This window comes from Georgenia yuyongxinii (assembly GCF_006352065.1).
Lineage (GTDB): Bacteria > Actinomycetota > Actinomycetes > Actinomycetales > Actinomycetaceae > Georgenia > Georgenia yuyongxinii.
Genome location: NZ_CP040915.1, coordinates 797,351 through 853,373 on the forward strand (window position 1 = coordinate 797,351; position 56,023 = coordinate 853,373).

The following is a 56,023-nucleotide window of genomic DNA, read 5'->3' on the forward strand; positions in this document are numbered from 1 at the left end:
AGTGAAAGGAGTTTCGCTTGAGCATCGACCTCAAGACCGCCCGCACCCTCGTCGCCGGCGCCCTCGCGGCGGGGCAAGAGCGTGGCCTGAAGCCGCTCACCGTCGTCGTCCTGGACGCCGGCGGCCACCTGGTGGCGGCCGAACGTCAGGACGGCTCGTCCAACAAGCGCTTCGAGATCGCGCACGGCAAAGCGCACGGGGCGCTTTCGCTGGGCATGGGATCGCGGGCGCTGATGACCCGGGCCGAGCAGCAGCCCTTCTTCATCGCCGCCGCGACCTCCGCTATCGGCGGTGCGCTGGTGCCTGTCCCGGGCGGGGTGCTGGTGCGTGACGCCGCCGGCGGGCTGCGGGGCGCTGTCGGAATCTCCGGGGACACCTCCGATAACGACGAGGCGGCGGCAGTCGCCGGAATCGACGCTGTGGGGATGATCGCCCAGGTCGATTGAATCCTCCCGCCGTTTTGGGGGCCGAGCGAGAAGTCGTCTGCATGGGGGGGTGCGACCCCGTGTCGGCCCGCTGGGAAACGTTCACACCCACCGTTTGTCGAGGTCGCAAAGTCGCCGATGAGCGTTCGTGGCAGCGGGCTCCGGGGAGTGCCGGGAGTTGTAGACCTCCGGGAGAAGGTCGGGGTTTGGAATCCCTTCAGCTCCACCCGGTGGAGGCCGCTGAACCGCACGAGAGTGCAGGTCAGCGGCTTTCTGCTTTCCAGCCAGGACGCCGACATCGTGGATGGTGACCTGCAAATTCCACGCTTTGTGCCACGGAATGGTCCGCGCCGCGGGCGCGCGGAAAGGCATGGCCGTCAGGTGTGCCACGCACACCTGACGGGCGGGACCCAGCACATCGAGACCCCAGAGCCCTGCCCCACACGCCCTTGTGGATGCTCGAGGAACTGTGCGCCAAGCTGCACTTCTCCCCGCGCAGCCGTCCACGGGTGGGACGGTGAGGGCGTGGTCGGGCAGTGGAAGGGACGCCGGGTCGTGCTGACCCAGGACGCCCATGCCTTCCGCGGCCCTCGCCTCGCCGGAGGACTTCAACACCCAGCTGGCGGGGAGGCTGCAGGTCGCCAACCCGCGCCGTAAACGCGTCCTAGGGTGTGCCCCGGCCGAGCGGGTCGGCGCGGACCGCCAGGCAATGATGGCCCTGCCGCCGGTGCCCCCGACGGTGGGCTGGGCGGACGCCTCCCGGCTGCCGCGCGATCACTACATCCGGCTGGACTCCAACGACTACTCCGTTCACCCGGGCGTGATCGGCCGGCGTATCGAGGCGCGCGCGGACCTGGTCCGGGTCTGCGTCCTCTCCGACGGGCAAGTCGTCGCCGACCACCCCCGGTGCTGGGCGAGGCACCAGACGCTGACCAACCAGAGCACGCAGCCGCCGCGAAGGCGTTGCGCGAGCAGCGCGCCACCGTGCTGCGCCGCGGCGCCGAACCCGAGGTAGAGGTCCGCGCGCTGGCCGACTACGACACCGCGCTCGGCTCCCGGTCAGAACTGTTGGTCGTAGAGGGGGGAGCGACGGCCGGGCCACGCCTCGAGCCCGGGCAAGAGATCACCACATGAATCACCACTTCTGGTGATGTCCGCTCACCACTTCTCCTTCTACGTTCCGGATTGAAGGAAAGCTTGGCGCCGTCGGGGCCGAGATCAGCCAGGCGCAGTTGAAGGGTGATGAACGCGATGTCGGTTAGCGAGATCCGCTCCTCGCTCGGTACGAGACCCGCGTCAGGCGCCACCTAAAGCGCGACGGGCGGCCTGGTTCGAAGGACTGACCCCGACCCGAGAAATATGCGATCACCCTCATCGAGGGCCCAGCCCTTCGACCCCAGACAGCGCTGCAACGGCGCGCTTCACAAGCTGCGTGACGTCGGCCTTCCCCCTGGTCTCGGAAGCGCAGGCCGACCGCCCCGACACGCCCAACGAGCAAGCCCCGCTGACCCACACCTCCCCACGACTCCACGAAAGAAGACGGACTTGGCCACCACCGCGCAAACCGCAATGACGACGAGTGCCCCGATGAGCTCGCTGAGGAAGATCGCGCTGACCGCGGGCGCGCTCTACCTGCTCACGTTCCTGGCATCGATTCCCGCGGTCTTCCTCCTCGACCCTGTCCTGAGCGACCCGAGCTACATCATCGGGCCGGGCGACGACGCGCGCGTCCTCTTCGGTGGCGTCCTCGACATCACCAACGCCCTCGCCTGCATCGGCACCGCGGTCGTGCTGTTCCCGGTGGTCAAGCGACAGAACGAGGCCCTCGCCCTGGGCTTCGTGGCAGCTCGCGTGCTCGAGGCCGCGATCATCTTCGTCGGCGTCGTCAGCCTCCTCGCCGTCGTGACCCTGCGGCAGGACCTGGGCGGTGCTGCCGGAGCAGACGCGGACGCGCTGGTCGCCGTCGGCGCGGCCCTCGTCGCGGTCCGCGACTGGACGTTCCTGTTCGGACCAGGCCTCGCCGTCGCCAACGCGCTACTGCTCGGCACCCTGATGTACCGGTCCCGGCTCGTGCCCCGCGCGATCCCGCTGATGGGACTCGTCGGAGCACCGCTGCTCCTCGCGTCGAACACCGCAACGATGTTCGGCGTCAACGACCAATTCTCCGTGCTGTCGCTGATAGCACTGCCCGGGATCTTCTTCTGGGAGCTGTCGCTCGGCGTCTACCTGATGGTCAAGGGCTTCAAGCCCTCGCCCATCACAGCGGGACTGGTAACCGCCGGCAGCCCCGCATCGGCACCCGATGTCGTCGCCGTCGCGGGCCGGGCATGACTACCCCGTCGACGCGGCGCCGTCCCGAGAACCTCATCGTCTGGGGCGCGATTTTCATCGTGTTCGGCGCGATCATCCAGTTGGTCCTCACCGATTTCCCCGGCTGGGGCTTCATTGCCGGCGGCACACTTGCCACGGTGGTGGGCATTGCCTGGTCGCACTACCGGAGGCGCCCGGCGAACGGGCGCACCGGCGACGTCCCGTGATCAAGTACACCCCCGGTCGGCACCTGAAGCAGCGCGCGTCCACGCGTGGTCGGTCTCGGCACCCGCGGACGCGATGGGAGCAGGCGACCACTGCACATGAGGTTCCGCCCACCCTTCTGGACTTGCTGTACCTGCGGTCTGGCAGCGGGTTTGACCGGCTCGAGACTCAGCTTCCATTCACTCAGGAGCGCAGTGTCGACGGCGCTTAGTCAGCGCTCAGCGTGGTGCCGTCTGCGAGGTGGATCGCCCAGCGGAGTGCGCCGCTCTGGAGCACCGATCACCGGGCCGCCTGTGACTACCCCAACGACGAGCAGGAAGGAGAGGACGTCGAGCACGGGGCGGCCGAGCTCGACGACGTTGCGCAGCAGCACCGCGCCGGCCAGCAAGACGATCAGCGACAGCGCGCCGAACACCCACATCAGGGTCGTCCAAGGAGTCTGACACGGCACGGTCGACCGCGCTTCTCCGTACGCGATGACCACCCTCGGCCTCGAGAACGGATCCGATCTGCTGGGCGCCTCGACCCTCGGCTTCCGCGGCGCTGCCGCGCTGGTCGCCCTCACCTCGGTGATCGGCATCATCCTCGCCTTCGCAGCCACGAGGGCCGCCCGCGCGGCCCGTGCCGCCGAGGCCGAGGCCGAGGAGACCATCGAGTCTGGCCGCGCGCGCACCGTCGTGGACCTGATGAAGTCCGACGTCTACGCGCTGAGCACCGAGCAGAATGTGCTCGAGGCCCTGCAGATGTTCACCGAGCGCGGGATCTCCGGCGCCCCCGTGCGGCACCCCAACGGGTCGTTGGCCGGCTTCCTCTCCGACGGCGACGTCATGCGGTACCTGTCGGCCGAGCACCCCAGCTCGACCAACATCTACTCCTTCGCGATCGGCGAGTCCGACGATCTCGAGGACGCGCTGGCGGACCTGGTGTCCCTGCCCGTGATGCGCCTGGCAACCCGCGAGGTCGTCACGGTGGACGCGAACGCCTCGATCGCCGACGCCGTCGCCGTGCTGTCCGACAAGCACCTCAAGAAGGTGCCGGTGGTCCGCGGCGAGAACGGCCCGGTTATCGGCATCGTCAGCCGCTCCGCGGTGAACCGATTGGCCATCTCCTCCTACCTCGCCTCCCGCGAGGGGCAGGTCCAGCCCGCCGACGACGAGACCAGCACCGCCGAGCGCGAGCCGCAGTTCGTCTAAGCCGGGCGGACGTCTCGTAGGTCACGACGAAGCGGGTGGGGTGCCGAGCGGCGCCCCACCCGCTTCTTCCTTCCGGCATCGATGCAGGTCACCGGCTGGAATGAGCGAGTCACCGTCCGCGTCCTACGGCGCAGGGCCGCGCGGACGGCATCGCGGTCGAAGACCTGCATACCGTGCGCGACAGGGCATCCATCGGGTCCTTCGGCGCGACGGTGACCGCCTCCACCGCAGCGTTGGCGCGGCTCGGTCGGGAAGTGGCTCAACGCGCTCGGCACGATCGGGCACGGTACAACACGCTCGAGGGTCCGAACGTTCGCGACCTCAACTGCCCGGTCTGCCAGGCGCTCGACGTCGTCACCGAGAGGATCGGCCGATCTGCGACGCAGCACGTCGCTGGCCCCGTCGCACCCCCTGGAAGCACTCAGATCTCACCGCACCAGGCACTTGCCAGGCCATGAAGGTTTCATCTCCGCCCGCCAGGCACCTTCCAGAGGTCCTCCCGAGGAGGGGTTGCGAGCACCGGTCATCGCGTGCGCTGCCCGGCGCTAGACGACTCGCTTCTCGCTGGCATGGAAGGCCGCCTCAGGCCTGTTGTGCGGGCGGTGCTCAGTGTTACTATCTAGCGGTACCTAGCAACGCTGAGTAGGTCAGGGAAACGTCCCATGGGTAAGCAGACGACCGAGATGCTCAAGGGCACGCTAGAGGGCATCGTCCTCGCGATCCTGGCTGTGCAGCCGGCGTACGGGTATGAGATCACGGCACGGCTGCGTGAGCAGGGTTTCACCGACATCGTCGAGGGCACCATCTATGCGCTGCTGGTCAGGATCGAGCAGCGCGACCTCGTCGACGTGGCGAAGGTCCCGTCCGAGAAGGGGCCGCCGCGCAAGGTGTACACGCTGAACGCGCAGGGGCAGGCGCACCTCGCGGAGTTCTGGAGGACATGGGGCTTCCTCTCAGAACGAATCGGACAGCTCCGCCACCGCATCGAATCGCCGACGGGTGAAGGAGAGTAGCCATGGTCGCAAAGTGGATCGAGACCCTCACGGGGTCGCTCGAGCAGAAGAAGCAGTACAAGCAGTACAAGGCGCGCATCGAGGCTCTCCATGAGCCGTACCGATCCACAGCGAGGGCTTTCGAGCGGTACTTCATGTACTTCGGGGGCGTCATAGATGGCGACACCCTCATCACGATGTTCGGCGACTTCGCCGACCTCTGGGAGCGTGCCGCCGTCGACGGCACGCCGGTGCGCGCCATCGTTGGTGACAACCCGGTCGAGTTCGCCGAGGACTTCGCAAGGGCTTACAGCGGCACCCAGTGGATCGATAAGGAGCGCGCACGCCTCACGAAGGCGATTGACGACGCGACCGGTGGCGGCGGAAGGGGGGCGGGCGCATGACCAGCGAACAGTCGCTCGAACCCGCGATCCGGGTGCAGGGCATCGAGAAGTCGTTCAAGGACCTGCACGTGCTGCGGGGCGTCGACTTCGACGTGAGGGCGGGGAGCATCTTCGCGCTGCTCGGCTCAAATGGTGCGGGCAAGACCACGCTGGTGCGGATCCTGCCCTGCTGAGAGCCGACGCGGGCACCGCCACGGTCCACGGGTTCGACATCGCCGCGAACCCCGGCGACGTGCGCGAGTCGATCAGCATGACCGGCCAGTTCGCCGCGGTCGATGATCTGCTCACCGGCCGGGAGAACCTCGTGCTGGTCGCCAAGTTGCGTCACCTGAAGAACCCCGGTGTGATCGCCCACGACCTGCTCGCGCGCTTTTCGCTCACCGAAGCAGGGAACCGCCGGGCGTCGACGTACTCGGGCGGCATGCGCCGCCGACTCGACATCGCGATGAGCCTGATCGGGAACCCGCCGATCATCTTCCTCGACGAACCGACGACGGGGCTCGACCCTCAGGCGCGCATCGAGGTGTGGCAGACCATCAAGCGGCTCGCCGGTCAGGGCACGACGGTGCTGCTCACGACGCAGCACCTCGACGAGGCTGAGCAGCTCGCCGACCGCATCGCGATCTTGCACAAAGGCACGATCATCTAGAAACGGACTCTCATCGAACTCAAGCAGCTCCTCCCGCCCGGCAAGGTCGAGTACGTCGCGAGGCAGCCCACGCTCGAGGACGTCTTCCTCGCCCTCGTCGGTGACACCGACGAGATCGAGACCGCCGACGACGACCGCACCGACGGCACGGCGATGGCACGAAAGCAACCCCGATGAGCGCCCACGTCCTCGGCGACACCGGCGCTCTGACCGGTCGCTCGCTGCGCCACATCCTCCGCAGCCCCGACACGATCATGACCACCGCGGTCACCCCGGTCGCGCTGATGCTGCTGTTCGTCTACGTGTTCGGTGGCGCGATCACCACCGGATCCGAGGAGTCGTACGTCAACTACATGCTCCCCGGCATCCTCCTCATCACGATCGCATCCGGCGTCGCCTACACCGCGTACCGGCTGTTCCTCGACATGCAGGGCGGCATCTTCGATCGTTTCCAGTCCATGCCGATCGCGAGGTCGAGCGTGCTCTGGGCGCATGTGCTCACCTCCCTGGCCGCGAACCTGGTCGCGGTCGCGGTCGCGATCGTCATCGGCGTCGCGCTGATCATGGGGTTCCGCACTGGAACATCCGTGGTCGCCTGGCTCGCCGTCGTCGGCCTGCTGATCCTGTTCACCCTCACACTGACCTGGATCGCCGTGATCGCGGGACTCTCGGCGAAGTCCGTCGACGGCGCGAGCGCGTTCAGCTACCCGCTGATCTTCCTGCCGTTCATCAGCTCGGCGTTCGTGCCCACCGACTCGATGTCCGGCCCGGTCGCATGGTTCGCCGAGAACCAACCCGTGACCTCGTTGGTGAACACCATCCGAGCCCTGTTCGCGCAGGAACCAGTCGGTGGTGACATCTGGATGACCCTCGCCTGGCTCGTCGGCATCCTCGTGGTCGCCTACGCCTTCGCGATCGCCCTCTACCGCCACAAGATTAGCTGAGGCCGACGTCGGTCGGGCAGCGGCACTCGCCGTCGAACGACGGTACGCGTGCCCCAGGCCGTACTCGCCGCTATCGGCACGTCTCGTACCTGACATGTGTCGGCACGCGGTCGACGATGGCTGCCAGGTGAATCCCTTAGGCCGGTCACGCGTGAACGGCACTTCGGTGACGAAGCCAGGCGGAGTGGCACGGGTGCGCAGCTGGCCGAACAGGCCGACCACCGCTGGTTATAGCTCTCTACGTGGTCTCGAACAGGTAGCCCATCCCGGGCTGGGTGACGATGTGCCGCAGGTTAGGTGACGAAGGCGTCGAGCTGCGCTTGTAGCTGCTCGAGGGTGGTGGCCGCGAGGCGGAAGTGGGTGAAGTCGGGATGCCAGCACTCGTTCGGGACGTCGGCTTCGAAGCGAATGTAGGAGGACTTCGGGCGCTTCTTCGGATCGGGGACGATCAAGCCGTGGCGGTGCAGGGTCCGCCATACCGTCGCCTCGGAGACCGTGACGCAGTCACGGGCGAGGTGTGCGGCGATGGTGACCGGCCCGTTGCCGTGACCGGCGGTGGTCAGCTGTGCCCTCAGTGTGAGGATCGCGGCGACGGTGTCGTGGCCGTGTGCCTGCGGGTTGGTCTTCGGGCGGCGTGAGCGGGGCTCGAGGGCCTACTCGCCCTCGGCGCGGTACCGGGCGAGGAGCTCGTAGACCCAGGACCTGGAGACGTTGTAGGTCGCGGTGACCTCGCGGACGGGACGCTTCTGGACGATGACGGCGGTGATGACAAGCCGGGCGAGGGAAGACATGCCCACTGGTTAGGGCCAGGGATGTCCGCGATGTCGCGCGACTGGGCCGGTCACTGGTGCACCGAGCCCCGGCACCGCTCGCGCAGCCCTCTAGTCGAGCGGTGATGGAGTGGTGTTTCGACCGGCCGGCGCTAGCGTTTGTTGGGGGAGCCTTCGGCTAGGTCGGGGCTGCGATCGGGCTGGTAGACGCACAGCCATAGCGCTGCGGGTCGGACGGTCGCCGCGAGAACCCGGCGTGGGTCGATGACGTCGCCGTCGAGTTGGCAGGGCTGGTCGCGGTCGCTGGTGATGGTGATGCGTGAGCCGCGCAGCACCTCCATCCGGGGCACGTGCTCGTGTCGGCGGAGGATGCCCCAGGCCAGCGCCACCCAGTCGGTGAGGTGGCGGGGGGCGAGGATGGCGACGTCGAGCTGACCGTTGTCCGGTTCGGCGTCGGCGAGGAGTCTGACGCCACCTTGCAGGCGGCCGACGTTGCCGACGACGACGGTGCGTGCGCGCCGGCGCAGGGGCGGGTCGTCATCAATCTGGATTTGGACGCGCATCGGGCGGTCGCGGAGGTGCTTGAGAGCAGAGAGCACGTACGCCAGCGAGCCGACACGGGCCTTCAGGGTGGTCGAGGCGTCCTCGAGCAGCTTGGCGTCGAAGCCCATGCCGGCCATGACGGCGAAGGCCTGGCCGTCGACCTCGCCGATGTCGAGGAGGTGACGTCCGCGGTCGACGGCGAGCCGTACACCCTCGGTGGGGTCGTCGGGCAGGCCGAGGTTGGTCGCCAGGAGGTTGCCGGTGCCGGCGGGCAGCACGGCCAGGGCGGCCTCGCTACCGGCCAGGCCCTGGACGCACGAGCGAACGGTGCCGTCCCCGCCGCTGACGAAGACGACCTCGGCGCCCTCTGCGACCGCCTGGCGGGCCTGGCCGGCGCCGGGGTCCTCCGGCGTGGTCTCGAACCACAGCGGGACCGGCCAGCCCGCCGCGGCCAGGGTCTCTTCGATGGTGGCGCGAAGCTCGTCCAGGCCCTCGACCCGTGCGGGATTGACCACGACCGCGGTGCGCAGGGGGCCGTCGTGCTTGACGCGCTGGCGGTCGGCGGGCTCGGGGTGCTCGCCCACCGCGCCAGTACCGGCGGTGGCGGGCGTCGCGACTGCCTTTTGGTTCGTGTCCACGTGGGCCCTTTCTAGGGTTGGTGCTGCTGGCGCTGGCTCGGGCGGCGAAAGCTGAGGCGAGCGGCCGTTGCTGCCGCTCGCCTCAGCTGGGGGCCGTGGTGAGGCGGCCCTCATCTGTCAGTCGTTGTGGGCGTCGTCGCGGGTGTAGTTCTCGGTGCGCTCGTCGTCGTCGCCCTCGATCTCCTTGGCGAGCATGGCGGCGCCGACGGCCCAGATCGCGGCGCCGATGAGGCCGATCCACACGCCGATGTCGGAGGAGAGGTCGTCGCCGCGCTCGAGGCCGCCCATCGGGTTGATGGCGAAGGCGAGGCACTGCAGGGTCGCGGCGATGCCGACGGCCATGGTGACGAGGGTGAGGCCGCGGTGCTGGCCACGGCGTGCGCGCTTGGTGGCGTAGACCAGGGCGAGGAGCAGGCCCAGGCCGAGGTAGGCGATGAAGGGCACGAGGGAGTCGGTCTCGTACCCGGTTCGGGGGTCGGCGCCGTCGGCCGGGTTCACCCAGTTCATGAACGGGGAGATGTTGAAGACGAGGATGCCGGCGGCCGCTGCGGCGAGCCCGGTGGTCCTGGCCCGTCGGGTGTCGCGGGTCGCGGAGGTGGCGTTCGTGCGCGGTGCAGTCATGTGAGATCCGTTCTGGGGAAGTGAGAAGGCGGCACGGGGGACGGTCGGCTGGACCGGGTGTGCGCCACGGGAGGTAGCAGCCTGACCTGTGCGACCGGAGGCCGCATCTTGGGCTGAGCCACTCGCAGCCGTCGTCGTAGGCGCGACCATGCCGGAGAGGCGCGCCGGGCCCGGCCGAGACCGGCCGGTGCGGGCTCAAGCTGATGTGGTGACCGACGCCTGGTGGACGGCGGTGGCGGCGGGAAGGGCCCCGTCGTGGTCGACGACGTCGACCAGCTCGCCGATCATGGTGACGTCGAGCAGGAACCGGACCACGTCGGACGGGCTGATGAAGATGGGGCGCTGGTCGGTGTGCTGGGTGAGCCGGCTCAACGTAGCGATCGCCGACGAGTCCATGAAGGTGACGTGGCGGGTATCGACCTCGACCGGCTGGTCGTACCGCACGGCCTCCCGGACGGCGTGGAGCAGGTCTGCCTTGGTGGCCAGGTCGAGCTCGCCGGAGAGCACCAGGCGGACGCGATCCTCCATGGCGAACAGCGCGACGGTGCCGGGCTCGGGCTCGGGGAGCGGGGAGTGGGCAGCCATGGTGGCCTCTTCTCCCGAGGTGGGTAACCACTTCGGTTGGTATGGGCGATGGACGAGAGGCCATGCCGCGGTAAGAACTCGATCCGCTGGTCCGTTCCGGCAGGGGCCGAGGCGCAACGCGGAGCCTTGAGTGGTGCTGAGCGGGTCGGTACCCGCTGGCGGTGCGTGGGCCTCACGCACCGTCTACAGTGTAAGTGTACGGTGTACACGTACGCAAGTCCTGCCGCAGCCTGTGGTGGCTATGGAGCAATCAGCTGAGGAGTGCAGTGCCCACAACACGAAAGCCCGCCGAGGGGGAAGCGTCGCAGCACGGCGGCGCGGGACGTCGTCGTGAGCCGTTGAGCCGGGAGCGTGTGCTTGCTGCCGCACTCGAACTGGTGGACGCCGAAGGTGTCGACGCGCTGACGATGCGCCGGTTGGCGCGCGAGCTGGGCTGCAACGCGATGGCGTTGTATCGCTATGCGGCCAGCCGGGGCGCGTTGCTCGACGGTGTCGTGGAGGCCGTCATGTTGGATCTGGTGATCCCGCCCGACGGGGCCGACTGGGAGGCGCAGCTGCGGCGCACCGCGCACCAGTTCCGCGACCTCGCGCTCGCGCACCCCTACGTGGTCCCACTCCTGGTCACCCGGCCGCTGTCGACGCCGCTGGGCCTTCGCCCGCTCGGCACCGTCCGCCCTCTCGAGATGCTCCTGACGCTGCTCATCGACGCCGGCTTCTCGCCCGAGGACGCGCTGCACGTCTACCGGGCCTACTTCGGATTCCTCTACGGCCACGTCCTCACCGAGCTGCAGGAACTGGTGGCCAGCCCCGAGGAGAGCGACGACCTGCTCCGACTCGGCCTGCACCGGCTTCCGGCGGCGGAGTTCCCATATGTACGGCAGCTTGCCTCTGCGCTGGCCGGCTACGACGGCGTGACCGAGCTCGACCAAGGCCTCGACATCCTCCTCACCGGACTGCGCGTCCAGCTGCAGATTCCTGCCCGACAGAACTGACGCGCAGCAAGCGGCACTGACGCGCAGCAAGCGGCGCGGTCCACCCGGCCACCATGCAGCTGAAGGACGTGCGAGTGCGGCTCAGGGAGGCGAGTTCCACGCGTGACCCCCATTCCACGCGAGTCCCACGCATCTCGGACTGTCGAATGACTGTGTTTGACCATGGCTGAAGGAGCCGTCGAACCCGTCAGCGGCCTCGCGGGTCTTGTCCTCGCGGACCTTGGCGAAGGCCGTCTCGTTGACCGCCTCGTCGCGGCTGGGGATGAACGCGGCCATGCCCCCGATGGCGTGGGCGCCACGCTTGTGGCAGGTCCGCACGAGCAGCTCGGTGTAGGCGCGCATGAACGGCACGGTCATGGTCACCGCGTTGCGGTCGGGCAGCAGGAACTCCGTCCCGCGGGTCCGGAAGCTCTTGATGACCGAGAACATGTAGTCCCAGCGGCCGGCGTTCAGCCCCGCGGAGTGCTCACGCAGCTCGTAGAGGATCTTCTCCATCTCGAACGCCGCCGGGAACGTCTCGATGAGGACCGTGGCCCGGATCGTGCCCCGCGGGATGCCCAGGAAGTCCTGTGCGAGGGTGAACGCGTCGTTCCACAGCCGCGCCTCGAGGTGGGACTCCATCTTGGCCAGGTAGAAGTACGGTCCCAGGCCCTTCTCGATCTGCCGCCGACCCGCCGTGGCGAGGTACAGGGCGAAGTCCACCAACGACCCGGAGGTCGCCTCGCCATCGACGAGGATGTGCTTCTCCGGCAGGTGCCAACCGCGCGGACGCACGACGACGGTTGCCAGCTCGCCGTCGGGCTTGAGGGCGTAGGTCTTGCCGTTCTCCGCGGTGAAGTCGATCCGCCGGTCCACCGCGTCGAGCAGGTTCAGCTGCCCCTCCACCACCGACTCCCAGCGCGGGGTGTTCGCGTCCTCGAAGTCCGCGAGCCACACCTTCGCGCTCGAGTTCAACGCGTTGACCGTCATCTTGCGGTCCGTCGGGCCGCTGATCTCCACCCGCCGGTCCAGGAAGTCGAGCATGCCACCAGCCGCGAGGTTCGCCACCCGCCGGGCACGCGCCTCCAACACCTCCAGGCGCCGGCCGTTCAGCTCGCGGTGCAGCCGGGCGATCAGCTCCAGAGCGTCGGGCTGAGCACCTCCTCATAGCGCGCCCCCAGCTCAAGCGTTGATGGTCATGCCGTCGAGGACTGATGTCACCAAGACTCCTACTTTCACGATACGAAATAAAACATCTTCGTAGTGAAAACTATACGTGAGCGCCGTCACGGTGGTCAACCACGGTGCTTCTCCGGACAGGCCCGTGCACTCCGTGCTTCACGGGCCAAAGTTCCGTCCTGTGAAACACTGCCCCCGAAACTTAGGGGCCTGCGACCGCCACGACCCAGGACGGGAGACTCCGTTGGCTGATAGCACGGGCGTTCAGTCGGTAGACCGGGCGATCGAGCTGCTCGAGATCCTGACGGACTTGGGCGGGGACGCTGCGCTGAGCCAGTTGGCTACGCGCTCCGGCCTGCCGTTGCCGACGATTCACCGCCTCATGCGAACGCTCGTCAACCGGGGCTACGCGCGCCAGCTGCCATCGCGCCGGTACACGCTCGGACCGCGGCTGATCCGCCTCGGCGAGGGCGCCGGGCGCCAGCTGGGTGCCGGCGCCCGCCCCTACTTGGAGCAAGTCGCTGGTGAGCTCGGCGAGACGGCAAACATGGCGATGATCGACGGCGACATGGCGGTTTACGTAGCGCAAGCGTCGTCCTCGCGCTCGATGCGCACGTTCACCGAAGTCGGCCGGCGCGTGTATTGCCACTGCACGGGAGTCGGCAAGATGCTGCTCGCCCAGCTCCCGGACACCGCGGTCCGGGAGATCGTCTCTCGCGTTGGCATGCCGGCTGCCACGAACGTGTCGATCACCCACGTCGAGGCACTCCTCGTCGAGCTCGACAAAATCCGCGACCGCGGCTATTCCGTGGACGACGGCGAGCAGGAGGTGGGCGTGCGTTGCTTCGCTGTCGCCGTCCCCGGAGCCCCGACTCCGTCAGCCGTCTCGGTCTCCGGGCCTGCCGCGCGGGTGACCTTCGAATTCGGGAAGCGGGCGGTGCCCCTGCTGCACGAGCTGGCCAAGCAGGCGGCCGGCCAGCTGCCCGGCGGGCGCTGAGCAGTCGCGGCGACTCTCGAATGCCGCCCCGCGGTGGTGCCACCCAGGCGCCAACGCGTGGTGGCCGGGGGCACGAGCCTCCCCCGCCTGGCCGTTCACGGAACCCGGGCGGTCAAATGGCCACGAGCCTCTGGCTTCCCATCGGCGCGGCCGCGATTCGTAACGATCACGTAAACCTTGTAGGCCTCGAGGATGGCCCTGAAGTGAGTGCTCCCGGTCCGGAGAAATCTGCGTACGTTCGGTGCGCGTGGATGAGGGCGACACCGGTCCCCAACCGGGGTGAGGGCGGGGAGTGCGAGCGGGTCAGGGAGCTCGACCGCGCCGTCAAAGCGCACGTTGCAGCGATCGAGATCCCCATCGATGCGACGTCACCCTGCGCGCGGGAGTTCGCTCAAGCCGGCCGCAGCGTGGTGCTCTCCGCGCGCATGCGGTGTTTCGCGAGGCCACCTGCGAGTCCCCACGCGTGGCGCCCGCCGAGCGGGTGACCGCGGCCAGCGAGCGCCTCATGGAACGGATCGTTGATGCTTGACACGTGATCACGGATCTCATAGCGTCCCGCCACGAGGGTCACGACGATGTGGTCAAGACGGGAGCAATCGCCATTTACAACACCGACGCGGGAACGCACGAAACCCATCACTTCTGCCCGCGTCATACCAATCCCTGCGCGGCTCTTAGAGCGCGCGAATAGCGAGCTGGGAAATCGTCGCGACGAGTGACCAGTACGCGGGAAGTCGCTGCGCCAGGACACACGCACGTGACATTTCAAACCCAAGATGAACATCGCAACGAGGCCACTTCGTCGCTCCCAGGCGACCCGGGTTAGAGCGTGGGTGGCCGTATGAACCCAGGCATCACCCTCGATAGCGCGTTGTTTGGAACGGCACACCGGGAGCGGAGCACGCAATCGGAACGCCGTGTGTGAATGCATGTGCATCCAACCTCCGGAAACCGGAGGTTCACCGAGAAGCGATGAGGAAACACCTTGACTGAGACGAAGTACTCCCGACCCGCCGCCGCCGTTGGCGTGGTGGCACTGAGCGCTGCACTGGCAGCGTGTTCGTCCGGACCCGATGCCGCCTCCGCGGCGGACGGTGGCGAGATGGCGAGCGTCCGGATCTCTATCGGTACGGATCCGTCGTTCGCGGCGGCCTACGTGGCCGAGCAGCAAGGCATGTTTGAGGACGCCGGGCTATCGGTGGAGTTCGTGAACACGGGTGGAGGCCCCGCGAGCGTACAGAACGTGTCGGCCGGAGTTGCTGACATTGCGATCAACGGCGATGCCACGACGTTGCCGCTCCTCCCGCAGCACTCCAAGCTCAAGGTCCTCGGAGTCTTCGAGGAGTCCGACACTCTGTTCAAGGTCGTCCTCAGAGAGGGTGTCGAGCCCGCTGACATCGAGAAGATGGCGTACGGTCCTGGACTCCGGCACTACATGACCGTCCGTTATCTTGAGAGCGAAGGCATCGATCCCAGCTCCGTCGAGTTGATCAATGCTGACTCGCCCGAGTTCCCCGCCATTCTCGGTAACGGCGACGCGGACGGGTACGTCAGTTTTGAACCGTGGGTGTCGCGGGGTGTCGAACAGGGCGGGCGGGTCGTCGCCGACAGCGGTGACTTCGGTGCAGGGTTCACCCAGTGGATCGTCGTCAATGGGGACTGGCTCTCGGAAAACGAAGAGACTGCGGCGAAGTTCGTCTCCGTGCTTGACGAAGCAGCGGAACTCGTGGAATCCGACCCCGACCTCGCCATTCGCGACACGATGACGGCTATCAAGGTCGACGAGCCGACGGCACGGTCGGCGATCGAAGAGATCACATTCAACGTGCGCGAGTTCACGCCGGCCGATTTTGAGGCGGCCGGCCAGCTGATGAAATTCTTCGAGAGCTCCGACGTGATCGACGCACCAATCGACCTGGACAAGTTCATCCTCGCGGATTGGCTCAAGACCCACGTTCTCAACTGACCTCGCCGGGCTCAGCGAAGGGCCTCGCCCGCAGGCTCAAGATATTCGCTGCGCCCTCACCTAGCGACTCTGTCGCTCACCTCGACTCCGACCGATGCCGATCGAACCGCGAAGGATTCCATCCGTGGGAACACTAGACGCCTTATGGCAACCGCTGCAGGTCGCAGACGTGACCATTCCGAACCGCGTTATGACGTCCGCGCTGACGCTGCAGTACGGAAAAGATGGACTCATATCGGAACAGCACCGGGCGTACTATCGCGAGCGGGCGCGCGGTGGTGTGGGGCTGCTCTTGAGCGAGCAGATCTCGGCGTGGGAAGCAAGTAACAGCCCCTTCACTTCAGCCCTTATCGGGTATGAAGACGCGCAGATCCAGGCTTACCGTTTACTGGCGAAGGCGCTTCAACCATACGAAACGAAGTTCTTCGTCGAACTGTTCGCGGCCGGTGCGGCCGGCGGGGATACGGTCGGACTTGATTGGAAGCCGCTTCTGGCTCCCTCGCGAGTGGGGCTCCCCGGCAAGAACATGCCAGTGTCGATGACTGTCGAACACATCGAGCAGATGATCGACAGTTTTGCGAGGGCCGCGCAGAGAGTGCAAGAAGGCATGCTGCACGGCGTGGAGATACACGGCTCTCATGGTTGGTTGATCAGACAGTTCCTCAGTCCACTCACCAACCGGCGCACTGACCAGTACGGCGGCTCAGTGGAGAATCGTTGTCGCTTGCCCATCGAGATCGGCCGGGCGATACGTGAGAAGGTTGGCCCCGGGTTCCCCCTGGGGTTGACCATGACGTACGACGAGCTGGCCGGGAACGCGGGGATCACTCCGGAGGACGCGTTGGACCAGCTCCGGGTGATCAACGACGCCGCGGTGTTCGACTTCTTCGACATCTCGATCGGTTCTTCGGCTTCTCGCCACTACACCCTCGCACCGATGGGAGTTGAGGAGGGATATTCTCTTCCTTTCGGGGGGAGAGCGAAAAAGGTCGTCGGGAGTGACGCCGCCATCTTCATGGCGGGACGAGTCCTGAACCTCGAGATGGCGGCGCGTGCGGTATCTGAGGGGAACTCGGACATGGTCGCCATGTCTCGTGCCCATCTCGCCGACCCCCATCTTGTGCAGCGTGCGCGACGGTCGGGCGCCACTCCTCCGAATGGACACGTTCGATGCGTCGGCGCGAACGTCTGTGTCTCCCGAGCGATCACCGATCAGGCAGTCGTGTGTGCGGTAAATCCCGTGACTGGCAGAGAGTCGAAGTGGGAGCAGCTCCCCCAGCGGACGGCGAACAAGCGGAAGGTGGTCGTCGTCGGCGCGGGCCCCGCCGGGCTACGTTGCGCGCTGACGTCGGCCAGAGCCGGCCACGACGTTGTCCTGCTCGACCAGGCGAAGGCCGTCGGCGGGCATCTTCGCCAGCTTGCACGACTGCACACTCGAGCACCTTGGCAGCAAGCAGTCGACGACATGGAACGGGCGTTGATCGACGCGGGTGGCGTGATCGAGCTGGGTAGCCGAGTCGAGGTCGGATCCTTTCCAGCTTCGCACGGCGACACCATCGTCGTAGCGACCGGATCGGAATGGGCCATACCCGAATCTCTTCAATCGGCGCCGCTCGCCGGCAACGCGGCAGAGCAGCACGGCTGCAGAGTGCTCTCCGTCGACTCGGCGATAGATGAGCTGCACGGGGACGACGACGTCGCGCCAAACGGTGGAGCCTCCCTCGGACAGCGGGTTGTCATCTTCGACAGCACGGGAACGTACGCGCCACTGGGCCTGGCCGAGTCGGTGGCTATGACCGGCGCGGAGGTCCACTTCGTCACCAGCCAGGACAGCGTCGGCCCCCATGTTGCGGCGACGTTGGACCTGCCGCACCTCTTGGCGAGGATCAAGGAGCTGGGCGTCAAGATCGTGACAGGTAGCGTCCTGGTCGCTGTGAGCGAGGGCAGTGCGCTCTTCAGGAGCACGTACAGCGGCGCGGAGTGGGCGTTGCACGAGGTGGAATCTGTTGTCCCGGCGTTTCGTCGCGAGCCCCGGGATCAGCTCTATGAGGCGCTGGTGAGCCGCTTCGAGGATGTGCATCTCATTGGTGACGCACTGTCGCCGCGGTCGATCGAGGCGGTGATTCTGGATGGCGAGGAGCTTGCCCGCACGTTTGCGTGAAGTCGGTTGATGCGGAAGTGCCACTTCGTCGTTCACGGTGCCAACACCTGAGGCTGCCGGTAGACGCGGCAATGTGAGTAGTGGGAAGGAGCGATTTGTTATGGATGTATCACCTGGGAAAGGTGTCGGCGTAATGGCCACCATTGAGGACACACATGCGGCCATTCATGCGCGCGATGTCGGGATTGCCTATGGGGACTTCGTCGCCGCGGAGAACGTGAACCTGACAGTCCAGCGCGGCGAGTTCCTCTGTCTGTTGGGACCCAGCGGATGTGGGAAGTCAACGCTGCTGTCAGCGTTCGGTGGTTTCGTGCCCATCTCAGCGGGGACGCTGCAGGTACACGACTCGGACCAGTCCAGTCGCACCGATGTCGGGTTCGTGTTCCAGGACAGCGATGCCCTGTTCGGGTGGCTGACGGTTTCGCAGAACATCTCGTTCGGCGCGCGAATGAAGGGCGCGTCTCGGAAAGAACAGGCTGAGGTCGCCGCGAAGTATGCCGACCTGGTCGGGCTCTCGCACTGCATGGACCACTTCCCGAAGCAGCTCTCGGGTGGTATGCGGCAGCGGCTTCAACTGGCCAGGGTGCTCGCGAACGAGCCGGATATCGTTCTCATGGACGAACCGTTCGGAGCGCTCGACGCGCAGACCCGTGAAGTCATGCAGCGCGAGCTAGCGCGTATCTGGAGCTTGCAGGGTTGCACGATCGTATTCGTCACGCACGACATCGAGGAATCGCTCCTTCTGGCTGATCGGATCGCGATCATGAAGGCCGGGCCAGCGTCGAGCATCAAGTCCATCCACGACGTGGACCTGGCTCGTCCCCGCGATCCTGTCGACCCGGATTTTGTTCGTCTTCACTCCATTCTGCGTCAAGAAATTGGTGCAGAGGTTCGTAAGGCTCTGCGGGGCCAAGGCCTAGACGAGGATCTGACATGACGGTGAACGCGGTTGGGGACAGGCTCCGGAAGCCTGTGTCGGCGGCGCCCAGAGCCAGCTCACGTAACCCGCTGTACCTGGTGGGCTCTCTGGCGCTGGGGCTTGGGGTCTGGTTCGTGGTGGCCGGCCTCTATGGCCCTGAGGTGTTTGCTTCCCCTGGGGATACGCTGGCAGCGGCAGTCGACCTGGCTCGCAGTGGGGAGCTCTGGCTGGCGACGCAGGCATCTGCGGGGCGGATTCTGGCTGGATGGTCTCTCGGCGTTCTGCTGGGTGCACCGATCGGCCTGCTGATGGGGCGCATTCAGCTGATTGGGCGATTGCTCGATCCGTATGTGCAGTTCTTCCGGTTCGTTCCGCCGATCTCATTCGTCACCCTGGCCGTGGTGTGGTTAGGGATCGGTGAGGCGTCGAAGATCGTTCTGATTGTCTACACGTCCGTGTTCATTGTTGCGATCAACACCTTGGCGGGTGTCGTCGCAATCAACGAGAATCAGTTGCGGGCCGCCGCGACCCTCGGGGCCAGCCGGCGCCAGCTGCTTCATGCTGTGGTGCTTCCCGCCGTAGTACCCTACATCTTTACCGGCGCACGGCTCGCGATGGGGAACAGCTTCCTCACCATCGTCTCCGCCGAGATGGTTGCGGCAAACACGGGTTTGGGTGCGCTGATCTGGCAGTCGCGCAACTTCGGGCGGATCGACTGGATTTTCGTGGGGATCATTGTCCTCGGTGTCCTAGGGTTCCTATTTGACCGGATTGTGCTCTGGATCGGTCGCCGTGCACTCATGCGGTTTGGCGTCAAGGGCTGACCTCGAGTGAGGTATTGGCGTAGAAGCTGCTGGAGCGCGTCGTTTGTCGAAGGCGAGTCCCTTGCTTCGAGCCTGGTGTGCGTACATGCGGGCCGACACACAGGGGGGGCACCGCGTTATGGGAGCCGCCGGCCGGGTCGGCCGGGACGGACTGGGCGGGATGGGCATCTGCCTTGCCGGTGGAGCACGAGGCCGAGCGCCCAGCACAAGCGAGGGACGTGACCACGAGCGTCAGCTTGGGTCGCCGGCCCAAGCGGCTGGTGTCCGCTGCATCGAAGGCGCTGAAGGTCAGGTGACCGTCGTGGCAGCGGCACCAGCGCGGGGCCCACGGGGATCTGAACCGCCCTAGCAACTGCCGTTCAGCTCCTGGGCCGGCGTCTTCGGCGACAGGTCGTCGCCGCCGCGAGGATCGACCGCATCGTCCACCACGCCGACGTCATCGCCCTCAAGGCGCCTCCTACCGCGGCTCCGCGACCGCGGCGTCGACACACTGACCAGCATCAAAGCCAAGCAAGAATACCTAACGGGGCTGCGCCCCAGCCCGACGAGTCGTGTCGTGGTGGCGTTTGCGCGGGCTCCGGTCGGCGGGGTGACGGCGGGCGGCCGCGAGGAGGGGGTGCTCTTCGTCGGCCGGGCGCAGGAGAAGACCCGGCTGTTCAGAACCGAGAAGCGGCACAACTCCGAGGGGCGGTCATATCCGTGGATCGTGCGGGCAACTGGGTTGGTCAACCACTTCTACTTCTACGCCGTTGATGAGGACTTCGGCCCGTTCTTCCTGAAGTTCTGCTCCTATTTCCCCTACAATGCCAGGTTGTGCCCCAACGGAAACGAGTGGGCCAAGCGACAGGCGACCAAGGCTGGCGTCGCTCACGTGGCGATGGACAACGCCTTCGCGGCCGTCGACGACGTCCCGGCGTTGCAGGCGATCTGCGACACCTTGGGCCCGGCGCAGATCGACGCCCTCCTGCGCAAGTGGCTGGCGCGCTTGCCTCACCCGTTCGCCCCGGCGGACCGGGCGGCGGGATACCGCTACGACATCTCGATACGGCAGGCCGAGTTCTCCTTGACCCAAATGCTCGACAAGCCGGTCTCCGGGCGAGTCTTCTTCGAGCAGGTCATTCGCGACAACTTGGATCTGGGCCGTCCCGACGAGGTCAGCCTGATCTTCGATCGTCGGGTCCTTGCCCGTGGCAAGCGTCCCACTCCGGGGACTTTCCGTACCCGGGTGATCACCGAGGGCGTCACCCCGAGCCTGCACGTGTACTACAAGCACTCCACGATCAAGCAGTACCACAAGGAAGGACGCGCCCTGCGGACCGAGACCACGATCAACGACACCGGTGACTTCAGGATCGGTCGGCGACTGACCAACCTGCCTGCGCTACGCGAGGTCGGCTTCTCCGCCAACCGGCGCCTCCTGGGCGTCCAACGACTCAGTCACGATCCTGCCCGCGGCCACCATGTCTTCGCTGGGGTGAACGACCCCGTCATCACCGACGCCGGCACCCGGGTCGCCGGCCTGCGCTTCGCCGACCCCCGGGCCCACGCGCTGCTCTCCGCGCTCGTGGTCTTCCGACTCCTGCCCGACGGGTTCACCAACCGGGATCTGCGGGCCCTGGTCGCTGACCTCCTGGGCAAAGAACCTGACGAGCTCAGCGCCGGTCAGATCACCTACGACCTGCGGCGCCTACGCTTCCACGGCCTCATCGAGCGTCGACCCCACAGCCACCGCTACCGCGTCACCGACACTGGGCTGCACCATGCCCTGTTCCTGACCCGCATCTACGACAGGCTCCTACCTACCGGGATGGCGCGCCTGAACCAGCCCGTCCCGGTCCACCTACGCACCGCCAGCCACGCCTACGACGCCGCGATCGAGGACCTCATCGCACAATCCGGCCTCGCGGCCTGAACTTGACTCACACTTCCCGGCTTCGCCGGACCTAGCCTTCTAGGCTAATGACTGTTCACTCTCCGACCGCCGGAACTGTCCAGCCTCCGAGCGCCGTCGACACGGGGGAGGGATTTCGGAGTCCGCGCGCTGAGAACCGCTGATAATCCACTGCTACGGTTTGCTCCGTGCGGTGCTCTGCCTCCATTCGTTATTGTCTCTCGAGCAGTCAAGGGTGGGTCGTACACCGGAGACTGATCGGGGCTGGGGCAGTATCAGGCAAATGAGCCGCGAACCGCGTATGACCAGGCCGGTCGGCCAGGCAACTGCCTACAAACGTTGCACCACGAGTCCCGTCGCGGTGAAAGAGTCGGCGGAGCGGTCGGCCAGAGCGCCGCACGGTAAGGCGGCGGCGGGCGGCGTGAGCCGGTGAGTCAGAACCAACAGTCCTCCGCGGGCGCGTCGGTCTGGGGTGTCCCGGGGATGCCGCTGCTCCTTGCCATGACCGCCCTCGGCTTCTCTGGATATGCCTTGCTGCTGCCGGTTGCGCCGCTGTGGGCGGTCCAGGGCGGTGCCGACCTCGTTGGCGCCGGGCTTGTGAATGGTGTGTTCCTGCTTTTCACGGTGATGACTCAGTTGGTCGTCCCAGGGGCGTTGCGCCGTTTCGGATGGGGATCGGTGCTCGTCGCCGGCATGCTCTTTCTAGGTCTGCCGGCCCTCGCACATGGCACGACCGACGCGCTGTGGCCGACCTTGGTGCTTTCCGCGGTACGCGGCTGGGGATTCGGGGTGCTGACGGTCACAGGTGGTGTCCTCGTGGCGGAACTGGTGGAGCCCGCCCAGCGCGGGAAGGCGATTGGGGCCTACGGGCTGGCGATAGCGGGGCCGCAGGTGCTGCTTCTGCCGGCGGGCCCGTGGATCGCGGAGCACGTCGGCTTCTGGGCGGTTTTTGCGGTGGCATCTCTCCCGGTGGTTGGAGTCTTGCCTGCGATCGGCCTCGCCAGAATGCTTGACCACGTTCCCGAGAAACGGGGTCCGGCGCCCTACATGCTGCTGCTGCGTCCGGTGGTGCTACTCCTCGGGGTAACGCTGGCGGGCGGGGCGCTGATCACATTCATGGCCCAGATGAGCAGCAGCGCGACGTTAACAACGCTTGCGCTAATGCTGATGAGTGTCACCGCCGCGCTGTCCCGCTGGCGTATTGGCGCGCTGACCGACCGGATAGGGAAAGAGCGACTTATCTGGCCACTGGTCGTGCTGACCGCGGTGGGCATGGCAGTGCTCGCCTGGGCCGTCCGCGACTCGCAGGACACGGACGGGCTGCTGCTGATGCTGGGATCGGCGGTCGTGGGGATCAGCTACGGCGGTCTGCAGAGCCTCACCCTGGTGGTGGCCTTCGAGTCGGTAAGCCGATCACACTACGGCCCCGCCAGTGCCGTGTGGAACGTCGGATTTGACGTCGGAACCGGGCTCGGCTCCGTAGTGGTCGGCTTGGTCGCGGCGGGGACCTCCTTCAGCTCGGCGCTGCTGGTTGCCGGTGCCCTCTCGTTGCTTACTTTGCCGCTGGCGATACGGCGGCAGGCCGCGGTCGGAGAGTTGACCGCGTAGCTGTCGCATCCATCCGTCCGCGGCCCTATAGGTCTCTGCGGGGGCGGCGGCGATCAAGGCGCCCCCTCATCGAGCACTGACGTCGCGTCGGCGTCACGCCGAGGCGACACTGCCTCCCGTATTCACGCCCGTCGGTGCCACAATGTGGTTGTGCCCCGCCAGTCATCCTCATGGGGTCCTCCAACCGCCTGTCAGGGGAGCGGAGGGGTGCCGGCCGGACCCATGGGTTCTAGTCGGGGCCCTGGCCAGAGTGTTCACCGGGCTGGGGTTGGACACGGTCGGGGACTAGGCGTTCCGGGACCTGGTCGTCGCCTGGCGTTTGTCTCGGTGTCTCCCGGCGTGCCCCGGATCGTGAAGCACGGCGGGTTGATGGAGTGCACCGGCATGGAGTGAGGTCCTCGGCGATACCACCGTCGCCGCGATAGTCGACCGGCTCCTGCACCGCTCCGTCGTGCTCAACCTCGACGGCGACTCCTGCCGGCCGCGCGCCCACCACGCCGCCACCGACACGCTCCGCCGAGCCACCACCGGCACCGCGCGACCACTGCATTGACCACCGCCTCCGGGTGGAGAATTTCGACGAGCACCCCTGGGGAGGATCACCGAGCGTCACCATCCGAAGGGGCACAAAGGGCCTTTCCCGGCTCTTCGGAACTTCGAGTCGACGATCTGGGGGATGGTGGTCGCGGCCGTGGTCATCCCGCGGCGCAAAGGCACGGCAGGAATACCGGGAACCAGACAGCCGCGACTGTTGCGCGGACCTGAGTCCACGCGATGGCTCAGGACTTCCGGTCTTCGGAATTCCGCCGCGGGCCTCGCCTCATATGGCGGAGGCGTTGGACTTCCGGCTGGCCTCGCTGACGGCCCGCCAGACGCGCTCCGGTGTCAGCGGCAGGTCGCGGATGACGATGCCGGCGGCGTCGGTGACCGCGGCGGCCAACGCCGGGGCGGTGCAGAGCAGGGCGCCTTCGCTGATGCCCTTGGCGCCGTAGGGCCCCGGGCCGTCGTGGTTCTCCACCATCGCGGTGGTCAGCTGCAGCGGGACGTCCTTGGTGGTGGGGATGCGGTAGTCCAGCGCGCCGAGGTTGCGGATGCGCCCGGCGTCGTCGAGGACGATGTGCTCCATCAGCGTGTGGCCCAGCCCCATGATCGCGGCGCCTTCGTCCTGCATCTCCACCTGTAGCGGATTCAGCGCCTTGCCCACGTCGCTGACCGTGACGTGCTTGTGCACCGGTCTCGGTGTCGACCTCGACCTCGAAGGCGGTGCAGTTGAACTCGAAGAACGCCGGCGTGCCGCCGAGGGGGTGCTCGGCCATGTGGGGCTTGCGCATGCGGCCCGTGCCGATGAGCTCGCCGTTCCAGCGGCCCAGACCGACCTTGACGAAGTCCGTGATCGGCAAGGACTTGCCGGGCAGATGGACCATGCCGCCCTCGACCCGCACGTCGTCGTCGGCGACGCCGTGCAGAGCCGCGGCGAGCTCGCGCAGCTGGTGGTGGATGTCCTCGCAAGCGCGCGTGATGGCGGTGCCCATGAACACCGTCGAGCGGCTGGCGGAGGTCTGCAGGTCGAAGGGCACCACGGCGGTGTCACCCATGACGACGCTGACTTACTCCAGCGGGGCGCCGAGCGCGTCGGCGGCAAGCTGGGCGTAGATGGTGCGGGCACCCTGGCCCGTGTCTGAGGTGCCGGCGTAGACGATGACGGAGCCGTCGGCGAGCAGGCGCACGGTGGGGTTGGACAGCCCGGTGGTGGCGCCGGATTTGATGCCGACCGCGATGCCGCGCCCGCGGCCCGGAGAGACCGGGGTGTCCCAGCCGACGAGCTCGGCGGCCCGGCGCAGCGTCTTTCTCAGCCGGATCTCCAGGCCGTCCAGGCCGAGCTCGCGGGCGGCGGCGTCCATCTGGGACTCGATCGCCCAGTTCATCTGGGGGGTACCGAAGCCACGGAATGCGGTCGACGGCGTGGTGTGGGACAGCACCGCCCGCGCGTAAATCCGGGCGGCGGGCACCCGGTAGGGCCCGCACGCGAGGTAGGCGCTCTTGGTCATCACCCGTTCGGCGATGTCGGCGTAGGCGCCGATGAGGTAGGCGGAGTCGACGTCCTGGAAGACCAGGTCGCCCTCGCGGGTGAAGCCGGTGCGCACGTGGACCTCGGCGGCGGCGCGGCGCACGGCCTGGAAGGTCTCCTCCAAGGTGAGCACGAGGCGGCAGGGCCGGCCGGTGCGCCGGGACAGGTGGATGAGGACGGGCTCGAGCTTGGGGTTCCGCTTGCCGCCGAAACCGCCGCCGGGGTCCGGGGCGAAGACCCGCACCTGGGTCAGCGGCAGGTCGAACAGCGCCGCCATCATCTTCTGCAGCAGGTAGGGGTGCTGGACGGGGCTCCACAGGCGGATGCCGTCGACGTCCGCGGCGGCGATGAAGCCGTGCGGCTCGATGGCGAAGTGGGTGACCATGGGGAACGTGTAGGTGTGCTCGACGACGAGGTCAGCCTGCGCGGCGTCGACGTCCCCCCAGCCGTAGTGCCGCTCCTTGAGGACGTGGTCGTTGCCAGCGGGTCACCATCGGCACGGACGGCCGGATCCTGCACCAGCGGCGCGCCGGGCGCCAGCGCCGCGGCGATGGTAGTGACGGCGGGGAGCTAATGTCAGCGTTAGCGAAGAGGACGAAAGAGAATGCCCGACGGGCGCGACCCCATCGGGGGCCACGCCCGTCAGTGGATCAGAGGGCCTTGACGACCTCGTCGAAGCCGAGGCGCGGCAGGCGGTCATGCCAGGCGTTCTCGGCGGGCTTGCCCATGTTGATGGCGACCAGGACGCGGTGGCGGCCGTCGGGGAAGAACTCCCGGGCGATCGCGTCGGCGTCGAAGCCGGTCATCGGGCCGGCGGCGAGGCCGGCGGCCCGGATGCCGAGGATGGCGTAGCCCACCTGGAGGCCCGTGTTGAGCTCGGCGGTGCGGGCGCGCGCCTCCTCGTCACCCGCGAACATGTCACGGGCGCCGGGGAAGTGCGGGAAGGTCCGCGGGAGCTCCTCGTGGAAGTCGACGTCCGCAGCGAAAATGGCGGTCGCCGGGGCGGCGGCCGTCTTGGCCCGGTTGCCCTCGGCCATGTGGGGGAGCAGACGCTCCTTGGCGTCGGCGGAGCGCACGACGACGACGCGCAGCGGCTGCGTGTTCATCGACGTGGGCGCCCACTTGACGAGCTCGAAGATCTCGGCGATCTGCTCGTCGGTGACCTGCTCGTCCGTGAAGGCGTTCGCCGTGCGGGCCTGGCGGAACAGCAGGTTCTGCGCGCGCTCGTCGAGGACGAGGGCGTCGTGGGTCTGGGGGTCAGTCGTTGCAGTCATAGTGAGTCGAACCGGTGACCAGGGCGTGGTGTTTCCGGATCGAGCATGGGACTCGTCACACGCCAGCGACGTAGCCAGCCAGCTGCGCGCCGGCGTTTCGACTTGAGCTTGTCCACGACCCGGGCGACCGTCTTTCGGACGAGGTCCGACACTCGCTCCCTGCACTGTTCCTCGGTGGTCTGTGGGGCATCGTCGCCGACGTCGCTCTTGCTGGGCCCTGCGGCCCAGTGCCGACACTGCGCGAGGTCCTGCGCCGGTCGCCGCGACGTCCGTCCGCCCCCACGGCGCGGACCAGACAGCGGTCAAAGATCGTCGCCGTTGCCTCGAGGGATCATCCGCTCGAGGGCGTCGAGGATGACGTCGAGGCCGAACTCGAACTCCTCGCCGAAGTCGTAGCCAGGTTGCAGGGCGTGCTCGGTCGCAAACTCCACGAGGTGGGGGTATTCCTCGGGGGAGAACCGCGCCGCGATCGAAGCGGTGACCTCGGGTGCGGTGTCCCGGTCGAACGGCAGCGCGGCCTCCTGGATCGCGAACCCGTAGACGAATGCGTCGAGCAGGGCGTAGGCGTGCCCTGTCATCGCCAGGGAGAGGCCGGCTCCCCGCAGGGTGCCGAGCACGGCGTCGTGGTGCCGCAGCGTGGCGGGCCCCGGTCTTGACCGCGACTCCATCAGTACGATCGCCCAGGGGTGGCGTCGTAGCACGCTCCGCGCCGAGACGGCGCGGCGGCCGATCTCCTCGCGCCAATGGCCCTCGGCCGAGGGGAGCTCCATCTCGCCGAAGACGAGGTCGACGATACCGTCGAGGATCTCGTCCTTGTTGGTGAAGTAGTGGTACAGCGCCATCGGTTTGACGCCCAGCTCCTTGGCGAGTGAGCGCATGGTGAGCGAGCTGAGTCCGCCACCGTCGGCGACAGCGACGGCACAGTTCAGCACCCGGTCTCGGCTGAGCGGGACGCGGTCTTCCCGACTGTCGCCTACTTCCTTCAGCATCGTGCCCCCACACCTGGCCCTAGCGTGCCCATACTTTGTACGGTAGCCTACCGTACAAAGTATGGGTCGGCGTACCAGGCGCCCTCTGGGGCGGAGAGGAACAGTCATGGATGACGGCCAGCACGTCACCACGGACGGCCCGGCACCGGTGGAGGGCACCATGCGGGCGGTCCTGCGGGACGTGGTGGCCGGCACGGTCAGGGGGAAGGTCGCCATCACCAGCTGAGCGCCCCGGACGAGTGCTCGACAGACCACGACCTAAGCCGATCAGTTCCGCGAAACCGAAACGAGAAGGTGGCCACCATGGCGACCGCCGCCCTTCACCCACCCGTCCACCCCAGCTATCCCGTCCAGGTCGACGGCGCGGGCGGCCTTCCGCTCTCCCGCTGGCTCTGGCTCGTCAAGTGGGTCTTGGTGATCCCGCACTATTTGATCCTGATCCCGCTCTGGATCGCGTTCGTCGCGACCAGCATCGTCGCCCTGGTGGCCATCGTCATCACCGGCCGGTACCCGCGCGGCATCTTCGACTTCAACGTCGGCGTGCTCCGCTGGAACTGGCGCGTGCACTACTACGCCTACGGCGCGCTCGCGACCGACCAGTACCCACCGTTCACCCTCCGCGAGGTCCCGGAGTATCGCGCTCACCTGCACGTCGACTACCCCGAGTACCTCTCCCGCGGGCTCGCGCTCGTGAAGTGGTGGCTGCTGGCGATCCCGCACTACATCGTCGTCGCCATCCTCGTCGGCGGCGCCGCCACCGCGACCTATCAGGCGACGAACACCGACTGGCGCTGGGAAGGCGGGCTGATCGGCCTGCTCGTCCTCGTCGCCGGCGTCGTCCTGCTCGTCACCGGTACCTACCCCCGGGGCCTGTTCGACCTCCTCCTCGGACTGAACCGCTGGGTAATCCGCGTCGCCGCCTACGCCGGCCTCATGACGGATGTCTACCCGCCGTTCCGCCTTGACATGGGCGGGCACGAGGACGTGACGCTGCCCGCCGGCACACCGCCCCCGACCGGACCCTCGCCGTACCCCGCCGCGCAGCAGGGCGGGACGTTTCCGCCCGGGCCGTACACGCTCCAGTCGTACCCGCCCCAGCCGTACCCGCCCCACCCCGAGGAAGGGCCGCAGCGCACCTGACCCGTCGGCACCGCGCGGTATCGACAGCACGACAACCGGCCCGCCTGGACCGGTCGACCCGCAAGGCTCGTGAAGGGCATTGTCATGATCGAAGCCCACGACCTCACCAAGCGCTTCGGCGACAAGACCGCCGTCGACCACGTCACCTTCACCATCGCGCCCGGCTCGGTCACGGGATTCCTCGGGCCCAACGGCGCCGGTAAGTCCACCACCATGCGGATGGTTGTGGGTCTGGACCACCCGACGGCGGGCACCGTCACCGTCAACGGCAAGCCGTACGCCAAGCACCGCTCCCCGCTCAGCGAGGTCGGTGTGCTGCTGGACGCCAAGGCCGTCCACACCGGCCGGTCCGCCCGCTCACATCTGCGCACGATGGCTGCGACCCACGGAATCTCCACGCGGAGGGTGGACGAGGTCATCGAGATGACCGGCCTGGCCGGCGTCGCGAGCAAGCGGGTGGGTGGCTTCTCCCTCGGGATGGGGCAACGCCTGGGCATCGCCTCGGCGATGCTGGGCGACCCCCGCACGCTCATCCTGGACGAGCCGGTCAACGGCCTGGACCCCGAGGGGGTGCAGTGGGTGCGTCACCTCGTGCGTGACCTGGCAGCCGAGGGCCGTACGGTGTTCCTCTCCTCGCACCTCATGAGCGAGATGGCCCAGACCGCCGACCAGCTCCTCGTCATCGGCCGCGGCAAGATCATCACCGCCGGTCCGGTCCAGGAGGTCATCGACTCCGTCATCGGCGCGACCGTGCGGGTGCGCTCCCCGCGGGCAACCGAGCTGGCCGACCTGCTCCGCGCCGACGGCGTCACCATCACCTCGCCCGAGGCCGGGACGCTGCAGCTGCACGGGGTGACAGCCGAGCGGATCGGCGAGACCGCCGCCGCCCACGGCATCGTCCTGCACGAGCTGAACCCCCAGAGCGCCAGCCTGGAGGAGGCCTACATGAACCTCACCCAGGACGCCGTCGAGTACCACTCCGAGCCTGTCCACATCCACCAGGAAGCCGGCATCCGATGAACGCCGTCGTCACGCCCGCCTCAGCACCCGCCACCGAACCAGTTCGGCTCGCAGCTGCCCCTCGCGCCCGCCTGACCTTTACGGGCGTCATGCGTGGGGAGTGGATCAAGCTGCTCTCCCTGCGCTCGACCTGGTGGGTCCTCGGCATGACCGTCGCCGTGATGACGCTCTTCGCCCTCGGCCAGGCCATGTCCCTCGACCTGCTGGCCGACTCACCCGAAGCCGCCGCTCTCGGCACGATCCACGGCGCCGAGATCGTCTCCGGCGGCTACCCGCTCGGGACAGTCACCATCGCGGTCCTCGGCGCCCTGCTGATCACGGGCGAGTACTCCACCGGCATGATCCGCTCGACCCTCACGGCCGTGCCGACGCGCCTTCCCGTGCTGGCCGCTAAGGCGATCGTCCTGACGGCGGTCACCGCACTCGTCACGGTGCTGAGCCTGGCCCTGGCCTCCCTCGTCACGAGGGTGCTCCTCGCCGAGCACGACCTCGTCCCGGCCCTCGATGACGCCCAGAGCTGGCAGATCTACGGTGGCGTGCTGTACTTCCTGGTCGCGGCCGCCCTGTTCGCACTCGGCATCGGCACGCTCCTGCGCTCGACCGCCGGCACGGTGACCATCGCCCTCACCGTGCTGCTTCTCCTGCCCGGCATCCTGAGCATCATCACCCTCGACTGGGTCGAACGGATCGTCACGTACCTGCCGATGCCCGCGGCGGCCGCGTTCGTCACGGTCAGCGACTCCACCCTCACCGACTCGAGCGAGCTCGCCCCGTGGACGGGCGTGCTCGTCGTCGCCGCCTACGCCGTCGTCCCGATGGTGGCAGCCGCCGTGATGCTGCGCCGACGCGATGCGTGACATCGCCAGGAGTATCGAGATGGACGCGCGGGGCCGTTCGATGACCGGCAGGACCGTGCTCGTGACGGGCGGCACCTCCGGCATCGGGCGGGCGACCGCCGAGGGACTCGCCACGATGGGTGCCCACGTGGCCATCACCGGCCGCGACCCTGCGCGGGTGGAGCGGGTGGCAAGCGAGATCGGCTCCACGTCCGGCGCACGGGTGGACGGCTTCGCCGCCGACCTCTCATCCCAGGCGGAGGTGCGGGGGCTGGCAGATGAGGTTCTGCGCCGACTGCCCAAGCTTGCCGTCCTCGTCAACAACGTCGGCGGGTACTGGAACACGCGGCACATCACGGCAGACGGGCTCGAACGCACCTTCGCCCTCAACCACCTGGCGCCGTTCCTGCTCACCCGACTGCTGCTCGAAAGGCTCGGCCAGAGCGGGCAGGCGCGGGTGGTCACCGTTTCCTCCCAGGCACACGCCCAGGGCCGGATCGACTTCGACGACCTCCAGGGCGAGCGGTCCTACTCCGGCGCCCGGGCCTACAACCAGTCCAAGCTCGCCAACGTGCTGTTCACCTACGAGCTGGCCCGCCGGCTCCCGCCAGGCGAGATCACCACTAACGCCGTCCATCCCGGCATGGTCCGGACCTCCTTCGGGGCCGAGGACCCCGGCCGCGCCCAACGCGCCCTGGTGCCGCTGCTGCGGCCTTTCATGCGATCGACGACGGCGGGAGCCGCGTCCTCCGTCCGGGTGGCATCCGCTCCCGAGCTGGGGGAAACCACGGGGCAGTACTTCGCACGCGGACGCCCGAGGAGGTCCGCTCCGGCCAGCCACGACCGGGCTGTCGCAGCCCGGCTGTGGCAGGTGAGCAGCGCACTCGTCGGCCTCGCCGACGTCCTTGTGAAAACGTCCGACAGGTCACGAACCGCGAGCGACCGGATGTGGGACCGATGAGCGCCACCACGACCGGCACCGGTGTCGCGCGAACGGCCGGCGCGCTCTTCCTGTTCAGCGCGATCACATTCGCGGTCGCGGCGACCGTCCTGTCCACCACGTTCGACTGGCCGGACATCCTCCGAGAGCCCGCCGCCGTCGTGCTGCCCGCGTTCACCGAGGGCGGCTCGAGCCTGGTGTGGACGTGGTTCGCCACAGCGTGGACCTACGGGCTCCTGGCCATACCGATCCTGCTCCTGCCCGCCGCGCTCGGCAGGCGCGACGACCCCGCGTTGCGGGTGGCCACCTGGGCAGGTGCCGTCTCGGTGGTGCTCGCCCTGATCGGGTTCCTTCGATGGGTTTTCGTCGTCCCAGCGCTGGCCGGCTCCTACGCCGCGGGAGACACGTCCACCCGCGCCGCGGTCGACGCCGCCTGGACCGCCCAGCACCAGTTCGGCGGCGCCCTCCTGGGCGAGCACCTCGGGCAGCTGCTGGTCATCGCCTGGTCGGTCACCCTCAGCGTCGTCATCCTCCGCACCCAGGTCCTGCCCCGCTGGCTGGGCGTCACCGGCCTGGTCGCCGGTGCGCTCTACCTGATCAACCAGGGCGACATCCTCGCGACCGCCGTCCCCGGCCTCCCGGTGTGGGACCTCGGCGGGCTGATCGGAAGCACCGCCTGGGGACTGTGGGTGGCCGCCCTCGGCGCAGCGCTCCTGCTAGGACGGATCCGTCGTCCGCAACCCGCCCGCCAGGACCGCGACCTCCCGTGACCCGTCCCGTCGCTCCGCACCCCGTCACGGGCAAGGAGGCACTCCCTCCGCCGACCCGACGGCGCAGGAACCGCCGTCGGCTCATCCTCGTCGTCCTCGCGGTGGTCGCGTGGGGTGCTGCCGTGCTCGTGCTGGGACCGTTCGGCCTGATCCCGTTCGGTCTGCTGCTCGCCTTCAGCATCGATCCCGGCGAGGAGGAAACCGGGCCGTCGGTCAGGCTCACGACGCGCAATCTCGGGCTGGCCGTGGCCATGCTGGCGGCCTTCGCCTGGTTCTGGCTGGGATATCCCGATCTGCCGAAGTCGACGCTCGTGGTGATCGCCGGGGTGCTGATCGCCCTGCCGCTCGGGCTCCAGGCGTCCGCGGGCAATGCGGCGCGTGATCGCACGATCGTGGTCACGAAGCGAAGCCTCATCCTCGCCCTGTGGGGGCTGGTGCTCTTCGCCGTCCTCTACCAAGAGGGAGGGGTGTGGCTGTACGGGCTGGCGGTGGTGTGTGTCGTCGTGCCTCTCTCATTGGCGGTGTCGCGGGTGTGGGTCGCTCGGCGCGGGCGGATCGAGCTCGGGCTGCTCCGCCACCCGCTTCGCCGGGACATGCGGGGGCACCTGGTCCAGGGTCTGAACATCTGGCTGTGCTGCGCGTTGCTCGGTGGGCTCCTCGCCGCCGGTGGCGCGCACATCGCACGTGTCCCGTTCTCCTTGAGCGCCGCCCAGCTCGACCTCGTGGTCGCGACCTTTGCCGCCGGCCTGGTCCTGCTGGCGGCGTTGGCGCTGGTCCCACGACGCCGCGTCCACGCGGCGACCAACGTGGTCGTGGCGCTGCTGTCGGGCTTCCTCGTCCTCCAGCTCGGCCCGGCCTCCACGACGTCCGCCGATGCGGTGGTGCTCGATTCTCCGCTGGCCGGCGAGTGGTTCGTGTTCAACGGCGGCCGCAGCGTCCTGCTCAACGGTCACTCTGGGAACGAGAGGCACGCGATCGACTTCGCGCGGCTGGGCGCGAACGGGCGAACGCACCCACGAGGGGGTGCCGCACGCCTGACCGACTACACCGGCTTCGGGTCGCCCGTGCTGGCGCCGGTCGACGGCCTGGTTGTCGGCGTGGCCGACGGCTATCCCGACAATCCGCCCGGCACCAACGGCGACCGCGCCAACCACGTGGTGGTGGCGATCGGTCGCGAGCGCTACGTGCTGATGGCCCACCTTCAGCAGGGCAGCGTCAGCGTCCGCGTGGGCGACGTCGTGCGCCGCGGCCAGCTCGTCGCCGCCGTGGGGAACAACGGCCACTCCAGCGAGCCGCATCTGCACCTGCAGGTCCAGGACTCCGCGGCAGGCATCGACGCCGAGCGCACCTACCCCATGGTGTTCCGCGATGTCGACATCACCAGGGGCGGTGCCTGGCCGTGGGGCGACAGTCGCGAGCTCCGCACCGGTGATCTCGTCCGGGGGCTCGGGTAATGACGATGACAACGTCGGACCGGGTCGGGCGCCGCGGTTCCCGGCGGGCGGCGAGCCTGCTGTCGGTGGCGGTCTCCGTCCTCGTCCTGGCGGCGTGCGGTGGCTCGTCAGCCGACCCGCCCGCCCTGGCCGGCGATCTGTACCAGGTCGACGGCGAAACGGCGCACCTGCAGTGCCAGGGCGCCGGTTCCCCGACGGTGGTCCTGCTCGGCGGCCAGGGCTTCACCACGACGACCTGGGACAGCTTCCGCGCCGCCCTCGGGCCCGATGTCCGCACCTGCGCCTGGGACTACCCCGGCGTGGGCCACTCCACGGGCGCGCCGATGATGACCGCCGCCCGGGCCGCGTCCTCCCTCGACGGCACGCTGCGCGCCGCCGACGTGCCACGGCCGGTGGTGGTGGTTGGCCACAGCATCGCCGGCCTCACGACTCGCCTCTACGTCGGCGAGCACCCGGACGATGTCGCCGGCGTCGTGCTCTTCGATCCCACGGTCGCCTCGTTCGCCCGCATGTTCGACGACAAGGAGTTCCGACCTGGGTGGGACGGGACGGCGAGTGCCGACCAGGTGGAGCAAGTCACCGCGTGGCCGGACATCCCCTTCGAGATCCTGCGCCACGATCCGGCCGTGTACGCCACCGCCAAGGTGTGGAACGCGACCGTGGAGACCCAGTGGGGTACCGAGCAGGCGGCGTTCGCCAGGCTCGCACCGACGGGCACCGCGCGGATCGTGCAGGGCTCTGGCCACAACGTCTACCAAGATGCCGAAGGCGAGTCCCTCGCCGCCGTCCAGCGGGTACTGGACGCAGTGGTCACGAAGCGGTGATAGCCCCGGCAGCCCGACGTTGATCCCGTTCCGCATCCTGGAGGTGTGAGAGCAGGCAGCAAAGGTCGAGGGTTCGGGTCCCTCCACAAGGCCGTGTCCTCAGCCCGGGCCGAGCCGGGCCCTGAGCTTCTCGAGCTGCCGCCAGTGTGCCTCGATGCGCTGCCGGCCCATCGTGGTGATCGAGGCGGTGGTGTGTGACTTCTTGCGTTCGAATCGCTTCTCGATGGTGAGTAGCCCGGCATCCTCCAGCTTCGTGAGGTGGCTGGACAGGTTGCCCTTAGTGAGTCCGGTCGCCTGCTGAAGGAAGGTGAAGTCGGCGCGACCGATCGAGGAGAGCACGGTCAGGATTGCCAGCCTGCCGGGCTCGTGGACCAAGCGGTCGAGGCTGAGGTCGGGGTCAGGGGCGGCCATCGGCGTCCTCGTCGACTCGTGCGGAACGGGCACGCCTCAGCGAGGCGAGCAGGTCGCGGTGGTCCAGCAGGCCGATCACGATGGTGACGAGCCCGATCGGAATCATCACAGGTGACACCTTGTCGTCGAGACCGCCCCAGATGGGGGCGAGCGCGAGGACGGTGAGGCCCCCGAGCAGGACCAGGTGGTATGGCCTGAGCACGTTCAGCAGGCGGTAGTAGAACAGGAGCGCCACGCCGAATGCCGCACCGAACAGCGACACCGGCAGGTCGAGCTGGATGTCGAGGGTGATGCCGACGCACATGATCGCCGCGCACGCGAGGGTAAGGACCGCGATTCGCACCAGGGTCCGCCTCGACGGCTCGACCCGGCCAAAGGTTGTCACGTAGTAGCGGTTGACGACGTAGTAGCCGACGGCGGCAACACCAAGCGCCAGCACGAACCACGGCGCGCTGCCGCTGACCGGCTCGTCGCCGATGGGCGGCGTGTTGGTCAGGCCGGCAGCCAGGAAGATCAGTCCGGTCGGCACCGCCAGCAACCCCCGGAGGAGGTAGTAGCGAGTGCCCACCGAGGCCAGTGCACCTGCGTTCACGAGATTCTCCCAACTGGTCTGTGCCGCAAACCTTACGGTCGAGCGCACCGCGAGTCAATGGATGACCAACTGGTTTGTAGGACAAACCATCTACGCGACGCGGCCTGCTGGCGTTCGGTGAGAGCGCTGCCTTCCTCGGACTCGTGCTGCCCGGGGGGACGGCCGTCAACCTCGGCGATGCGGTCGCGGCACAGGGCCACGCGGGCCTGGGCCAACGTTCGCGGGGGCCGCGTCGTCGCTTGCCGCTGCGCTTTGATCTCTGACCACGACCAGCGACGCCGTTCCAAAGCCGCGCCGGAGGACGTCGAGTCGGAACGGCGCCCGGTGTCTACGGCACCATCCTTGCTGGTCACGCCGTCCCCATGAGTCCGCCCCCGCCGGCCACCGGGCGCCGATCGCCGGAGCAGTGGTTATGCCCGTCCTGCTCGCTGTTCTGGCGACCGGTTTCCACAAACGTTCCAGCGCTCAGTGGCCGGCGGCCCGGTACTTCTCGACGACCTCTGCTTTGATTCGGCCCCGCGGGCTCACCGCGATGCCCTGGCTGGCTGCCCAGGCGCGCACCGCCGCCGGGTCGAACGCGTGCTTCTTCGTGCTTGCAGCGGAGGTACGTCGGCGTTGTCCTTCGATCTTGCGGCCGGCCTCGAGGTAGGGCCTGAGCGCGTTCTCGAAGTCGGCCAGTTCGTCGTTGGTCAGATCGACCCGGTAAAGGACTCCTTCGTAGGAGAAGTCAATGGAGCGACCCTTGCCGCGCTCGATTGGCCTGCCCGAGAGGTCTGACACGAGCTCGGTAATCATTTTGGTCGCCATGCCCATCAACGTAACTCAGGAGAAAGGTATGAGAGCAGCCTGGGGAAGAAGGTCGGCTGTGCCGCGCATCTCGTGCTCGAGCAGAGCAGCTGCGTGCGCGATGTCGCGATTGATCGCGGACGTCTTGAGGTCGCGGCGCCCAGCCGCGCCCAGCCGGGCACCCCCACTCCGGACGGGCGCGCCCTGGCCGGCCAGGCACGGGGCACGTACCCGCTACGACGTCGTCGGTGCCGACCACGCCGGATCAAGGTTCGCACCTGCCGGATCGGGGCCGCCGGTATGGCCGCGGGTGTCCGTGCGCCGCACGTGGCACGGCGTGCCGCCCCCTGACCTGGCCGGTGCCGTGGTCGACTGACCTTCGGGGCGGACCCACGCCCGAAGGGAGGATCACTCGTGGCGGGTAGGAGCATCCGGACGGTCACCGTCAAGGGCGTGACCCTGGGGGAGGGCATGCCCAAGATCGTCGTGCCCCTCACCGGCGCCGACCCCGTCGAGCTGGCCTCGCAGGCCACCGCGCTCCACGGCCACGCGGTCGACGTCGTCGAGTGGCGCGCGGACCACTTCACCGGGTTGGGCGACGCCACCGCCGTCGTCGACCAGGCTCGGTCCCTCCGCGACCAGCTCGCCGGCACCCCGCTGCTGTTCACCTGCCGCACCCGCGCGGAAGGCGGGGCGGCCGAGATCGACGACGAGGACTACGGGCGCCTCAACACCGCGGTGATCGACGCAGGCGCCGCCGACCTGGTGGACGTGGAGTACCGCCGGTCGCCCGCCGTCGTTGACCGGGTCCTTGCCGCCGCCCACGCCGCCGGCGTCGCCGTCATCGTCTCCAGCCACGACTTCGACGGCACCCCGTCCCGCGGCGAGATCGTCGCGCGGCTCCAGGCGATGCAGGAGGTCGGGGCGGACATCTGCAAGGTCGCCGTCATGCCGCACTCCGTCGCCGACGTCCTGGCCCTTCTCGACGCGACCCGCACCATGAACGAGCAGTTCGCCGACCGGCCCCTCATCACCATGTCGATGGGTCCCCTCGGCACGATCTCGCGGGTGGCCGGCCAGGTGTTCGGCTCCGCCGCGACGTTCGGGATGGTGGGCACGGCCTCGGCGCCCGGGCAGGTGGACGCGGACGACCTGCGCACCGTGCTGCGGGTGCTCGCCGGCGGCTGAGCAGGCGAATCCGGCGCACGCGCACCGCGTCAGCCGTGCAGCACCCGGCTGCGTCCCACCTGCCAACCCACGAGCAGCTGCACGAACGCGACCACCGTCAGGCACACCAGGAGCAGCGGCCCTGGGCCCGTGAGATCCCGCAGCACACCCGCCAGGACCAGGCCAGCGGCGGCGCCCAGGTACCCCACGGTCTGCGCCATCGAGGACAGCCGGCTGGCCGTGCCCGGGTCGGCCACCCGCAGACCCACCAGGGACAACGCGACCACGAACGACCCGCCGGACCCCAGCCCCACGACGACCACCCACACCTGCACCAGGCCCGGCGCGACGACCAGGCCGAGCATCCCGGCGACCATCAGGGTCGGCATGACCATCGACGCCACGCGCTGGTCCGGGCCCACCCGCATGAGCGCCGGCGTCGCGAGGTTCGAGACGATCGCCGCCACCTGGTAGAGGAAGAGGTGCCAGCCGGCGGCGGCCGCGCCCACCCCGAGGTCCTGCTCGAGAGTGGGCAACCAGTTGACGAGCACGTAGAAGACCGTGGACTGCAGGCCCATGTAGACGGCCACCTCCCACGCCAGGCCCGAGCGCCACACCGGGGCACCGCCGGTCCGGGCTCGGCCGGCCGCGGTGGTCGCCCCCCGCCCGCCCCGCAGCCGGGGCAGCCATACGGCGAGTGCGGCAAGAACGAGCACCACCCACACACCCAGCGCCACCCGCCACGACCCGGCCCCCGCGAGCGGCACCGCGACACCGGACGCCGTGGCAGCGAACACCGTCTGGACGGCGATGTAGACCGAGGTCACGGTGGTCAGGCGGAGCGGGAAGTCCTTCTTCACCACGGCGGGCAGCAGCACGTTCCCGACGGCGATCGCGGCCCCGATCAGCGCGGTGCCGATCCACAGGGGCGCCGCCGAGCCGGGCAGGGACCTGACGACGGTGCCGACCGCGAGCAGCACGAGCGCGCCCGCGACCGTGCGCTCGATGCCGAACCGCCGCCCCAGCGTGGCCACGACCGGGGAGACGACCCCGAACGCGACAACCGGGACGGCGGCGAGGGTGCCCAGCGCCGACGGCGACAGCCCGGTGTCGGCGCCGACCAGCGGCAGCACGGGCCCGACGGCGGTGATCACCGGACGCAGGTTCGCCGCCACGAGCACGATCCCCAGGAGGAGCAGCCACGACGGCAGCACTCGGCCACGCTCCGGGGCGAAGTTCATGCCACAGGCTCCTCAGGGCTCGGACCGTGCCCGGGTGCGGGGCCGGGCGCCGTCGCCCGCGGGCCGTCGGGCGCTGCTCGGGCCACCTTAAGCCTGGCCCGGTTGGGGCCGACGCCGCGGTCCGCGGGGGCGGCCTGCCGCGGGATCCGCTGCGTCGTCGCCCCGGGGCGGTTCCGCGCCGCCACCGCAGCCGCCACCGCATCCCCTGCCGCCCGGTGCGAGTCGCCGTAGCCTCGAGACGAGCGAGGGAGAGTGCGATGACCGACCAGCTGACCGCGCGCCGCCAGGACGAGCTCCTCGGGACGATGCGCACGGACCTGTACATCGACGGCGCCTGGCGGGAGGCCACCGGGGGCCGCCGCTTCGCCGTCGAGAACCCTGCCACCGGCGAGCAGCTCACCACGGTGGCCGACGCCGACCCGGCCGACGCGATGGCTGCCCTCGACGCCGCCGACCGTGCCCAGGCCGGCTGGGCCCGCACCGCGCCACGGGAGCGCGGGGAGATCCTGCGCCACGCGTTCGAGCTGATCACCGCCCGCGCCGACGACTTCGCCCTGCTGATGACGTTGGAGATGGGTAAACCGCTCGCCGAGTCCAAGGGTGAGGCCACCTACGGGGCGGAGTTCTTCCGCTGGTTCTCCGAGGAGGCCGTGCGCATCGCCGGCCGGTACAGCGCCGCGACCGACAACAAGTCCCGGGTGCTGGTGACCAAGCGGCCCGTGGGCCCGTCGATCCTCATCACGCCGTGGAACTTCCCCCTGGCCATGGGGACCCGCAAGATCGGCCCGGCGCTCGCGGCCGGGTGCACGGTGGTGCTCAAGCCGGCCCAGCTCACGCCGCTGACCGCGCTGCTCCTCGCTCAGGTGCTCGAGGAGGCCGGCGTGCCCGCCGGCGTCGTCAACCTCGTGCCCACCACCCGCGCCGGGGACACCACCGGGCCGCTGCTGCAGGACCCGCGCGCCCGCAAGCTCTCCTTCACCGGCTCCACCGGAGTCGGCCGCGCCCTCCTCGCCGACGCCTCCGGGCAGGTGCTCCGCACATCCATGGAGCTCGGTGGCAACGCGCCGTTCCTGGTCTTCGAGGACGCCGACGTCGACGCCGCCGTCGCCGGGGCCATGGCAGCGAAGTTCCGCAACGGGGGCGAGGCGTGCACCGCGGCCAACCGGTTCCTCGTGCACGAGGCGGTGGCGGAGGAGTTCACCGCCAAGCTGGTGGAGAAGGTCCGGGCGGTCCGGCTGGGCCCGGGCACGGACGACGGCGTCACCCTGGGGCCGCTCGTGGAGAAGAAGGCCCGCGACAAGGTGCACGAGCTCGTGGCGGACGCCGTCGCGCATGGCGCGGAGGTGCTGCTCGGCGGTGAGGTGCCCGAGAGGCCGGGGTGGTTCTACCCCGCCACGGTGCTGAAGGGCGCCGGGCCGCAGGCGCGCCTGCACCGTGAGGAAATCTTCGGCCCCGTCGTCTCGATCACCACGTTCGCCGACGAGGCGGAGGCGGTGCGGCTGGCCAACGACACCGAGTTCGGCCTGATCTCCTTCGCCTTCACCACCGACCTGGCCCGGGGGCTGCGGATGGCCGAGGTGCTCGAGACCGGGATGCTTGGGCTGAACTCCGGCGTCATCTCCAACCCGGCGGCGCCGTTCGGTGGGGTCAAGCAGTCCGGCATCGGCCGCGAGGGCGCGCACGAGGGCATCGAGGAGTACCTGGAGACCGTCTACGTGGGGATCGCCGACCCGTTGGCGTGAGACCGCAGCGCGACCGGGGCGACCTGGTGGTCTCGGCCTCACCAGGTCTGCAACGCCGCTCGCGCAAAGGCAGTCACGACGCCGGCCGGCACCGGGCCGCGGGTGTCCGGCCCGGTGCGGTGCGTCCCCGGGTCGTCGAGTGGCGTCCTGACCCATCCAACCCGGGCTGCAAACGGCGTTTACCGACCGATACATGTCATGACCTGCGGCTTCGTGAGAACGCCCTCATGTTCTCCTCCTCATGCTCTCACTCCGGCTCGGCAAAGTAGTGACCACGAAGGAAGGACAGGGACCACCGCAGGGGGGCGGTCCCAGATCCGGAAGGACGACGGGCCACCGCAGGGGGGCGGCCCAGAGTCCACGTGGGACGACGGGCCACCGCAGGGGGGCGGCCCGTCGTCCGGACCGAGACGGACCGCCCCGGCGGTCCCGGAAGAAGGAGAACGCCATGAAGAAGAAGACTTGGATCGCCACCGGGGCCCTCTCCGCCGTAGGCATCATCGGCGGGGTCGGCATCGCCGCCGCCGACACGACGTCCACCACCTCGGTCGACGACATCAACCTCAAGCTGGCCACCCAGGAGAGGGGCGACGACAAGAACGACCTCGACCTCCCGGGTCGCAAGCTCATCACCGACGACGTCGCCGTGGCTCCCACCCAGGCCGCCACGATGGACGCCCGTGCGGTGAACCCGGCATCGGTCAGCGCCGGCAGCGCGACGACGGCGGTCTCGGCGATCTCGGCGAAGTCCGCCGTGAGCGCGGTGTCCGCACAATCGGCGAAGTCCGCGCCGTCGCCGAAGTCGGCGCCGTCGCCGAAGTCGGCGCCGTCGCCCGTCTCGGCACCGAGCCCGGTCTCGCCCGCCAGCCCGGCGAGCGCCCAGTCGGCGCCGTCCGCGCCGTCGGCCAACTGAGTCGTCGTCCTACTGAGCTGAGCTGAGCTGAGCTGAGCTGAGCTCGCCGCCCCGTCCCCGGTCACCCTTCTGGTGCCCGGGGATGGGGCGCTCGCTTGTCTGCGCAACCCGGCACGCCTAATATTTCGGCATGCCGAAACGCGGCTCGCCGGTGGACCCACAAAACGAGCGGCGCGGTGCCATCGCCGGTGCCGCCGTCGCCGGTGCCGCCGTCGTTCTCGGTCTGCTGCTCGCAGGGTGCGCCGGTCCCGCAACCGATACCGCCGCTGCGACGGCACGCACCGCCGGCGACGACCGCCCGCTCGTCCTCACCACCTTTACCGTGCTCGCGGACATGACCCGCAACGTCGCCGGTGACCTGGTCCGGGTCGAGTCCGTCACCGACGTCGGGGCCGAGATCCACGGGTACGAGCCGACGCCCGAGGACCTCGCGCGCGCCGCCGGCGCGGACCTGGTCCTGGACAACGGGCTGGGCCTGGAGGCGTGGTTCGCGCAGTTCATCACCGACGTCGACGCCCAGCACGTGGTGCTCACCGAGGGGGTGGACCCCGTGCCCATCGCCGGGGAGGACAAGCTCAACCCCCACGCGTGGATGTCCCCGGTGGCCGGTCAGACCTACGTCGCCAACATCGCCAAGGCCCTGAGCGGCCTCGACCCGGTCAACGCCGAGACCTACGCCGCCAATGCCGACGCCTACACCGCCGAGCTGGACGCCCTGCACGGCGAGCTGGTCGACGCCCTCGCGTCGCTGCCGCCCGACGAGCGCGTGCTCGTCACCTGCGAGGGCGCGTTCTCCTACCTTGCCCGGGACGTAGGCCTGACCGAGGCGTACCTGTGGCCGGTCAACTCCGAGCGGCAGTCCACCCCGCGCCAGGTCGCCGCCGTCATCGACCGGGTCCGCGCCGACGAGGTCCCCGCGGTGTTCTGCGAGTCCACGGTCAACCAGGACGGGCAGCGTCAGGTGGCCGCCGAGACCGGCGCCCGGTTCGGCGGCACCCTCTACGTCGACTCGCTCTCCGGCCCCGACGGGCCCGTACCCACCTACCTCGACCTGCTGCGCCACGACGCCGGCACCATCGTCGCGGGCCTGACGGCCCGGGAGGAGCGCCCATGACCACCACCGGACGGGCACGTCCCGCCACCGCACCCCGCCAGGACCCCGCCGGCCCGACGGCGTCCGCCGCGCCGGCGCTGGAGGTCACCGACCTGACGGTGCGCTACGGCGCCGTCACCGCGCTCGACGGCGTCACGTTCGCGCTCGCCGGGGGCCGGGTGACCGGGCTGGTGGGCATGAACGGCTCGGGCAAGTCGACCCTGTTCAAGTCCGTCATGGGCCTGGTGCGCCCCACGGCCGGCCAGGTCCGGGTGCTCGGGCAGAGCACCGAGCTGGCGCGTCGTCGCGGGGTGGTGGGCTACGTGCCCCAGCAGGAGGACGTCGACTGGTCCTTCCCGCTCAGCGTGCGCGAGGTGGTCATGATGGGCCGCTACGGCCGCCTCGGCCTCACCCGCCGGCCACGGCGCGCCGACCACGACGCCGTGGACGCCGCCCTGGAGCGGGTGGAGCTCGGCCACCTCGACGACCGCCAGATCGGCGCCCTCTCCGGCGGGCAGCGCAAGCGCGCGTTCGTCGCTCGCGGGCTCGCCCAGGGGGCGCAGGTGTTGCTGCTGGACGAGCCGTTCGCCGGGGTGGACAAGCGCACCGAGGCGACCATCACCACCTTGCTGCGCGAGCTCGCCGCCGACGGGCGCACCATCCTCGTCTCCACCCACGACCTGGCCTCCCTCGACGTCTTGTGCGACGACGCCCTGCTCATCCAGCGACGCGTCCTCCTGCACGCCCCGCCGGCGGAGGTGCTGCGCCCGGAGAACCTCGCGCGCGCGTTCGGGGTCGACGTCTCCGACGCCCGGCCCGCGACGGTCTCCACACCGTCTGGCGCCGGTCCTGCGGAGGTGGCCCGATGATCGAGGTCCTTGCCGAGCCGCTGGCCTACGCGTTCATGCAGCGGGCGTTCCTCGTCAGCGTGCTCGCCGCCGTCGTGTGCGGGGTGCTCAGCTGCTGGCTCGTGCTCATCGGCTGGTCCCTCATGGGCGACGCGGTCTCGCACGCCGTGCTGCCCGGTGTCGTCCTCGCCTACATCTTCGGCGCCCCGTTCGCCGTGGGCGCCCTCGTGTTCGGGCTGCTCGCCGTCGCCCTCATCGGGGAGGTACGGGACCGGTCGGTCATCCGGGAGGATGCCGCCATCGGCGTGGTCTTCACCGTCCTGTTCGCGCTGGGGCTGGTGCTCATCTCGGTGACCCCGAGCCAGACGGACCTCGGGCACATCCTGTTCGGCAACCTGCTCGGCGTCTCCAGCCTCGACCTGCTGCAGGTGGTGGTCCTGGGCGTCATCACGCTGGCCGTGCTGCTCCTCAAGCGCCGCGACCTGACCCTCTACGCCTTCGACCCCACCCACGCCCAGGCCATCGGGCTCAATCCGCGCCGGCTCGGCGCCATGCTGTTGGCCCTGCTGGCGCTGACGGTGGTGGTCGCGCTGCAGGCCGTCGGTGTCGTCCTGGTGGTGGCGATGCTCATCATCCCGGGCGCCACGGCGCGGCTGCTCACCGACCGCTTCGCCCGCATGCTCCAGGTGGCGCCCGCGATCGCGGCGGGCTGCGCCGTCGCCGGCATCTACGCGAGCTACTACCTCGACACCGCCTCCGGCCCCATGGTGGTCCTCGCCCAGGGCACCGTGTTCTTCGGTGCCTACCTGTTCGCCCCGCGCCACGGGCTGCTCCGCCGACGGCGCCACCGGGCCGCCGCCGTCGCGTAGCGTGAGCGCCGTGCAGCAGGAGCTCGCCGAGCTGACCCCGGCGAACCAGGACTACCTCAAGGTCATCTGGTCCGCCCAGGAGTGGACCGACGCGCCCGTGACCACCACGGTGCTCGCCCGCCGGATGGGCTTCTCGCCGTCGACGGTCTCCGAGGCCGTCAAGAAGCTCACCACTGCCGGGCTGCTCGCCCACGCCCGGTACGGGACGATCGAGCTGACGGCGCCCGGCCGGGCAGCCGCGCTGGCGATGGTGCGGCGCCACCGCATCCTCGAGACGTTCCTGGTCGCCGAGCTCGGGTACTCCTGGGACGAGGTCCATGACGAGGCGGAGGTGCTCGAGCACGCCGTCTCCGACCGGCTGGTCGACGCCTTGGACGCCCGGCTCGGGCATCCCGACCGGGACCCGCACGGCGACCCCATCCCCACCCGGGAGGGCACCGTGCCGGCGCCGCCGGCCGGCGCCCTGCACCTGGTCGAGGCCGGGGCGCGGGTACGGGTGGCGCGGATCGCCGACACGGACCCGCAGGTGCTGCGCTACTTCGACGAGCTGGGCGTGGCTCTCGACACCGAGCTGGTGGTGCTCGAGCGCAAGGACTTCGCCGGCACCCTGACGGTGCGGGTGGCGGGTCGGGGACGCCCGCAGGAGGTCGGTCTCACGGCCGCCGAGTCGGTGTGGGTGACGCGGGCCTGAACCCGGCCCGGCGCGGTCACGAGGGCCGGCCGGTGAATCCCTCCATCGAGCGGTGCACGCCGAAGACCTTGGCCATCCGGTCCCACGCACGCGACGGCAGCAGCCCCCGGGCGGCACGGGCCACGTGCACGGTGGGCGGGCTGATGACGTGCGCCCGGCCCGCCAGCAGCGCCCGCCAGGCCTGGTCCACCGCCCGCTCCGGCCGCAGCATCGGCGTGAGCAGCACCGACCGCACACCCTCGAACATGCCGGTAGAGACGTAGGAGGGGCTGAACGTCGTCACCCGCACGTGGGTGTGGCCGGCCTGCTCCAGCTCCAGCCGGAGCGTGTCCGACCAGCTCAGCAGCGCCGCCTTGGACGCCGCGTACACGCTCATGCGCGGGTTCGGCACGATGCCGGCCGCCGAGGCGACGTTGAGCACCCGCTTGGGTCGCGCGGCGTCGGCGATCATGGCGGGCAGGAAGTGGGCGGCCAGCCGCATCGGGGCGAGGGTGTTGACCCGGAGCGTGTGCGCCGCCTCCGCCGGGTCCTGCTGCCAGAAGTAGCCGCTGGAGGTGATGACGCCGGCGTTGTTGACCAGCACGTCGACGGCACCGAGGTCGGCGAGGACGGCATGCGCGGCGGCGTCGAGCGCGGCGACGTCGTCGAGGTCGACGGCGTCCGTGCGCACCCGCAGGCCCGGCCGCGCGACCGCCGCTGCCACCTCCTGCAGCGCCGCGACGTCGCGACCCCACAGCACCAGCACGGCGGCCCCCTCGGCGGCGGCGCGTTCCGCGAACAACCGGCCCATGCCGCGCGTGGCGCCGGTGACGAGGACTCGCGCGCCGCGCACGGTGGGGCTCATGAGCTCTTCTCCGGGACCATGACGCCCAGTATGGCCGCACGCCGGCCGGGTCAGGCCCGCGCGGCCACCGGCGCCCCGGCGGCGCTCTCGCGCACGAGGAGCCGGGCGGACAACGGGGCCAGCGCGACACCCATCAGGGCGAACATCATGATCCCGGACACGGCGTCGGGCGCCGCGAAGTCGGCGACCAGCGCGGCCACCAGCGTCAACGCCGCCCACCGCGGTGCCAGCCGTGTCCGCCACAGGGCGACGGCCAGGGCGAGGGTGCCCACGACGGTCGCCAGCAGCACCGGGACGATGAGCACGGCGAAGGACGGGGCCGTGAACATCGCCGCGGCGATCTCGGCCGCACCTGCCTGGTCAGGCTGGTGGGCGAGCGGGTACTGGGCCATCACGTAGGCGACGGGCCCGACGTGGAGCGCCCACCCCAGCGCCGCGACGACCGTCGCCGTGACGCCGAGCCGTGAGCCCCGGGCCCGGAACAGCCCGGTGAGCCCGAGGAGGGCGCCGGCAAAGCACAGGAACGAGGCGAGGAGCAGCACGTTCGCACCCATCCAGCGGACGGGCTGCGCCTCGATCAGGGCGAGCTGGGTGGTGGCGTCAGCGGACGCCGGCAGCAGGATCGTGCCGGCCAGGCCGGCGGCGGCGGCGGTGAGCAGGGCGACGGCGGTGCTTCGGCGTGACATGTGGACCTCCGGGGAGCAGTGGTTGGTGCCGTTGACGCTAGGGACGGTCGGCGCCGGAATCATCGGAGGTGACGCCGAACCGCATACGAGCCTGCTCGTACGAGCCTCCTTCCCCGGGTCGACGCCGGGCGGGGCGGTGCGCCGCTACGGTTCGTGCCATGACGGACGACGATGCCGGCGCCCTGGCGCAGTGGCTGAGGGCCCGGCCCCGCCTCGTGGATGTCACGATGGCCGCCGCCCTCGTCGCGCTCGGTACCGGGCAGGTGATGGCCGGCGGCGGCGGCGCGACGGCGCTGGTCGCCGCGGTCGCCATGACGGCGCCCGTCGCGTGGCGGCGCAGCCGGCCCCTGCTGGCCGTCCTGATCGGGTGGTCGGCCCTCTTCGTCCAGGAGGGCCTGGGCGCGGACATCACGAGCCAGGGCTACGCGGCCGTGATCGCGCTCATCGTCACCGTCTACTCGGTCGCCGCCCACGCCCCGCTCCGCCGGGCGCTTGTCGGCCTGGTCGCGGCTCTGGCCCTGGTGTGGGGCTCGATCCCGTTCGCCGCGTCCCAGACGGTGGCCGACTTCGCGTTCACCGGGCTGATCACGCTCGCGCCCTGGCTCGCCGGCCGGACCATCCGCGACCGGCAGCTGCGTATCACCGAGCTGCGACAGCTGGCCCGGGAGCTGGAGCACGAGCGGGAGGAGCGGGCCCGCGAGGCGAGAGAGGCGGAGCGCTCCCGCATCACCCGGGAGATGCACGATGTGCTCGCGCACACGGTCAGCGTCGTGGTGGTCCAGCTCGGCGCCGTCGAGCGCATCGTGGAGTCCGATCCGGGCACGGCCCGCTCGGTGGTCGCCTCGGTGCGCGCCACCGCGAAGTCCGCGCTCGCCGAGCTGCGGTTCCTGCTGGGCCTCGATGGCGTCCCCGCCGCCGGGCCTCGTCCCTCTCTCGCCCGGCTCGGCGACCTTGCCGACGACATGCGCGCCGCCGGCGTGCCGCTCGAGCTCACGGTCAGAGGTTCGGTGGGCGGGCTGCCGCCGGCGGTCGACCTGGCCGCCTACCGGATCGTCCAGGAGTCCCTCACGAACGTCATGCGGCACGCCGCGGGTGCACCCACCCGGGCCCTCGTGGTGGTGGAGGAGGACGCCGTGCGCGTCACGGTCGAGGACGACGGTGCCACCCGGCCCGCGCCGCGTGCCCACCCGGCCGGGGCCCCCGAGCGGGCCGGCTACGGCCTGATCGGGATGGCGGAGCGGGCCAGGCTGTGCGGGGGCGACCTCGAGGCCGGACCCCGGCCGGGCGGCGGCTTCGGCGTTCGGGCGTGGCTGCCCCTGGTGCGGGCCGTGAGCGTCGCGTGATCCGGATCGTGCTGGCCGACGACCAGTCGCTCGTGCGCGCCGGGTTCCGGCTCATCCTCGAGGCCGAGGGAGATCTCGAGGTCGTGGGCGAGACCGCCGACGGGCGGCAGGCGGTCGCCGCCGCCCGCGAGCTCCGACCGGACCTCGTGCTCATGGACATCCGGATGCCCGTGCTCGACGGGATCGGTGCCACGCGTGAGCTGGCGAGGGCCGGCGTCACGTCGAAGGTCCTGGTGCTCACCACCTTCGACGACGATGCCCTCGTGCACGACGCGCTGCGCGCGGGCGCGAGCGGGTTCCTCCTCAAGGACGTGGACCCTCCCGACCTCGTCCATGCCTGCCGGACGGTCGTCCGTGACGAGGCGCTGCTCGCGCCGGCCATCACCCGGCGGCTCGTCGAACGATTCCTCGCCAGCCCGCCGCCGGGCCGCCCACCGACCGGGTTCTCCCGGCTGACGGCGCGCGAGCTGGAGGTGTTCACGTTGATGGCGCGGGGCCTGGACAACCAGGAGGTCGCCGACCGGCTGGTGATCTCCGCCACGACCGTGCGGACGCACATCACCCGCATCCTGGCCAAGCTCGGCCTGCGGGACCGGGTGCACGCCGTGGTCCTCGGCTACGAGTCCGGGCTGGTCCGTCCCGGCGATGGTGCCTGACGCTCAGATCCAGGTCGGCAGCCACATGTGGAGCCGCCAGCCCTCGTAGGAGATGGTCTGGCCGGTCCACACCGGCCAGAAGAATACGGCCACCGCGACCGCGAGCCCCACGACGACCCCCCACAGCACCCACGCCGCCGGGTTGAGGCGGGCGTCGCCGTCGTCGCTGACGAACAGCGCCGCGCGGGAAGGGTGCACCACCGGGCCGGTGTCGTCCTCCGTTGTGCCGGCACCGGGTATCGCGCCGTCCGGTCTGCCTGCCTCCGGGCGGCCGCTGTCTGGGGGACGGCCCCTGCCGGGCGGGCGGACGCTGCCGGGCGGGCGGACGAGCCCCATGCCCCACCCGAGCACGAAGGTCAAAGCGAGCACCACGTACGGCACGAACGCCACCGCGTAGAACGTGAAGATGGTGCGGTGTGCGTAGCCGAGCCAGGGCACGTACATGGCGCCGTAGCCGGCGAGGATCAGCCAGGCGCGCCAGTCGCGGCCGCGCACGGCCACGTAGACCACGGCCAGCAGCGCGGCCGCGGCGAGCCACCAGATGACCGGGTTGCCCACGGCGAGGATGGCCTGGACGCAGCGCTGGGCCCCGCACGCCTCCGGTGGGGGAGCGGGATCGGGCCAGAACATCGAGGTCGGCCGCAGCTGCAGCAGCCACCCGGCCGGGTTGGCCTCGTAGGCGTGCTCGGAGTCGAGACCGTTGTGGAAGTCCCACATCACCAGGTGGTACTCCCACCAGGAGTTCACGGCGTCCGGCAGCCAGCCGCGTGGCACGGGCTCACCGCTGGCGCGCAGGTTGGCCGCCCACTGCCGGCGGTATGCCTGCGGGGTGGTGAACCACGGGATCCACGTGGCCACGTAGATCAGGGCCGCGGTGGGCACGAGCGCGAGGAAGGCGGGCATGCCGCCGCGCAGGACGCCCGCAGCAGCCCACCGGCGCACGCCCACCGACCGGCGCGCGCAGGTGTCCCACACGAAGACCATGACCCCGAAGACGGCGACGGCGTACAGCCCCGACCACTTCACCCCGGTCGCCAGACCGAGCGCGACGCCGGCGACCACCAGCCACCACCGCACCCCGAGCGGCGGCCCCCACAGGCCGTCGCCGTGGCCGTCGCCGTCGCCGTCGCCGTGGCCGTCGGCTCGGGCGCGGGCGCGGGCGACCCGATGCGCCAGCTGAGCCCGGCTCCAGTCCCGGTCGCGCACCACGCACCACAGGCCGACCAGCACCCAGAACATGAGGAAGACGTCGAGCAGCGAGGTGCGCGACTCCGTCAGGTGGATCCCGTCGATCGCCAGGAGCAACCCGGCCGTGGTGCCCAGGAGGGCGGAGCCGAACAGCCGGGTGGCCAGCCGGGCGAGGATGAGCACGGACAGCGTCCCGACGACGGCGGCAGCGAACCGCCACCCGGCGCCGTTGTCCGCCCCGAACAGCTTCAGCCCCGCGGCGATCATCCACTTGCCCACCGACGGGTGGACCACGTAGTCGGCGGTGGTGGACAGCCCGGAGTAGTCGCCGCGGGCGAACCCCGGGTTGCTCTCCTCGGCCCACTGGCCCTCGTAGCCGAGCGTGAGCAGCGAGTAGGCCTGCTTGACGTAGTAGGTCTCGTCGAAGATGAGCCGGCTCGGGTGGTTGAGACCGGTCAGGCGCATCACGCCCGCGAGGACCGTGACGACCAGCGGCCCGAGCCAGCCCCACAGTGCGGCGGTCGGGTGGAGCCGGGCGCCGAGCGCCCGCAGGCCGAGGCGGGCGCGCAGAGAGTCCTCGAGGTCGCCCACGGTGGGTGGGCCGGGTGGTGGAGTGGCGTCGGGGCGCGCCGGTCCTGCCTCTTGGGCGGGGGTGTCGGGGCCCGGGCTGATGGAGGTGTCAGGCGGGGCAGCGGTGTCCCGAGGGGCAGCGGTGTCACCAGGGGCAGCGAGGGGCGCCCGGAAGCTGCGCCGCAGGACGGTGCGGGTGGTGGGGTGGTGTGACGCCTCGTCCGACGGCTCGGCGTCGTCCGGCTGGTCCCAGCCGGCGCCGCCTCCGGACTGAGGTGCGGACGTCGTCACGCCGCGAGTCTAGGTGCCCGCGGAACCGTGGCCGGGTGCAACGTCCGGCACGGTGCGCCGTGGACCCGGCCGTGCGAGCGCCCGCGGGCTCTGGCCGGTCGGTGCGTGTGGCCGCGACCTGCCAGTGTGCACGCCCGGTGGGGGAGACTGGGCGCGTGAGCAGCGACGTCGAACCCGTCGAACCCGTCGGGCAGCATGGCGGGGACGTGCCCGAGCCGGATGTGCCGGAGCGGGACGAGCCTGACCGGGACGTCCCCGCGCCGGACATGCCCGACCGGGACGCCACCCCCGCGGGTGCAAATGCGGCGGACGCCGTGACTGACGAGCCCGACCCCGCCGACGCGCCGGCGCACCCGCCGACGATGGCCCCGGGCGTCATCCTGCTCGCCGCGACCCCCATCGGTGACGCCGCCGACGCCCCGCCCCGGCTGCGGCGGGCGCTGGCGGAAGCGGACCTGGTCGCCGCCGAGGACACCCGCCGGTTGCGCGCCCTCGCCGGGCGGTTGGGGGTGCGGGTCACCGGGCGGCTGTTGAGCTTTCACGAGCACAACGAGCACGAGCGTGCCCCGGACCTGGTGCGTGCCGCGCAGGACGGCGCGCGGGTGCTGGTGGTCTCCGATGCGGGCATGCCGTCCGTGTCGGACCCGGGCTACCGGCTGGTGCGCGTCGCCACCGATGCCGGAGTGAAGGTGAGTGTGGCACCCGGGCCCTCCGCTGTCCTGACCGCGCTGGCGATCTCCGGCCTGGCGACCGACCGGTTCTGCTTCGAGGGATTCGTGCCCCGCAAGGCGGGCGACCGGGCCCGGACCCTGGGGGCCCTGGCGGAGGAGCCGCGCACGATGGTCTTCTTCGAGTCGCCGCACCGCCTCGCCGGGACGCTGGCCGACATGGCGCGCACGTTTGGCGCGGACCGGTCCGCGGCGGTGTGCCGGGAGCTGACCAAGACCTATGAGGAGGTGCGCCGGGACTCGCTAGCCGCGCTCGCGGAGTGGGCGGAGCCCGGTGTGCGCGGTGAGATCACCATCGTGGTCGCCGGCGCGCCACCCGTGGCAGCCCGCGCCGAGGACCACGTGGGCCAGGTCCTCGCCCTGACCGACGGCGGGGCCCGGCTCAAGGACGCGGCGGCCACGGTCGCCGCCCGGACCGGGCTGGGCAAGCGGGAGCTCTACCAGGCCGCGCTCGAGCGGCGGGGCTGAACGGGCTGGCCCCTCGTCAGGCCCTGGCTGGCGCTGCAGCTCATCGACCGAGCGTTGTCGGGCCGAGCGAGGGTGGCCGGCCACCCTCGGTCGGCCCGAACACCATCGCTCGATGATCGCCGTCGAGCCGGCGCGGTGGGACACCCGTACACGCACCACGGCGCGGGCGCCACGAGCGGTCAGGCCTGGCCGGACTCCGCGAGCTCGACACCGGCCGCAGTCAGCTGCTCACGCGCCTGCGCGCCGAGCTCGGGGCTGACCGGCACCGTGAGGTCGGTGAAGACCCGGGTGTCCAGGCCGAGCCGGTGCGCGTCCAGCGCCGTCTCCTTCACGCAGTGCGACTCCACCAGCCCGACGACGTCGACCGCCCGGACCCCGGCGTCCTCCAGGATCTGCGCGAGGGTGCGCCCGTCGGCGTCGATCCCCTCGAAGCCGGAGTAGGCGGCCGCGTACATGCCCTTCTTCACGGAGGCGTCGAAGGTCATGCCGTGCAGCGCCGGGTGCAGCTCGGCCTCGGGGGTGCCGGCGACGCCGTGCGGCGGCCAGGTGTCCACGAAGTCGGGGGTCTCGGAGAAGTGGTCGCCCGGGTCGATGTGCCAGTCCTGGGTGGTGACCACGGCGGCGTAGTCCCTGCGGTGCGCCCTGGCGTAGCGGGCGACCTTCTCGGAGACGGCGTTGGCGCCGGGCGACGGGAGTGCGCCGCCCTCGCAGAAGGTGGGCTGCACGTCGACGAGGATGAGCGCGCGCCGCGCGGGCTGGGCGTCCTGGGTGCTCACGTCGGTCTCCTCCGCGGGAAGGTCGGGTGGTCCTGCACCATTGTGGCAGCACGGGCCGCTGGCCCCGGCCCGCTCGACCTCGCCCGGCAGACGGCTGCCGGAAAATCGGTTGCCCGAGCAGGCCAGCGGTGTGACGCTGCGGTGCGTGCGCACCGGACTCGACCGGGTGGTCGCCTGGGCGCGGTCCGCGTTGGGCGGGTCGCTGCTCGGGGCCTACCTGCACGGTTCCGCCGTCACCGGCGGCCTGCGGCCCGACAGCGACCTCGACCTGCTCGTTGTCACCGCGCGTCCGCTGTCCGCGGCCGAGCGCACCGAGCTCGTGGCGCTGCTGCTGCGCGTCTCGGGGCGCCGCGCCACCGAGGGGGCCGCACGGCCCCTCGACGTGACAGTGGTCGTCCGCGGCGACGTCGTGCCGTGGCGCCACCCGCCGGTGTGCGACCTGCAGTACGGCGAGTGGCTCCGCGATGACCTCGGGCGCGTGCCGGAGCGTCGCCAGGACGCCAACCTCGCCCTGGTCCTGGCGTCCCTGGTGCGCCGTTCCCAGCCGTTGGCCGGTCCGCCCGCCCGCACGCTGCTGGACCTCGTGCCGCCCGACGACGTGCGCCGGGCGATCCACGACACCCTGCCACCCCTCCTCGGGAACCTCGTGGGTGACGAGCGCAACGTGCTGCTCACCCTGGCCCGGATGGTCACCACCCTCGAGACCGGGTCATTCGTCTCCAAGGACGCCGCGGCCGAGCACGTGCTGCCCGGGCTCCCGGCCGAGCTGCGCCCGACCCTGCGCCTCGCCGCGGCCGCGTACCGCGGCGAGGCCACCGACGACTGGTCCGTCCACGCCGGCGCTGCCCAGTCGCTCGCCGCCCACCTGACCCAGCGCATCGGGGCCGGGTCCGGGCCCCGCGTGATCGTGCTCGTGGAGGGCCCGAGTGATGCGGCCGTCGTCCGCACCTTGGCCCGGGCGCGCGGGATCACCACGGGCGACGGCGTCGAAGTGGTGCCCATGGGAGGCATCACGAACGTGGGCCGCTTCCTCGACATGTTCGGGCTCGACGCCCCGGGCCGGGAGCTGCTCGGCCTGTGCGACGCTCCGGAGGAGCGGTTCGTCGTCCAGGCCCTGCGTGCGCACGGCGTACGGGTGGGCAGCCGAAAGGAGATGGCCGAGCACGGCTTTTTCGTCTGCGAGGCGGACCTCGAGCACGAGATGCTCCGGGCCGTGGGTACCGCCACTGTCGAGGGCGTGCTCGCCTCGCGCGGCGAGCTGGCACGGTTCCGGGCCTTCCAACGACAACCGGGGTGGCGCGGACGCTCGCTCCACGACCAGCTCCACCGCTTCGCCGGCAGCGGCTCGGGCCGCAAGCCCAGCCTCACGGAGCACCTCGCCCAGCGACTGACCCCCGCCACCACACCGGAGCCCCTGGCCAGGCTTCTCGACCGCATCGAGCACCACGCGGTCTCGCGGCGCCCGAGCGGGCTGACCGGGCCGGCTGAGCGGGCCGTTGCCCAAGCGGCTATGGGCGAAGAGCAGGGCCGGCTCAACCGGCGGCGAGCACGGCTGGCTGAGCCGACGGAGAGGACGGCCGGCTGAGCCGACGCACGGCCGCCAACTACGCTGGCCCCATGACCCGCATCCTTTCCGCCGTGGCCTGGCCGTATGCCAACGGCCCGCGCCACATCGGCCACGTGGCCGGCTTCGGTGTGCCCTCCGACGTCTTCAGCCGCTACATGCGCATGGCCGGCCACGACGTGCTCATGGTCTCGGGCACCGACGAGCACGGCACGCCGATCCTCGTGGCGGCGGACGCGCTTGGCTACAGCGCCAAGGAGTTCGCGGACCAGAACAACCGGCTCATCGTCGAGGACCTCGCGGCCCTGGGCCTGAGCTACGACCTGTTCACCCGCACCACCACCCGCAACCACTACGCCGTCGTGCAGCAGATGTTCCGCACGGTGCGCGACAACGGGTACATGGTCGAGCAGACGATGCTCTCCGCCATCAGCCCGTCCACCGGCCGCACCCTGCCGGACCGCTACATCGAGGGCACGTGCCCGATCTGCGGCTACCACGACGCCCGCGGGGACCAGTGCGACAACTGCGGCAACCAGCTCGACCCGGTCGACCTCATCGACCCGCGCAGCAAGATCAACGGCGAGGTGCCACGGTTCGTCGAGACCACCCACTACTTCCTCGACCTGCCGGCGCTCGCGGACTCCCTGGGCACGTGGCTGGACGGGCGGGCCGCGTCGGGCAGCTGGCGCCCCAACGTCATCAAGTTCAGCCAGCACCTGCTTGACGACATCAAGCCCCGTGCCATGACCCGGGACATCGACTGGGGCATCCCGGTGCCGGGCTGGGAGGACCAGCCCACCAAGCGGCTGTACGTGTGGTTCGACGCCGTCGTCGGCTACCTCTCCGCCTCCATCGAGTGGGCGCGGCGCACCGGCGACCCCGACGCCTGGCGTCAGTGGTGGAACGACCCCGAGGCGCTGTCCTACTACTTCATGGGCAAGGACAACATCGTCTTCCACTCCCAGATCTGGCCGGCGGAGCTGCTCGGCTACAACGGCGAGGGGGAGCGGGGCGGCGCGCCGGGCGGCTACGGCACGCTCAACCTGCCCACCGAGGTGGTCTCGAGCGAGTTCCTCACCATGGAGGGCAAGCAGTTCTCCTCCTCGCGCGGGGTGGTCATCTACGTGCGGGACGTGCTGGCGCGCTACCAGCCCGACGCGCTGCGCTATTTCATCTCCGCCGCCGGCCCCGAGACCCAGGACTCCGACTTCACCTGGGCGGAGTTCGTGCGCCGCACCAACGGCGAGCTCGTCGCCGGCTGGGGCAACCTCGTCAACCGCACCGCGGCGATGATCGCCAAGAACTTCGGGGAGATCCCCACCCCCGGGCCGCTCGAACCCGTCGACGCCGAGCTGCAGGGCGCCGTCGCCGCCGGCTTCACCACCGTGGGCGACCTCATCGGCGGCCACCACCAGCGCGCCGCGCTGGCCGAGGCGATGCGGCTGGTGGGCGAGGCCAACACCTACGTCACCCGCACCGAGCCCTTCAAGCTCAAGGCCCCCGAGCAGCGCGAACGGCTCGCCACCGTGCTGCACACCCTCGCCCAGGCCGTCAGCGACCTCAACGTCATGCTCAGCCCCTTCCTGCCGCACGCGGCCAATGCCGTCGACGCCGTCCTGGGCGGCACCGGCGACGTCGCCCCCATGCCCCGCATCGAGGAGGTCGAGGACCTCGACGGCGGCGACCCGTACCCGATCCTCACCGGCGACTACGGACGTGGCGGCGACCGCGCCTTCCCGGCCTGGGGGCCTCGTCCCGTCACGCCCGGCGCGCCCGTGGCCAAGCCCACGCCGATCTTCACCAAGCTCGACGACGACGTCGTCGAGAACGAGCTCGCCCGGCTGCGCAGCACCGACTGATGGGGAAGAAGAAGTCCGGGCGCCGGGGCTGGCCCGAGGCGCCCGCCCCGCTGCCCGCCCCGGTGGTCGACAACCACGCCCACCTGCCGCTGCTCGGGCCCGACGGCGCCCCGCTGGACGACGACGACGTCGCCCTGCCGCCCGGCGAGGCGCCGCTGACCACCGCCGAGCAGCTCGCGCGCGCCGCCGCGGTCGGGGTCACGCGGCTGATCACCGTCGGCTGCGACGTGCCCTCGCTGGCCGGGTCGGTGGCCCTGGCCCACGCCCACCGGGCGGTCGCCGCCGCGCTGGCGATCCACCCCAACGAGGCGCCGCTGCACGCCGGCGTGCGGGAGATCGCCCCGGACGGGCTGGACCCGGCCGTGCGGGCGCACCACCGGATCAGCCTGGACGACGCCGTCGCGCACGTCGCGGAGCTGGCGCGGGACCCGCGGGTGGTGGCGGTGGGGGAGTCCGGGCTGGACTTCTTCCGCACCGGCGAGCAGGGCCGGGCGCACCAGGTGCGTGCCTTCCGCGACCACATCGCCCTGGCCAAGGACCTCAGCAAGCCGCTGCAGGTGCACG

53 protein-coding genes and 5 pseudogenes (2 of these 58 cut by a window edge) are annotated in these 56,023 nt (G+C 70.0%); 39 read left to right on the top strand and 19 right to left on the bottom strand.

The genetic code is table 11. The features are described from left to right. The 5 genes and pseudogenes from FE374_RS03640 to FE374_RS03660 all read left to right on the top strand — a co-directional run. Window positions 1-21, top strand: partial view of a malate synthase G gene (locus FE374_RS03640; RefSeq protein ID WP_139931303.1) — the final stretch only. 2,160 nt of this gene lie to the left of the window's left edge; the window shows 21 of its 2,181 coding nt (coding positions 2,161-2,181); its start codon lies beyond the left edge, outside the window; it ends in the stop codon at window positions 19-21. Beyond that, window positions 18-446, top strand: a complete 429-nt coding sequence (locus FE374_RS03645) for a GlcG/HbpS family heme-binding protein (RefSeq protein ID WP_139927287.1) — start codon at window positions 18-20, stop codon at window positions 444-446. Before FE374_RS03640 ends, FE374_RS03645 begins: the two co-directional genes overlap by 4 nt. A gap of 468 nt (window positions 447-914) precedes the next feature. Continuing rightward, window positions 915-1,559, top strand: a pseudogene (locus tag FE374_RS03650) (Mu transposase domain-containing protein); the annotation flags it as partial. Between the two features lie 453 nt (window positions 1,560-2,012). Beyond that, a complete protein-coding gene (locus tag FE374_RS03655) occupies window positions 2,013-2,756 on the top strand; it encodes a DUF4386 domain-containing protein (protein WP_139927289.1) in 744 nt (247 codons plus the stop codon). Then, window positions 2,753-2,962: a hypothetical protein gene (locus tag FE374_RS03660; RefSeq protein WP_139927290.1), complete on the top strand. Its 210-nt coding sequence runs from the start codon at window positions 2,753-2,755 to the stop codon at window positions 2,960-2,962. The genes FE374_RS03655 and FE374_RS03660 overlap by 4 nt, the downstream gene beginning before the upstream one ends. Window positions 2,963-3,171: 209 nt before the next feature. On the opposite strand, the gene FE374_RS03665 is transcribed toward FE374_RS03660, so the two are convergent. Next, window positions 3,172-3,375, bottom strand: coding sequence for a hypothetical protein (locus tag FE374_RS03665; protein WP_168205510.1), 204 nt, complete (start codon window positions 3,373-3,375; stop codon window positions 3,172-3,174). 61 nt (window positions 3,376-3,436) lie between these two features. Here FE374_RS03665 and FE374_RS03670 point away from each other — a divergent pair, with 61 nt between their 5' ends. The 5 genes and pseudogenes from FE374_RS03670 to FE374_RS03690 all read left to right on the top strand — a co-directional run bounded on the left by FE374_RS03670 (window position 3,437) and on the right by FE374_RS03690 (window position 7,142). Then, the gene (locus FE374_RS03670) at window positions 3,437-4,153 is read left to right on the top strand and encodes a CBS domain-containing protein (protein ID WP_139927292.1); all 717 of its coding nucleotides are present in this window, start codon (window positions 3,437-3,439) and stop codon (window positions 4,151-4,153) included. Between the two features lie 662 nt (window positions 4,154-4,815). Then, window positions 4,816-5,166: a PadR family transcriptional regulator gene (locus tag FE374_RS03675; protein WP_139927293.1), complete on the top strand. Its 351-nt coding sequence runs from the start codon at window positions 4,816-4,818 to the stop codon at window positions 5,164-5,166. A 2-nt stretch (window positions 5,167-5,168) separates the two neighbouring features. Next, a complete protein-coding gene (locus tag FE374_RS03680) occupies window positions 5,169-5,549 on the top strand; it encodes a DUF1048 domain-containing protein (RefSeq protein ID WP_139927294.1) in 381 nt (126 codons plus the stop codon). Continuing rightward, a pseudogene (locus FE374_RS03685) lies at window positions 5,546-6,375 on the top strand (ABC transporter ATP-binding protein). Before FE374_RS03680 ends, FE374_RS03685 begins: the two are co-directional and overlap by 4 nt. Beyond that, window positions 6,372-7,142 carry an ABC transporter permease gene (locus tag FE374_RS03690; protein WP_139927295.1) on the top strand — a complete coding sequence of 257 codons (771 nt, stop codon included), beginning with the start codon at window positions 6,372-6,374 and terminating at the stop codon, window positions 7,140-7,142. Before FE374_RS03685 ends, FE374_RS03690 begins: the two are co-directional and overlap by 4 nt. Window positions 7,143-7,435: 293 nt before the next feature. Here the strand turns inward: FE374_RS03690 and FE374_RS19075 are convergent, their stop codons facing one another. The 5 genes from FE374_RS19075 to FE374_RS03710 form a co-directional block, all read right to left on the bottom strand. After that, the gene (locus FE374_RS19075; RefSeq protein ID WP_168205577.1) at window positions 7,436-7,594 is read right to left on the bottom strand and encodes a hypothetical protein; all 159 of its coding nucleotides are present in this window, start codon (window positions 7,592-7,594) and stop codon (window positions 7,436-7,438) included. Between the two features lie 201 nt (window positions 7,595-7,795). After that, a complete protein-coding gene (locus tag FE374_RS03695; protein WP_139927296.1) occupies window positions 7,796-7,933 on the bottom strand; it encodes a helix-turn-helix domain-containing protein in 138 nt (45 codons plus the stop codon). Between the two features lie 131 nt (window positions 7,934-8,064). After that, window positions 8,065-9,039: a diacylglycerol/lipid kinase family protein gene (locus FE374_RS03700; RefSeq protein ID WP_456319093.1), complete on the bottom strand. Its 975-nt coding sequence runs from the start codon at window positions 9,037-9,039 to the stop codon at window positions 8,065-8,067. Window positions 9,040-9,210: 171 nt separating this feature from the next. After that, window positions 9,211-9,714 (bottom strand): hypothetical protein, encoded by a 504-nt coding sequence (locus FE374_RS03705; protein WP_139927298.1) that lies wholly within the window; start codon window positions 9,712-9,714, stop codon window positions 9,211-9,213. Window positions 9,715-9,909: 195 nt separating this feature from the next. Beyond that, window positions 9,910-10,299, bottom strand: a complete 390-nt coding sequence (locus tag FE374_RS03710) for an STAS domain-containing protein (RefSeq protein WP_139927299.1) — start codon at window positions 10,297-10,299, stop codon at window positions 9,910-9,912. 266 nt (window positions 10,300-10,565) lie between these two features. Here FE374_RS03710 and FE374_RS03715 point away from each other — a divergent pair, with 266 nt between their 5' ends. Beyond that, a complete protein-coding gene (locus FE374_RS03715) occupies window positions 10,566-11,291 on the top strand; it encodes a TetR/AcrR family transcriptional regulator C-terminal domain-containing protein (protein ID WP_139927300.1) in 726 nt (241 codons plus the stop codon). 168 nt (window positions 11,292-11,459) lie between these two features. Here FE374_RS03715 and FE374_RS03720 read toward each other — a convergent pair. After that, window positions 11,460-12,470: pseudogene (locus FE374_RS03720) on the bottom strand (malate synthase); the annotation flags it as partial. A 223-nt stretch (window positions 12,471-12,693) separates the two neighbouring features. On the opposite strand from FE374_RS03720, the gene FE374_RS03725 reads away from it, so the two are divergent. Continuing rightward, the gene (locus FE374_RS03725; RefSeq protein WP_139927301.1) at window positions 12,694-13,446 is read left to right on the top strand and encodes an IclR family transcriptional regulator; all 753 of its coding nucleotides are present in this window, start codon (window positions 12,694-12,696) and stop codon (window positions 13,444-13,446) included. Window positions 13,447-13,837: 391 nt separating this feature from the next. Here the strand turns inward: FE374_RS03725 and FE374_RS03730 are convergent, their stop codons facing one another. Continuing rightward, on the bottom strand, window positions 13,838-14,101 hold the full coding sequence (locus FE374_RS03730) for a hypothetical protein (protein WP_139927302.1): 264 nt from the start codon (window positions 14,099-14,101) through the stop codon (window positions 13,838-13,840). Window positions 14,102-14,431: 330 nt separating this feature from the next. Between FE374_RS03730 and FE374_RS03735 the strand changes: the two genes are divergently transcribed. The 7 genes and pseudogenes from FE374_RS03735 to FE374_RS19455 form a co-directional block, all read left to right on the top strand. Beyond that, complete coding sequence (locus FE374_RS03735) at window positions 14,432-15,412, top strand: ABC transporter substrate-binding protein (RefSeq protein WP_139927303.1); 981 nt, start codon at window positions 14,432-14,434, stop codon at window positions 15,410-15,412. A gap of 94 nt (window positions 15,413-15,506) precedes the next feature. Then, window positions 15,507-17,573, top strand: coding sequence for an oxidoreductase (locus FE374_RS03740; protein WP_139927304.1), 2,067 nt, complete (start codon window positions 15,507-15,509; stop codon window positions 17,571-17,573). 133 nt (window positions 17,574-17,706) lie between these two features. Beyond that, window positions 17,707-18,510 (top strand): ABC transporter ATP-binding protein, encoded by an 804-nt coding sequence (locus tag FE374_RS03745; protein WP_139927305.1) that lies wholly within the window; start codon window positions 17,707-17,709, stop codon window positions 18,508-18,510. Continuing rightward, window positions 18,507-19,316: an ABC transporter permease gene (locus FE374_RS03750; protein ID WP_139927306.1), complete on the top strand. Its 810-nt coding sequence runs from the start codon at window positions 18,507-18,509 to the stop codon at window positions 19,314-19,316. Before FE374_RS03745 ends, FE374_RS03750 begins: the two co-directional genes overlap by 4 nt. Before the next feature lie 556 nt (window positions 19,317-19,872). After that, window positions 19,873-21,228: a hypothetical protein gene (locus tag FE374_RS03755; protein ID WP_139927307.1), complete on the top strand. Its 1,356-nt coding sequence runs from the start codon at window positions 19,873-19,875 to the stop codon at window positions 21,226-21,228. A 462-nt stretch (window positions 21,229-21,690) separates the two neighbouring features. Further along, window positions 21,691-22,815 (top strand): MFS transporter, encoded by a 1,125-nt coding sequence (locus FE374_RS03760; protein WP_139927308.1) that lies wholly within the window; start codon window positions 21,691-21,693, stop codon window positions 22,813-22,815. Window positions 22,816-23,197: 382 nt separating this feature from the next. After that, window positions 23,198-23,368: pseudogene (locus FE374_RS19455) on the top strand (ATP-binding protein); the annotation flags it as partial. Between the two features lie 267 nt (window positions 23,369-23,635). Here the strand turns inward: FE374_RS19455 and FE374_RS19705 are convergent. The 3 genes and pseudogenes from FE374_RS19705 to FE374_RS03780 form a co-directional block, all read right to left on the bottom strand. Then, window positions 23,636-25,277, bottom strand: a pseudogene (locus FE374_RS19705) (xanthine dehydrogenase family protein molybdopterin-binding subunit); the annotation flags it as partial. 256 nt (window positions 25,278-25,533) lie between these two features. Continuing rightward, the gene (locus FE374_RS03775; protein ID WP_139927309.1) at window positions 25,534-26,157 is read right to left on the bottom strand and encodes a malonic semialdehyde reductase; all 624 of its coding nucleotides are present in this window, start codon (window positions 26,155-26,157) and stop codon (window positions 25,534-25,536) included. Window positions 26,158-26,459: 302 nt separating this feature from the next. After that, window positions 26,460-27,146, bottom strand: coding sequence for a TetR/AcrR family transcriptional regulator (locus tag FE374_RS03780; RefSeq protein WP_139927310.1), 687 nt, complete (start codon window positions 27,144-27,146; stop codon window positions 26,460-26,462). Window positions 27,147-27,449: 303 nt separating this feature from the next. Here FE374_RS03780 and FE374_RS03785 point away from each other — a divergent pair, with 303 nt between their 5' ends. The 7 genes from FE374_RS03785 to FE374_RS03815 all read left to right on the top strand — a co-directional run bounded on the left by FE374_RS03785 (window position 27,450) and on the right by FE374_RS03815 (window position 34,130). Next, window positions 27,450-28,286, top strand: a complete 837-nt coding sequence (locus FE374_RS03785) for a DUF4389 domain-containing protein (RefSeq protein WP_139927311.1) — start codon at window positions 27,450-27,452, stop codon at window positions 28,284-28,286. A gap of 84 nt (window positions 28,287-28,370) precedes the next feature. Continuing rightward, window positions 28,371-29,306 (top strand): ABC transporter ATP-binding protein, encoded by a 936-nt coding sequence (locus FE374_RS03790; RefSeq protein WP_139927312.1) that lies wholly within the window; start codon window positions 28,371-28,373, stop codon window positions 29,304-29,306. Continuing rightward, the gene (locus FE374_RS03795) at window positions 29,303-30,163 is read left to right on the top strand and encodes an ABC transporter permease subunit (RefSeq protein ID WP_139927313.1); all 861 of its coding nucleotides are present in this window, start codon (window positions 29,303-29,305) and stop codon (window positions 30,161-30,163) included. The genes FE374_RS03790 and FE374_RS03795 overlap by 4 nt, the downstream gene beginning before the upstream one ends. 19 nt (window positions 30,164-30,182) lie before the next feature. After that, window positions 30,183-31,103, top strand: coding sequence for an SDR family oxidoreductase (locus FE374_RS03800; RefSeq protein WP_223173638.1), 921 nt, complete (start codon window positions 30,183-30,185; stop codon window positions 31,101-31,103). Next, complete coding sequence (locus FE374_RS03805; protein WP_139927314.1) at window positions 31,100-31,852, top strand: DUF4386 domain-containing protein; 753 nt, start codon at window positions 31,100-31,102, stop codon at window positions 31,850-31,852. The genes FE374_RS03800 and FE374_RS03805 overlap by 4 nt, the downstream gene beginning before the upstream one ends. Next, the gene (locus tag FE374_RS03810; RefSeq protein ID WP_139927315.1) at window positions 31,849-33,306 is read left to right on the top strand and encodes a M23 family metallopeptidase; all 1,458 of its coding nucleotides are present in this window, start codon (window positions 31,849-31,851) and stop codon (window positions 33,304-33,306) included. The genes FE374_RS03805 and FE374_RS03810 overlap by 4 nt, the downstream gene beginning before the upstream one ends. A gap of 5 nt (window positions 33,307-33,311) precedes the next feature. Continuing rightward, the gene (locus FE374_RS03815; RefSeq protein ID WP_168205579.1) at window positions 33,312-34,130 is read left to right on the top strand and encodes an alpha/beta fold hydrolase; all 819 of its coding nucleotides are present in this window, start codon (window positions 33,312-33,314) and stop codon (window positions 34,128-34,130) included. A 99-nt stretch (window positions 34,131-34,229) separates the two neighbouring features. Here FE374_RS03815 and FE374_RS03820 read toward each other — a convergent pair whose 3' ends face one another. The 3 genes from FE374_RS03820 to FE374_RS03830 all read right to left on the bottom strand — a co-directional run bounded on the left by FE374_RS03820 (window position 34,230) and on the right by FE374_RS03830 (window position 35,940). Next, on the bottom strand, window positions 34,230-34,541 hold the full coding sequence (locus tag FE374_RS03820; RefSeq protein WP_139927317.1) for a transcriptional regulator: 312 nt from the start codon (window positions 34,539-34,541) through the stop codon (window positions 34,230-34,232). Beyond that, entirely contained in the window at window positions 34,528-35,109 is a 582-nt protein-coding gene (locus FE374_RS03825) for a hypothetical protein (protein WP_139927318.1), read from the bottom strand. Before FE374_RS03825 ends, FE374_RS03820 begins: the two co-directional genes overlap by 14 nt. 489 nt (window positions 35,110-35,598) lie before the next feature. Continuing rightward, entirely contained in the window at window positions 35,599-35,940 is a 342-nt protein-coding gene (locus FE374_RS03830; RefSeq protein WP_168205580.1) for a histone-like nucleoid-structuring protein Lsr2, read from the bottom strand. Window positions 35,941-36,348: 408 nt separating this feature from the next. Here FE374_RS03830 and aroD point away from each other — a divergent pair, with 408 nt between their 5' ends. Next, window positions 36,349-37,107, top strand: coding sequence for a type I 3-dehydroquinate dehydratase (gene aroD, locus FE374_RS03835; RefSeq protein ID WP_139931307.1), 759 nt, complete (start codon window positions 36,349-36,351; stop codon window positions 37,105-37,107). Between the two features lie 29 nt (window positions 37,108-37,136). Here aroD and FE374_RS03840 read toward each other — a convergent pair whose 3' ends face one another. Next, window positions 37,137-38,327, bottom strand: coding sequence for an MFS transporter (locus tag FE374_RS03840; RefSeq protein WP_139927320.1), 1,191 nt, complete (start codon window positions 38,325-38,327; stop codon window positions 37,137-37,139). 257 nt (window positions 38,328-38,584) lie between these two features. Between FE374_RS03840 and FE374_RS03845 the strand changes: the two genes are divergently transcribed. The 6 genes from FE374_RS03845 to FE374_RS03870 all read left to right on the top strand — a co-directional run bounded on the left by FE374_RS03845 (window position 38,585) and on the right by FE374_RS03870 (window position 44,483). Beyond that, the gene (locus FE374_RS03845) at window positions 38,585-40,069 is read left to right on the top strand and encodes an NAD-dependent succinate-semialdehyde dehydrogenase (RefSeq protein WP_139927321.1); all 1,485 of its coding nucleotides are present in this window, start codon (window positions 38,585-38,587) and stop codon (window positions 40,067-40,069) included. A 448-nt stretch (window positions 40,070-40,517) separates the two neighbouring features. Continuing rightward, on the top strand, window positions 40,518-40,982 hold the full coding sequence (locus FE374_RS03850) for a hypothetical protein (RefSeq protein WP_139927322.1): 465 nt from the start codon (window positions 40,518-40,520) through the stop codon (window positions 40,980-40,982). Between the two features lie 130 nt (window positions 40,983-41,112). Beyond that, window positions 41,113-42,096 (top strand): metal ABC transporter substrate-binding protein, encoded by a 984-nt coding sequence (locus FE374_RS03855; protein ID WP_139927323.1) that lies wholly within the window; start codon window positions 41,113-41,115, stop codon window positions 42,094-42,096. Next, on the top strand, window positions 42,093-42,944 hold the full coding sequence (locus tag FE374_RS03860; protein WP_139927324.1) for a metal ABC transporter ATP-binding protein: 852 nt from the start codon (window positions 42,093-42,095) through the stop codon (window positions 42,942-42,944). Before FE374_RS03855 ends, FE374_RS03860 begins: the two co-directional genes overlap by 4 nt. After that, window positions 42,941-43,792: a metal ABC transporter permease gene (locus tag FE374_RS03865; protein ID WP_179957345.1), complete on the top strand. Its 852-nt coding sequence runs from the start codon at window positions 42,941-42,943 to the stop codon at window positions 43,790-43,792. The genes FE374_RS03860 and FE374_RS03865 overlap by 4 nt, the downstream gene beginning before the upstream one ends. Window position 43,793: 1 nt before the next feature. Next, complete coding sequence (locus FE374_RS03870) at window positions 43,794-44,483, top strand: metal-dependent transcriptional regulator (RefSeq protein ID WP_456319085.1); 690 nt, start codon at window positions 43,794-43,796, stop codon at window positions 44,481-44,483. A gap of 16 nt (window positions 44,484-44,499) precedes the next feature. Here the strand turns inward: FE374_RS03870 and FE374_RS03875 are convergent, their stop codons facing one another. Together FE374_RS03875 and FE374_RS03880 are read right to left on the bottom strand one after the other, a co-directional pair. Further along, window positions 44,500-45,327, bottom strand: coding sequence for an SDR family NAD(P)-dependent oxidoreductase (locus FE374_RS03875; protein ID WP_139927325.1), 828 nt, complete (start codon window positions 45,325-45,327; stop codon window positions 44,500-44,502). A 50-nt stretch (window positions 45,328-45,377) separates the two neighbouring features. Then, window positions 45,378-46,013 (bottom strand): hypothetical protein, encoded by a 636-nt coding sequence (locus FE374_RS03880; protein ID WP_139927326.1) that lies wholly within the window; start codon window positions 46,011-46,013, stop codon window positions 45,378-45,380. A 158-nt stretch (window positions 46,014-46,171) separates the two neighbouring features. Here FE374_RS03880 and FE374_RS03885 point away from each other — a divergent pair, with 158 nt between their 5' ends. Both FE374_RS03885 and FE374_RS03890 read left to right on the top strand, forming a co-directional pair. Further along, window positions 46,172-47,356, top strand: a complete 1,185-nt coding sequence (locus tag FE374_RS03885) for a sensor histidine kinase (RefSeq protein WP_139927327.1) — start codon at window positions 46,172-46,174, stop codon at window positions 47,354-47,356. After that, entirely contained in the window at window positions 47,353-48,012 is a 660-nt protein-coding gene (locus FE374_RS03890) for a response regulator (RefSeq protein ID WP_139927328.1), read from the top strand. The genes FE374_RS03885 and FE374_RS03890 overlap by 4 nt, the downstream gene beginning before the upstream one ends. A gap of 3 nt (window positions 48,013-48,015) precedes the next feature. On the opposite strand, the gene FE374_RS03895 is transcribed toward FE374_RS03890, so the two are convergent. Next, window positions 48,016-50,061 (bottom strand): dolichyl-phosphate-mannose--protein mannosyltransferase, encoded by a 2,046-nt coding sequence (locus FE374_RS03895; protein WP_139927329.1) that lies wholly within the window; start codon window positions 50,059-50,061, stop codon window positions 48,016-48,018. Between the two features lie 266 nt (window positions 50,062-50,327). Here FE374_RS03895 and rsmI point away from each other — a divergent pair, with 266 nt between their 5' ends. Then, complete coding sequence (rsmI, locus tag FE374_RS03900; protein WP_456319094.1) at window positions 50,328-51,257, top strand: 16S rRNA (cytidine(1402)-2'-O)-methyltransferase; 930 nt, start codon at window positions 50,328-50,330, stop codon at window positions 51,255-51,257. A gap of 179 nt (window positions 51,258-51,436) precedes the next feature. On the opposite strand, the gene FE374_RS03905 is transcribed toward rsmI, so the two are convergent. Further along, a complete protein-coding gene (locus tag FE374_RS03905) occupies window positions 51,437-52,033 on the bottom strand; it encodes an isochorismatase family protein (protein ID WP_139927330.1) in 597 nt (198 codons plus the stop codon). A 145-nt stretch (window positions 52,034-52,178) separates the two neighbouring features. Between FE374_RS03905 and FE374_RS03910 the strand changes: the two genes are divergently transcribed. The 3 genes in view from FE374_RS03910 to FE374_RS03920 are tightly spaced (at most 32 nt apart) and all read left to right on the top strand, a layout consistent with a single transcriptional unit that may run on beyond the window. Beyond that, window positions 52,179-53,618, top strand: coding sequence for an aminoglycoside adenylyltransferase family protein (locus FE374_RS03910; RefSeq protein ID WP_168205582.1), 1,440 nt, complete (start codon window positions 52,179-52,181; stop codon window positions 53,616-53,618). Between the two features lie 32 nt (window positions 53,619-53,650). Beyond that, window positions 53,651-55,459: a methionine--tRNA ligase gene (gene metG / locus FE374_RS03915; RefSeq protein WP_139927332.1), complete on the top strand. Its 1,809-nt coding sequence runs from the start codon at window positions 53,651-53,653 to the stop codon at window positions 55,457-55,459. Further along, window positions 55,459-56,023: the 5' portion of a TatD family hydrolase gene (locus FE374_RS03920; protein ID WP_139927333.1), read on the top strand. 380 nt of this gene lie beyond the right edge of the window; 565 of the gene's 945 nt are visible here — the first part of the coding sequence; it begins with the start codon at window positions 55,459-55,461; its stop codon lies off the right edge, out of view. Before metG ends, FE374_RS03920 begins: the two co-directional genes overlap by 1 nt.

What these genes read in the sequence shown, in the direction of transcription:
- FE374_RS03655 (WP_139927289.1), top strand. Translation starts at nt 2,013, where the DNA reads ATGAGCTCGCTGAGGAAGATCGCGCTGACCGCGGGCGCGCTCTACCTG.
- FE374_RS03660 (WP_139927290.1), top strand. Translation starts at nt 2,753, where the DNA reads ATGACTACCCCGTCGACGCGGCGCCGTCCCGAGAACCTCATCGTCTGG.
- FE374_RS03670 (WP_139927292.1), top strand. Translation starts at nt 3,437, where the DNA reads ATGACCACCCTCGGCCTCGAGAACGGATCCGATCTGCTGGGCGCCTCG.
- FE374_RS03675 (WP_139927293.1), top strand. Translation starts at nt 4,816, where the DNA reads ATGGGTAAGCAGACGACCGAGATGCTCAAGGGCACGCTAGAGGGCATC.
- FE374_RS03680 (WP_139927294.1), top strand. Translation starts at nt 5,169, where the DNA reads ATGGTCGCAAAGTGGATCGAGACCCTCACGGGGTCGCTCGAGCAGAAG.
- FE374_RS03690 (WP_139927295.1), top strand. Translation starts at nt 6,372, where the DNA reads ATGAGCGCCCACGTCCTCGGCGACACCGGCGCTCTGACCGGTCGCTCG.
- FE374_RS03695 (WP_139927296.1), bottom strand. Translation starts at nt 7,933, where the DNA reads ATGTCTTCCCTCGCCCGGCTTGTCATCACCGCCGTCATCGTCCAGAAG.
- FE374_RS03705 (WP_139927298.1), bottom strand. Translation starts at nt 9,714, where the DNA reads ATGACTGCACCGCGCACGAACGCCACCTCCGCGACCCGCGACACCCGA.
- FE374_RS03710 (WP_139927299.1), bottom strand. Translation starts at nt 10,299, where the DNA reads ATGGCTGCCCACTCCCCGCTCCCCGAGCCCGAGCCCGGCACCGTCGCG.
- FE374_RS03730 (WP_139927302.1), bottom strand. Translation starts at nt 14,101, where the DNA reads ATGACGCGGGCAGAAGTGATGGGTTTCGTGCGTTCCCGCGTCGGTGTT.
- FE374_RS03740 (WP_139927304.1), top strand. Translation starts at nt 15,507, where the DNA reads ATGCCGATCGAACCGCGAAGGATTCCATCCGTGGGAACACTAGACGCC.
- FE374_RS03745 (WP_139927305.1), top strand. Translation starts at nt 17,707, where the DNA reads ATGGCCACCATTGAGGACACACATGCGGCCATTCATGCGCGCGATGTC.
- FE374_RS03750 (WP_139927306.1), top strand. Translation starts at nt 18,507, where the DNA reads ATGACGGTGAACGCGGTTGGGGACAGGCTCCGGAAGCCTGTGTCGGCG.
- FE374_RS03760 (WP_139927308.1), top strand. Translation starts at nt 21,691, where the DNA reads ATGCCGCTGCTCCTTGCCATGACCGCCCTCGGCTTCTCTGGATATGCC.
- FE374_RS03775 (WP_139927309.1), bottom strand. Translation starts at nt 26,157, where the DNA reads ATGACTGCAACGACTGACCCCCAGACCCACGACGCCCTCGTCCTCGAC.
- FE374_RS03780 (WP_139927310.1), bottom strand. Translation starts at nt 27,146, where the DNA reads ATGCTGAAGGAAGTAGGCGACAGTCGGGAAGACCGCGTCCCGCTCAGC.
- FE374_RS03785 (WP_139927311.1), top strand. Translation starts at nt 27,450, where the DNA reads ATGGCGACCGCCGCCCTTCACCCACCCGTCCACCCCAGCTATCCCGTC.
- FE374_RS03790 (WP_139927312.1), top strand. Translation starts at nt 28,371, where the DNA reads ATGATCGAAGCCCACGACCTCACCAAGCGCTTCGGCGACAAGACCGCC.
- FE374_RS03795 (WP_139927313.1), top strand. Translation starts at nt 29,303, where the DNA reads ATGAACGCCGTCGTCACGCCCGCCTCAGCACCCGCCACCGAACCAGTT.
- FE374_RS03800 (WP_223173638.1), top strand. Translation starts at nt 30,183, where the DNA reads ATGGACGCGCGGGGCCGTTCGATGACCGGCAGGACCGTGCTCGTGACG.
- FE374_RS03805 (WP_139927314.1), top strand. Translation starts at nt 31,100, where the DNA reads ATGAGCGCCACCACGACCGGCACCGGTGTCGCGCGAACGGCCGGCGCG.
- FE374_RS03815 (WP_168205579.1), top strand. Translation starts at nt 33,312, where the DNA reads ATGACAACGTCGGACCGGGTCGGGCGCCGCGGTTCCCGGCGGGCGGCG.
- FE374_RS03820 (WP_139927317.1), bottom strand. Translation starts at nt 34,541, where the DNA reads ATGGCCGCCCCTGACCCCGACCTCAGCCTCGACCGCTTGGTCCACGAG.
- FE374_RS03830 (WP_168205580.1), bottom strand. Translation starts at nt 35,940, where the DNA reads ATGGCGACCAAAATGATTACCGAGCTCGTGTCAGACCTCTCGGGCAGG.
- FE374_RS03840 (WP_139927320.1), bottom strand. Translation starts at nt 38,327, where the DNA reads ATGAACTTCGCCCCGGAGCGTGGCCGAGTGCTGCCGTCGTGGCTGCTC.
- FE374_RS03845 (WP_139927321.1), top strand. Translation starts at nt 38,585, where the DNA reads ATGACCGACCAGCTGACCGCGCGCCGCCAGGACGAGCTCCTCGGGACG.
- FE374_RS03850 (WP_139927322.1), top strand. Translation starts at nt 40,518, where the DNA reads ATGAAGAAGAAGACTTGGATCGCCACCGGGGCCCTCTCCGCCGTAGGC.
- FE374_RS03855 (WP_139927323.1), top strand. Translation starts at nt 41,113, where the DNA reads ATGCCGAAACGCGGCTCGCCGGTGGACCCACAAAACGAGCGGCGCGGT.
- FE374_RS03860 (WP_139927324.1), top strand. Translation starts at nt 42,093, where the DNA reads ATGACCACCACCGGACGGGCACGTCCCGCCACCGCACCCCGCCAGGAC.
- FE374_RS03865 (WP_179957345.1), top strand. Translation starts at nt 42,941, where the DNA reads ATGATCGAGGTCCTTGCCGAGCCGCTGGCCTACGCGTTCATGCAGCGG.
- FE374_RS03875 (WP_139927325.1), bottom strand. Translation starts at nt 45,327, where the DNA reads ATGAGCCCCACCGTGCGCGGCGCGCGAGTCCTCGTCACCGGCGCCACG.
- FE374_RS03880 (WP_139927326.1), bottom strand. Translation starts at nt 46,013, where the DNA reads ATGTCACGCCGAAGCACCGCCGTCGCCCTGCTCACCGCCGCCGCCGCC.
- FE374_RS03885 (WP_139927327.1), top strand. Translation starts at nt 46,172, where the DNA reads ATGACGGACGACGATGCCGGCGCCCTGGCGCAGTGGCTGAGGGCCCGG.
- rsmI (WP_456319094.1), top strand. Translation starts at nt 50,328, where the DNA reads ATGCCCGACCGGGACGCCACCCCCGCGGGTGCAAATGCGGCGGACGCC.
- metG (WP_139927332.1), top strand. Translation starts at nt 53,651, where the DNA reads ATGACCCGCATCCTTTCCGCCGTGGCCTGGCCGTATGCCAACGGCCCG.